Origin of the sequence: Neobacillus sp. GCM10027624 (assembly GCF_042675345.1) — a bacterium.
GTDB classification, from domain to species: Bacteria; Bacillota; Bacilli; order Bacillales; family Cytobacillaceae; genus Neobacillus; species Neobacillus cucumis_D.
This window is the reverse complement of sequence record NZ_JBHTHD010000011.1, coordinates 1-57,671: the sequence shown is the minus strand read 5'-3', so window position 1 is coordinate 57,671 and position 57,671 is coordinate 1. Positions and strand designations below refer to the sequence as shown.

General features: G+C 39.4%; 52 protein-coding genes, 15 tRNA genes, 3 riboswitches and 1 other annotated feature (1 of these 71 running past the window's edge). Of the genes, 17 read left to right on the top strand and 50 right to left on the bottom strand.

Annotated features, from left to right (window positions below; all coding sequences use genetic code 11):
- Positions 1-134, bottom strand: a binding site (T-box leader) (it extends 84 nt beyond the left edge of the window).
- Positions 135-287: 153 nt separating this feature from the next.
- The 3 genes from ACFQZ9_RS16490 to ACFQZ9_RS16480 form a co-directional block, all read right to left on the bottom strand.
- The gene (locus tag ACFQZ9_RS16490; protein WP_498944628.1) at positions 288-1,469 is read right to left on the bottom strand and encodes an MDR family MFS transporter; all 1,182 of its coding nucleotides are present in this window, start codon (positions 1,467-1,469) and stop codon (positions 288-290) included.
- Positions 1,470-1,618: 149 nt separating this feature from the next.
- Positions 1,619-1,798 carry a hypothetical protein gene (locus tag ACFQZ9_RS16485; protein ID WP_026572131.1) on the bottom strand — a complete coding sequence of 60 codons (180 nt, stop codon included), beginning with the start codon at positions 1,796-1,798 and terminating at the stop codon, positions 1,619-1,621.
- A gap of 20 nt (positions 1,799-1,818) precedes the next feature.
- A complete protein-coding gene (locus tag ACFQZ9_RS16480; RefSeq protein WP_026572130.1) occupies positions 1,819-2,106 on the bottom strand; it encodes a YtzC family protein in 288 nt (95 codons plus the stop codon).
- Positions 2,107-2,281: 175 nt separating this feature from the next.
- Here ACFQZ9_RS16480 and mnmL point away from each other — a divergent pair, with 175 nt between their 5' ends.
- Together mnmL and mnmM are read left to right on the top strand one after the other, a co-directional pair.
- The gene (mnmL, locus tag ACFQZ9_RS16475) at positions 2,282-3,241 is read left to right on the top strand and encodes a tRNA modification radical SAM protein MnmL/YtqA (protein WP_198309483.1); all 960 of its coding nucleotides are present in this window, start codon (positions 2,282-2,284) and stop codon (positions 3,239-3,241) included.
- Positions 3,238-3,810, top strand: coding sequence for a tRNA (mnm(5)s(2)U34)-methyltransferase (mnmM, locus tag ACFQZ9_RS16470; protein ID WP_498944627.1), 573 nt, complete (start codon positions 3,238-3,240; stop codon positions 3,808-3,810). The genes mnmL and mnmM overlap by 4 nt, the downstream gene beginning before the upstream one ends.
- Positions 3,811-3,835: 25 nt before the next feature.
- Here the strand turns inward: mnmM and tbcS are convergent, their stop codons facing one another.
- The gene (gene tbcS / locus ACFQZ9_RS16465) at positions 3,836-4,927 is read right to left on the bottom strand and encodes a tetraprenyl-beta-curcumene synthase family protein (protein WP_498944626.1); all 1,092 of its coding nucleotides are present in this window, start codon (positions 4,925-4,927) and stop codon (positions 3,836-3,838) included.
- 15 nt (positions 4,928-4,942) lie between these two features.
- Complete coding sequence (locus ACFQZ9_RS16460) at positions 4,943-5,746, bottom strand: alpha/beta hydrolase (protein WP_498944625.1); 804 nt, start codon at positions 5,744-5,746, stop codon at positions 4,943-4,945.
- A gap of 202 nt (positions 5,747-5,948) precedes the next feature.
- On the opposite strand from ACFQZ9_RS16460, the gene ACFQZ9_RS16455 reads away from it, so the two are divergent.
- Positions 5,949-6,467, top strand: a complete 519-nt coding sequence (locus tag ACFQZ9_RS16455) for a gamma carbonic anhydrase (protein WP_198309487.1) — start codon at positions 5,949-5,951, stop codon at positions 6,465-6,467.
- An 18-nt stretch (positions 6,468-6,485) separates the two neighbouring features.
- Here the strand turns inward: ACFQZ9_RS16455 and asnB are convergent, their stop codons facing one another.
- Positions 6,486-8,384 carry an asparagine synthetase B family protein gene (gene asnB, locus ACFQZ9_RS16450; RefSeq protein WP_498944624.1) on the bottom strand — a complete coding sequence of 633 codons (1,899 nt, stop codon included), beginning with the start codon at positions 8,382-8,384 and terminating at the stop codon, positions 6,486-6,488.
- Between the two features lie 148 nt (positions 8,385-8,532).
- Positions 8,533-9,732, bottom strand: coding sequence for a methionine adenosyltransferase (gene metK, locus ACFQZ9_RS16445; RefSeq protein ID WP_133334271.1), 1,200 nt, complete (start codon positions 9,730-9,732; stop codon positions 8,533-8,535).
- Positions 9,733-9,973: 241 nt separating this feature from the next.
- Positions 9,974-10,130, bottom strand: a riboswitch (SAM riboswitch).
- Positions 10,131-10,404: 274 nt separating this feature from the next.
- Between metK and pckA the strand changes: the two genes are divergently transcribed.
- Complete coding sequence (gene pckA, locus ACFQZ9_RS16440; RefSeq protein WP_498944623.1) at positions 10,405-11,988, top strand: phosphoenolpyruvate carboxykinase (ATP); 1,584 nt, start codon at positions 10,405-10,407, stop codon at positions 11,986-11,988.
- Positions 11,989-12,181: 193 nt separating this feature from the next.
- On the opposite strand, the gene ACFQZ9_RS16435 is transcribed toward pckA, so the two are convergent.
- On the bottom strand, positions 12,182-12,424 hold the full coding sequence (locus ACFQZ9_RS16435) for a DUF2584 domain-containing protein (protein WP_026572121.1): 243 nt from the start codon (positions 12,422-12,424) through the stop codon (positions 12,182-12,184).
- A 38-nt stretch (positions 12,425-12,462) separates the two neighbouring features.
- A complete protein-coding gene (locus ACFQZ9_RS16430; protein WP_498945177.1) occupies positions 12,463-13,224 on the bottom strand; it encodes an alpha/beta hydrolase family protein in 762 nt (253 codons plus the stop codon).
- A gap of 233 nt (positions 13,225-13,457) precedes the next feature.
- Between ACFQZ9_RS16430 and ACFQZ9_RS16425 the strand changes: the two genes are divergently transcribed.
- Genes ACFQZ9_RS16425 through ACFQZ9_RS16415 form a run of 3 tightly spaced genes read left to right on the top strand, consistent with a single transcriptional unit; the run spans position 13,458 to position 16,071 of the window.
- Positions 13,458-14,471 (top strand): ABC transporter substrate-binding protein, encoded by a 1,014-nt coding sequence (locus tag ACFQZ9_RS16425; protein WP_498944622.1) that lies wholly within the window; start codon positions 13,458-13,460, stop codon positions 14,469-14,471.
- A gap of 42 nt (positions 14,472-14,513) precedes the next feature.
- Complete coding sequence (locus ACFQZ9_RS16420; RefSeq protein ID WP_198309491.1) at positions 14,514-15,284, top strand: ABC transporter ATP-binding protein; 771 nt, start codon at positions 14,514-14,516, stop codon at positions 15,282-15,284.
- On the top strand, positions 15,271-16,071 hold the full coding sequence (locus ACFQZ9_RS16415; RefSeq protein ID WP_198309492.1) for an ABC transporter permease: 801 nt from the start codon (positions 15,271-15,273) through the stop codon (positions 16,069-16,071). Before ACFQZ9_RS16420 ends, ACFQZ9_RS16415 begins: the two co-directional genes overlap by 14 nt.
- A gap of 39 nt (positions 16,072-16,110) precedes the next feature.
- Here ACFQZ9_RS16415 and purU read toward each other — a convergent pair whose 3' ends face one another.
- The 14 genes from purU to ACFQZ9_RS16345 form a co-directional block, all read right to left on the bottom strand.
- On the bottom strand, positions 16,111-16,980 hold the full coding sequence (gene purU, locus ACFQZ9_RS16410) for a formyltetrahydrofolate deformylase (protein WP_498944621.1): 870 nt from the start codon (positions 16,978-16,980) through the stop codon (positions 16,111-16,113).
- A gap of 18 nt (positions 16,981-16,998) precedes the next feature.
- Entirely contained in the window at positions 16,999-18,399 is a 1,401-nt protein-coding gene (gene lpdA, locus ACFQZ9_RS16405; RefSeq protein WP_498944620.1) for a dihydrolipoyl dehydrogenase, read from the bottom strand.
- 115 nt (positions 18,400-18,514) lie between these two features.
- Positions 18,515-18,820, bottom strand: coding sequence for an iron-sulfur cluster biosynthesis family protein (locus ACFQZ9_RS16400; RefSeq protein ID WP_498944619.1), 306 nt, complete (start codon positions 18,818-18,820; stop codon positions 18,515-18,517).
- A gap of 30 nt (positions 18,821-18,850) precedes the next feature.
- Complete coding sequence (gene lipA / locus ACFQZ9_RS16395) at positions 18,851-19,732, bottom strand: lipoyl synthase (RefSeq protein WP_198309496.1); 882 nt, start codon at positions 19,730-19,732, stop codon at positions 18,851-18,853.
- A gap of 88 nt (positions 19,733-19,820) precedes the next feature.
- Entirely contained in the window at positions 19,821-21,311 is a 1,491-nt protein-coding gene (gcvPB, locus tag ACFQZ9_RS16390; RefSeq protein WP_498944618.1) for a glycine dehydrogenase subunit 2, read from the bottom strand.
- On the bottom strand, positions 21,304-22,656 hold the full coding sequence (gene gcvPA / locus ACFQZ9_RS16385; protein WP_498944617.1) for an aminomethyl-transferring glycine dehydrogenase subunit GcvPA: 1,353 nt from the start codon (positions 22,654-22,656) through the stop codon (positions 21,304-21,306). The genes gcvPB and gcvPA overlap by 8 nt, the downstream gene beginning before the upstream one ends.
- A gap of 1 nt (position 22,657) precedes the next feature.
- A complete protein-coding gene (gene gcvH, locus ACFQZ9_RS16380) occupies positions 22,658-23,056 on the bottom strand; it encodes a glycine cleavage system protein GcvH (protein ID WP_026572110.1) in 399 nt (132 codons plus the stop codon).
- Positions 23,057-23,186: 130 nt separating this feature from the next.
- Positions 23,187-24,299 (bottom strand): glycine cleavage system aminomethyltransferase GcvT, encoded by a 1,113-nt coding sequence (gene gcvT, locus ACFQZ9_RS16375; protein WP_498944616.1) that lies wholly within the window; start codon positions 24,297-24,299, stop codon positions 23,187-23,189.
- Positions 24,300-24,310: 11 nt separating this feature from the next.
- Positions 24,311-25,192, bottom strand: coding sequence for an L-serine ammonia-lyase, iron-sulfur-dependent, subunit alpha (sdaAA, locus tag ACFQZ9_RS16370; RefSeq protein ID WP_198309500.1), 882 nt, complete (start codon positions 25,190-25,192; stop codon positions 24,311-24,313).
- Positions 25,192-25,704 (bottom strand): L-serine ammonia-lyase, iron-sulfur-dependent subunit beta, encoded by a 513-nt coding sequence (locus tag ACFQZ9_RS16365; RefSeq protein WP_498944615.1) that lies wholly within the window; start codon positions 25,702-25,704, stop codon positions 25,192-25,194. Before ACFQZ9_RS16365 ends, sdaAA begins: the two co-directional genes overlap by 1 nt.
- Positions 25,705-25,721: 17 nt before the next feature.
- Positions 25,722-26,972 carry a serine hydroxymethyltransferase gene (gene glyA, locus ACFQZ9_RS16360; RefSeq protein ID WP_498944614.1) on the bottom strand — a complete coding sequence of 417 codons (1,251 nt, stop codon included), beginning with the start codon at positions 26,970-26,972 and terminating at the stop codon, positions 25,722-25,724.
- Between the two features lie 158 nt (positions 26,973-27,130).
- Positions 27,131-27,231, bottom strand: a riboswitch (glycine riboswitch).
- Between the two features lie 217 nt (positions 27,232-27,448).
- The gene (locus ACFQZ9_RS16355) at positions 27,449-28,837 is read right to left on the bottom strand and encodes an amino acid permease (RefSeq protein ID WP_198309503.1); all 1,389 of its coding nucleotides are present in this window, start codon (positions 28,835-28,837) and stop codon (positions 27,449-27,451) included.
- Positions 28,838-29,053: 216 nt separating this feature from the next.
- Positions 29,054-29,155, bottom strand: a riboswitch (glycine riboswitch).
- A gap of 159 nt (positions 29,156-29,314) precedes the next feature.
- A complete protein-coding gene (gene ytkD / locus ACFQZ9_RS16350) occupies positions 29,315-29,803 on the bottom strand; it encodes an RNA deprotection pyrophosphohydrolase (protein ID WP_498944613.1) in 489 nt (162 codons plus the stop codon).
- A 73-nt stretch (positions 29,804-29,876) separates the two neighbouring features.
- Entirely contained in the window at positions 29,877-30,200 is a 324-nt protein-coding gene (locus ACFQZ9_RS16345) for a hydrolase (RefSeq protein ID WP_498944612.1), read from the bottom strand.
- 603 nt (positions 30,201-30,803) lie between these two features.
- On the opposite strand from ACFQZ9_RS16345, the gene ACFQZ9_RS16340 reads away from it, so the two are divergent.
- From ACFQZ9_RS16340 to ytzI, 6 genes are all read left to right on the top strand, one after another.
- On the top strand, positions 30,804-32,339 hold the full coding sequence (locus ACFQZ9_RS16340) for an NADH dehydrogenase subunit 5 (RefSeq protein WP_498944611.1): 1,536 nt from the start codon (positions 30,804-30,806) through the stop codon (positions 32,337-32,339).
- Positions 32,336-34,954 carry a DUF2309 domain-containing protein gene (locus ACFQZ9_RS16335; RefSeq protein WP_498944610.1) on the top strand — a complete coding sequence of 873 codons (2,619 nt, stop codon included), beginning with the start codon at positions 32,336-32,338 and terminating at the stop codon, positions 34,952-34,954. The genes ACFQZ9_RS16340 and ACFQZ9_RS16335 overlap by 4 nt, the downstream gene beginning before the upstream one ends.
- A gap of 79 nt (positions 34,955-35,033) precedes the next feature.
- A complete protein-coding gene (locus ACFQZ9_RS16330; RefSeq protein ID WP_498944609.1) occupies positions 35,034-35,399 on the top strand; it encodes a Na-translocating system protein MpsC family protein in 366 nt (121 codons plus the stop codon).
- Between the two features lie 23 nt (positions 35,400-35,422).
- A complete protein-coding gene (locus ACFQZ9_RS16325; RefSeq protein ID WP_498944608.1) occupies positions 35,423-35,908 on the top strand; it encodes a carbonic anhydrase in 486 nt (161 codons plus the stop codon).
- A 222-nt stretch (positions 35,909-36,130) separates the two neighbouring features.
- Positions 36,131-36,388, top strand: coding sequence for a DUF6154 family protein (locus ACFQZ9_RS16320; protein ID WP_198309509.1), 258 nt, complete (start codon positions 36,131-36,133; stop codon positions 36,386-36,388).
- A gap of 105 nt (positions 36,389-36,493) precedes the next feature.
- Entirely contained in the window at positions 36,494-36,661 is a 168-nt protein-coding gene (gene ytzI, locus ACFQZ9_RS16315; RefSeq protein WP_498944607.1) for a YtzI protein, read from the top strand.
- A gap of 35 nt (positions 36,662-36,696) precedes the next feature.
- Here ytzI and ACFQZ9_RS16310 read toward each other — a convergent pair whose 3' ends face one another.
- Positions 36,697-37,167 (bottom strand): S-ribosylhomocysteine lyase, encoded by a 471-nt coding sequence (locus ACFQZ9_RS16310; protein WP_198309511.1) that lies wholly within the window; start codon positions 37,165-37,167, stop codon positions 36,697-36,699.
- 141 nt (positions 37,168-37,308) lie between these two features.
- On the opposite strand from ACFQZ9_RS16310, the gene yidD reads away from it, so the two are divergent.
- Complete coding sequence (gene yidD / locus ACFQZ9_RS16305; protein ID WP_498944606.1) at positions 37,309-37,563, top strand: membrane protein insertion efficiency factor YidD; 255 nt, start codon at positions 37,309-37,311, stop codon at positions 37,561-37,563.
- Here the strand turns inward: yidD and ACFQZ9_RS16300 are convergent.
- Complete coding sequence (locus ACFQZ9_RS16300) at positions 37,544-38,116, bottom strand: beta-class carbonic anhydrase (protein WP_498944605.1); 573 nt, start codon at positions 38,114-38,116, stop codon at positions 37,544-37,546. The two genes, yidD and ACFQZ9_RS16300, sit on opposite strands and share 20 nt — an antisense overlap.
- A 209-nt stretch (positions 38,117-38,325) precedes the next feature.
- Between ACFQZ9_RS16300 and ACFQZ9_RS16295 the strand changes: the two genes are divergently transcribed.
- The gene (locus ACFQZ9_RS16295; RefSeq protein WP_498944604.1) at positions 38,326-39,264 is read left to right on the top strand and encodes a TroA family protein; all 939 of its coding nucleotides are present in this window, start codon (positions 38,326-38,328) and stop codon (positions 39,262-39,264) included.
- Positions 39,265-39,347: 83 nt separating this feature from the next.
- Complete coding sequence (locus ACFQZ9_RS16290) at positions 39,348-39,506, top strand: DUF1540 domain-containing protein (protein ID WP_198309515.1); 159 nt, start codon at positions 39,348-39,350, stop codon at positions 39,504-39,506.
- A 45-nt stretch (positions 39,507-39,551) separates the two neighbouring features.
- Here ACFQZ9_RS16290 and ACFQZ9_RS16285 read toward each other — a convergent pair whose 3' ends face one another.
- From ACFQZ9_RS16285 to ACFQZ9_RS16265, 5 genes are all read right to left on the bottom strand, one after another.
- Positions 39,552-41,030: a 2-succinylbenzoate--CoA ligase gene (locus ACFQZ9_RS16285; RefSeq protein ID WP_498944603.1), complete on the bottom strand. Its 1,479-nt coding sequence runs from the start codon at positions 41,028-41,030 to the stop codon at positions 39,552-39,554.
- An 85-nt stretch (positions 41,031-41,115) separates the two neighbouring features.
- Positions 41,116-41,934, bottom strand: coding sequence for a 1,4-dihydroxy-2-naphthoyl-CoA synthase (gene menB, locus ACFQZ9_RS16280; RefSeq protein ID WP_498944602.1), 819 nt, complete (start codon positions 41,932-41,934; stop codon positions 41,116-41,118).
- Between the two features lie 14 nt (positions 41,935-41,948).
- Complete coding sequence (gene menH, locus ACFQZ9_RS16275) at positions 41,949-42,761, bottom strand: 2-succinyl-6-hydroxy-2,4-cyclohexadiene-1-carboxylate synthase (protein WP_498944601.1); 813 nt, start codon at positions 42,759-42,761, stop codon at positions 41,949-41,951.
- Positions 42,752-44,506, bottom strand: a complete 1,755-nt coding sequence (gene menD / locus ACFQZ9_RS16270; RefSeq protein WP_498944600.1) for a 2-succinyl-5-enolpyruvyl-6-hydroxy-3-cyclohexene-1-carboxylic-acid synthase — start codon at positions 44,504-44,506, stop codon at positions 42,752-42,754. Before menD ends, menH begins: the two co-directional genes overlap by 10 nt.
- Before the next feature lies 1 nt (position 44,507).
- Entirely contained in the window at positions 44,508-45,908 is a 1,401-nt protein-coding gene (locus tag ACFQZ9_RS16265; protein ID WP_498944599.1) for an isochorismate synthase, read from the bottom strand.
- Positions 45,909-46,259: 351 nt separating this feature from the next.
- Here ACFQZ9_RS16265 and ACFQZ9_RS16260 point away from each other — a divergent pair, with 351 nt between their 5' ends.
- Positions 46,260-47,189 (top strand): prenyltransferase, encoded by a 930-nt coding sequence (locus tag ACFQZ9_RS16260; protein ID WP_498944598.1) that lies wholly within the window; start codon positions 46,260-46,262, stop codon positions 47,187-47,189.
- Between the two features lie 211 nt (positions 47,190-47,400).
- On the opposite strand, the gene ACFQZ9_RS16255 is transcribed toward ACFQZ9_RS16260, so the two are convergent.
- From ACFQZ9_RS16255 to ACFQZ9_RS16160, 20 genes are all read right to left on the bottom strand, one after another.
- A complete protein-coding gene (locus tag ACFQZ9_RS16255) occupies positions 47,401-49,788 on the bottom strand; it encodes a glycogen/starch/alpha-glucan phosphorylase (protein WP_498944597.1) in 2,388 nt (795 codons plus the stop codon).
- A complete protein-coding gene (glgA, locus tag ACFQZ9_RS16250; RefSeq protein ID WP_498944596.1) occupies positions 49,778-51,229 on the bottom strand; it encodes a glycogen synthase in 1,452 nt (483 codons plus the stop codon). The genes ACFQZ9_RS16255 and glgA overlap by 11 nt, the downstream gene beginning before the upstream one ends.
- Complete coding sequence (locus ACFQZ9_RS16245; protein ID WP_498944595.1) at positions 51,226-52,257, bottom strand: GlgC family sugar phosphate nucleotidyltransferase; 1,032 nt, start codon at positions 52,255-52,257, stop codon at positions 51,226-51,228. Before ACFQZ9_RS16245 ends, glgA begins: the two co-directional genes overlap by 4 nt.
- A gap of 22 nt (positions 52,258-52,279) precedes the next feature.
- Positions 52,280-53,425, bottom strand: coding sequence for a glucose-1-phosphate adenylyltransferase (locus tag ACFQZ9_RS16240; protein ID WP_498944594.1), 1,146 nt, complete (start codon positions 53,423-53,425; stop codon positions 52,280-52,282).
- The gene (glgB, locus tag ACFQZ9_RS16235; RefSeq protein WP_498944593.1) at positions 53,367-55,313 is read right to left on the bottom strand and encodes a 1,4-alpha-glucan-branching protein; all 1,947 of its coding nucleotides are present in this window, start codon (positions 55,311-55,313) and stop codon (positions 53,367-53,369) included. Before glgB ends, ACFQZ9_RS16240 begins: the two co-directional genes overlap by 59 nt.
- A 903-nt stretch (positions 55,314-56,216) precedes the next feature.
- Positions 56,217-56,288 (bottom strand) — tRNA-Glu (locus tag ACFQZ9_RS16230).
- Between the two features lie 12 nt (positions 56,289-56,300).
- A tRNA-Ser gene (locus tag ACFQZ9_RS16225) sits at positions 56,301-56,391 on the bottom strand.
- 3 nt (positions 56,392-56,394) lie between these two features.
- Positions 56,395-56,469: transfer RNA gene (locus ACFQZ9_RS16220), tRNA-Asn, on the bottom strand.
- A 12-nt stretch (positions 56,470-56,481) separates the two neighbouring features.
- Positions 56,482-56,558, bottom strand: a tRNA-Ile gene (locus ACFQZ9_RS16215).
- 6 nt (positions 56,559-56,564) lie between these two features.
- Positions 56,565-56,638: transfer RNA gene (locus ACFQZ9_RS16210), tRNA-Gly, on the bottom strand.
- A 6-nt stretch (positions 56,639-56,644) separates the two neighbouring features.
- A tRNA-His gene (locus ACFQZ9_RS16205) sits at positions 56,645-56,720 on the bottom strand.
- Positions 56,721-56,753: 33 nt separating this feature from the next.
- A tRNA-Phe gene (locus ACFQZ9_RS16200) sits at positions 56,754-56,829 on the bottom strand.
- A 6-nt stretch (positions 56,830-56,835) separates the two neighbouring features.
- A tRNA-Asp gene (locus ACFQZ9_RS16195) sits at positions 56,836-56,912 on the bottom strand.
- Positions 56,913-56,915: 3 nt separating this feature from the next.
- Positions 56,916-56,989, bottom strand: a tRNA-Met gene (locus tag ACFQZ9_RS16190).
- 46 nt (positions 56,990-57,035) lie between these two features.
- Positions 57,036-57,128 (bottom strand) — tRNA-Ser (locus ACFQZ9_RS16185).
- A gap of 18 nt (positions 57,129-57,146) precedes the next feature.
- A tRNA-Ile gene (locus tag ACFQZ9_RS16180) sits at positions 57,147-57,223 on the bottom strand.
- Between the two features lie 4 nt (positions 57,224-57,227).
- A tRNA-Met gene (locus ACFQZ9_RS16175) sits at positions 57,228-57,304 on the bottom strand.
- 19 nt (positions 57,305-57,323) lie between these two features.
- A tRNA-Ala gene (locus ACFQZ9_RS16170) sits at positions 57,324-57,396 on the bottom strand.
- A 19-nt stretch (positions 57,397-57,415) separates the two neighbouring features.
- Positions 57,416-57,492 (bottom strand) — tRNA-Pro (locus ACFQZ9_RS16165).
- Positions 57,493-57,496: 4 nt separating this feature from the next.
- A tRNA-Arg gene (locus tag ACFQZ9_RS16160) sits at positions 57,497-57,573 on the bottom strand.
- Positions 57,574-57,671 lie beyond the last annotated feature (98 nt).

Genomic DNA, 57,671 nt, shown 5'->3' with positions numbered 1-57,671 from the left:
GTAAACGGCAAACATTACTCTTCTTTCGTGCCTGCAACTCCTAGGCGAGTTCATGATGTACCCGATTGACTTTCACCAGCCGTCAACTCTCTAAACGGGCAAGAACCATTACTATTCCTAATCCATGTCTTTCAATATAAAGATATACGGTTATTGTATAAAATTTCCCGGCAATTTGCAAGATAACAAAAGCCTAAATTCAGAATTGCCGCATTCCTTCTCTTTTAAACATAAAAATGGACAAAGTGGTTAAAATACCGCTTTGTCCACTCCATACGGACAAATCCTTAGATTTGTCCACGAACGGTGCCTGTCACCGTTGCGCGGTCATAGATTAGGGTTGTGACGATTGCCACCAAAAATAGCGCGATTAATACGGTAAATAATGTGGACATGCTGTATAAATCGACGATTATTCCGCCTAATAGCGGACCAAGCATTCTGCCGCCGGTGGCAGTGCTATTGACAATTCCTTGGTAAAATCCTTCACGGCCCTTAGGTGATAAGGCAAAAGCAACTGTTGGGACCGCCGGCCAAATAAACATTTCACCGATGGTTAAAATAATCATCCCCATAAGAAACCCAAAAAAAGCATTGGAATTACCAGCTACGACAAAGGAAATAATAAAAATGATGATTCCGGTCACCATCTGTACCTTTAACGAAGTAACCCAGCGTTTTAAAACACTGTTTAAAAGGGGCTGGCCAAGAACGATTAGCGCACCATTTATCGTCCATAATAAACTATATTGTGATAGAGAAATATGGATTTCCTGCGTGTATGAAGCAATCGTCGTTGTCCATTGAACATAGGCTACCCAGCATAGCAAGTAACCAGAACATAGGATAAGTAATGATTTTAAATTCCTTTTGTTTTTTACTTGGATATGCTCTTCTTGCTTTTTCTTTTGTTTTATCGAACTCACATTAATATTCCTATAGCCAAAAACTGCAATGAAGAAAAATATGATATACATAACAGCATTTGCTAGAAAAATTAATTGCATAGAATAATCAGCAACAATTCCGCATAGTGCAGCCCCGACTGCTACACCCAGGTTTTGGGCAACATACACAGCATTAAAAGCTTTTCGACCACCCTCAATCCATACGGAACCTGCCATAGCGTACATGGAAGGAAAAATAATGCCTGTTCCAAGTCCAATGATGGTTAAAAAGATCACATATTCTGGCCAGCCATGCCAAATCGAAAGTCCAATGATGGCAAACACTGAAACCCCAATACCTGCTAAAATTGATTTATAACCCCCATACTTATCAAAAAAACTACCGCCAATTAGGTTACCAATGACACTTGCACCAGAGTTTAACATGAGAACAACTCCTGCCATCGATAAACTTTTTCCTAAATGATCATGAATATAGATTGTATTTAAAGGCCATAAAAAAGAAGAGCCAGTTGAATTCACTGCCATCCCGATAATTAACAGCCATAATGCACGCGGCATGAAAATTCCCCTTTACATATAAATATTTCGAAACCCTACATAAGTGTAGTGTACTTTTACTTAACGCGCAATCCTTTTTCATTGCCTTATTTCGACTGAAAAATCACATATAAAAAACCCCCAACAATTTGTTGAGGGTGAACAGTTAATTAAGAAGACTGTTCCTTTTCTTGATGAAATTTCGATTTTACCGGTTGCCCGCCTGTCTCTTCATATTTCTTTTTTGCCTGTTTCACTAAATCAACATCCTGACCTAACTCCAAATCGTTATTATTGATGCCATTCCTTGTTTTTTGTTCTGGATTTTGCTGTTTCGACCGTTTTTTCACCAAAGTTTCCTCCTCAATGGTTACTCAAGAATTTGTGTATTTTGATAAGGCCCCTGTAAAATCATTGTATTTTGAATCTGTTGCAGCTGTAGTCTCATTCTGTGCAGCTGCTCCCTTTGTTGTCCATTTGCAAATTGTGCCATTTTACAAACATCCTGATAGGTTTGTTCAAGTCCTTGTAAGGCATTCGTATAATCATCGTTATTATAATGTTGTTGAAGGCTGCCTTCCCGATATTGATCCTGGGCAAATCGAATAGCATCCTCACATTGCTGAATTAAATGACTCATTGAATCACGAGTAGCCATCTTAGAACCCCTTTCCTATTGCTATGAACACTGAAGCGCACCGCTTCAATCCTTATTTTGTTCTTGATTTCTTTTCCTATAACAGCAAATAAAATCCATTTGGATAAGCCCATACTTCATGATAAAATTTACTTTATGTGCTTCTTTATAAATTCTTTTATTAGGAGGTTTTCGAATGATTGAAACGAAACCTTTTCCATATGCATTAGATGATAAACGTTACCATACGTGGAATTATCATCTTCGCCACCATTTCGGCCACAAGGTTTTTAAAGTGGCATTAGATGGCGGATTCGATTGCCCAAACCGCGACGGTACGGTGGCTCATGGAGGCTGTACCTTTTGCAGCGCTTCAGGTTCTGGGGACTTCGCCGGAAACCGTGCCGAGACATTAGAAACCCAGTTTCTTGAAATAAAAGAAAAAATGCATACAAAATGGAAAGACGGAAAATATATGGCCTATTTCCAGGCGTTCACGAATACCCATGCACCTGTTGGGGTTCTTCGTGAGAAATATGAAGCGGTACTAAATCAGGAAGGTGTTGTGGGGCTGTCGATTGCCACCCGCCCGGACTGTCTACCGGATGATGTGGTGGAATATCTGGCTGAATTAAATGAAAGAACCTATCTTTGGGTCGAGCTTGGTTTACAGACTGTTCATGAACGGACAGCCATGTTAATTAACCGCGCCCATGATTTTCGATGCTATGTTGAGGGAGTTAACAAATTAAGAAAACATGGGATTCGCATTTGCTCTCATATTATTAATGGCCTGCCGCTTGAAACGAATGAAATGATGATGGAGACTGCCCGTGAGGTCGCAAAACTTGATGTTCAAGGGATTAAAATCCATTTACTTCACCTTTTAAAAGGGACACCAATGGTAAAACAATATGAAAAAGGCATGCTAGAGTTTCTCTCCCAAGAAAACTATATAAGCCTAGTATGCGACCAATTAGAAATTTTACCACCCGAAATGATTGTTCATCGCATTACTGGTGACGGACCAATTGACTTAATGGTTGGACCAATGTGGAGTGTAAATAAATGGGAAGTTTTAAATGCAATTGATGCCGAGCTAAAAAGAAGAAACAGCTGGCAGGGGAAATTTTTTCAAAAGGGGAATATCCAATGAAATTAGAGCGGATTCTTCCTTTTGCAAAACAGTTGCTATCCAAAGCTGTAAAACCTGGTGATATTGCTGTTGATGCAACACTCGGGAACGGACACGATAGCCTATTTTTAGCTGAGCTTGTCGGCGAAAATGGTAAAGTATATGGTTTTGATATCCAAGAAGAAGCCATAGGAGCAAGTAAGGAACGGCTGTCCAAGCATAATATGCTCGAACGGGTAACACTTTTTCGTGAAGGACACGAGAAAATTAAACAAAAAATTCCTGCTGCTGATTACGGAAAAATAACAGGAGCGATTTTTAACCTAGGATATCTACCAGGCAGCGATAAAACGGTTGTCACAAAACCTGGAACGACTATTGCAGCGATTGAGCAACTTTTAGACATAATGGAGCCTGAAGGAATCATTATTCTTGTCATTTATCACGGTCATTCTGAAGGTGCATTCGAACGTGATGCGCTTCTAGAGTATTGCCAAACACTCGACCAAAAGTCTGCACATGTCCTAACGTATCAATTTATCAACCAACAAAATAATCCGCCATTTATTGTGGCGATCGAAAAACGTTAAAAACCAGGCTTGAAAAGGCCTGGTTTTACTTTATCAATCTTGTAGCAAATGATGGCACCCATTTTTGGAAAGAACGATAAGCTAGTCCATTAATAAAAAAGAAGTAGCTAATGATTCCGCCGATTTTTATGATTTCCTTTGCCAATTTCCGAACATTCTTTTGTTTTCTTACTTTACCATCTGATAAATAAATCCCTAACAAACCACGATTAATCAACTGGTGGAATTTCTTGTGAGGAAGATATTCTGTATGACGGTCTGCTTCTAAAACAAAGTGTTTCAACCTTTTAAAGAGCTTTTCCTGATTTTCATAATAGAAACAAAAATTCAAATCTCCGCCCTTAATGTCTTCCTCTTGATCAATAAAATAATCTAATAAAATGTGCAGGCCTTGTATATAAGGAAAATAACCTTTACGGATATTTTCCGCATCCTTCTCCTGGAAATCCTCCCGCATTGCATAGGAAATAAGGCAAAATATCCCAAGTGTAGAACCAGAGCAGGCAGAAAACTCGTACCATTCCATGTCTGGAAGTTGATTTTTATAAAGATTAAACCAATTTTCCAACCTAGGTACCCTCTCTTCTTTTACCACATGCTTGTGAATTTGCAGATCACAATAATAGCGGCAAAGCTCTAGAAGGTATTTCTTGATTAAGTCATAATTTCCCATTTCGTTTAATACCGAACGACATGTTGCTGCCAAATCATTTAAATAATCATCATCGTCCTGGTCTTCACGAAGGCGATAATAATTTTTCCTAGTTGCTTCTATTGATAGTGCATCAGCCATGGATTCGTGAAGGGCGGCAAAATCGTTCGGGTCAAGAGATGTACTTCGATCACAAAGATTGTCCAAATAATCGCTGATGGTTTGATAAGCTACAATAAACTTCACGGCTTTTTTATAATGCTGATTGGCAGTTAGTGCCAGAATAGCACCGCCTTCACAGTGAAACGTTTTATGCTCTATACTGGCAAGTGCCTGGTTTCGTAGCTCTGAATTTGGAATATTTTCTGCGCGTTTTTTCCAATAACCTAATTCTTGGTGAACAGCCGGAATGATTTTACGGTATACGTTTGACATTAGATTAATTGGCATCATCGAAAAACTCATCATTCCACCTCTTTTTTATACAATGTATCCAATTGCTTTCAACTGACTGGTAACAAAGTCTTTTGTGTATTCAAAAACCTCTTCGCGCTCAGGTTCGTTAAAAATCTCATGGTACAATTTTGACCATTCCTTAAATCTCTTTTCTGAAAATGGAGCATGGTTAAACCAATCTTTTACCGCTTTTTTATTAACAATTTTATCATCCCCACCCTGCATTACAAGGATAGGTACATCATGCGTTTTCTCTAAATTCAAAAAAGCAAGTTTCATCGCTGTCGTTAATTCACGATACCACCGGACAGAAACCTTTGTCACATATAGAGTATCATTTACATCGGCATCCCTAACATCCAGATTCCTTGTCGCCATTTCCACCGTTAAACCGGAATTGATGCGAAAGGAAGGGAAAACAAGATTCAAACCATACGAGAGAAACTCTAAAAACTTGGATGGCTTTTGGACAAGACCAAGGCAAGGTGAAGAAAGAATCACACCAGCTAAATTCATTCTCTCTTCCTGCATGAGCCGAATCGAAATTAAACCGCCCATGCTGTGACCAAGTAAAAACACAGGCAGATTGTAGCGATAGGCAGCCTGGACCCAGTCCTTCACTTCTAGTATGTATTCATCAAAGGAATCAATGTGGCCCCTGCTGGTTCTAGTGGTCATGCCTTGACCGGGAAGATCGGCCATGATGACATGAAAGCCTGATGTTCTCCACATTTCAATCAGCCAACCATAGCGGCGATGATGTTCCATGGCCCCATGAACCATCACAATAATCGCCTTAGCCTCCCCTTCTGCTTCCCACTTCCACATTTTCCTTCCTCCTTAGAAACCGCAAGCGCTGCGCGCTAGAACGAAACAATAGCCAAAATATTAGAACCCTAGTCATAATTATTATATTATTTTAACATAAGTTACAAAAATGACATGCATTTAATGAGAGGCGTTCAAATACTTTTTATTTCTTCCTCATTTTCGGTAAAATAAAACCATCACCTAGAAAGGGGAAAAATGAATGATTTATCCTTTTAAAAATAAATACCCGCAAATTGCTGATTCAGCATTCATTGCTGACTATGTCACCATCACCGGTGATGTTACCATCGGGGAAGAATCGGGAGTGTGGTTTAACACATCCATTCGCGGGGACGTAGCACCTACCATTATTGGTAATAAGGTAAACATTCAGGACAATTCCGTCCTGCACCAGAGTCCAAATAATCCGCTCATTTTAGAAGATGAAGTAACCGTTGGTCATCAAGTCGTTTTACATAGTTGCATTATTCGAAAAAAGGCCTTAATCGGGATGGGTTCAATTATTCTAGATCAGGCTGAAATTGGGGAGGGTGCATTTATTGGTGCTGGCAGTCTTGTCCCGCAAGGTAAAAAAATCCCGCCAAATACATTAGCATTTGGCAGACCCGCAAAGGTCATTCGCGAACTAAATGCTGAAGATATTAAAGACATGGAAAGAATCATTCGGGAATACGCAGAAAAGGCTCAGTATTATAAATCACTGCAAACAAAAAACTAAGGGGGGATGGTATGTCCCTTAGTTTTTTAATACTTCCGGCTCTCTTGTAAACTCCCGTTGAAATGAGTACTTTTCTTCAATATAAACCTGATGCCAAATCATGAACATAAGCACGGTCCAAATTTTCCGGCTGTAATCACCTTTACCCTGACAATGCTCATCTAATAACTTCAATAAATAGCTTTTATTGATTAAATGATCGGTCCCGCTTTCACGGATAGTAGATTTCGCCCATTCATTCATTTCATCCTTCAGCCAATGGCGAATCGGCACAGGAAACCCCAGCTTTTTTCGATCTAATACATGATCCGGCACAATACCCTCTACTGCTTTTCTTAAAATATACTTTGTTGTTCCATTTGCTGTTTTTAGACTATCAGGTATTTTGGAAGCAACTGCAAAAACCGACTTGTCTAAAAAGGGAACACGTAACTCTAAGGAATGGGCCATCGTCATTTTATCGGCCTTCAATAAAATATCTCCCCGCAGCCATGTATGAATATCAATAAACTGCATGCGGTTAACAGGGGCATACCCAAATGATTCTTGATAAAAAGGTTTAGTAATCTCCGTATAATTCAAACCTTCTTGATAAACATTCAGCAACTCCCGCTTCTGTTCTTCCGTAAACATTTTGGCATTCCCAATATAGCGTTCCTCCATTGGTGTTACCCCGCGTTCAATAAAGCTTTTCCCTTTTGTACCTTCCGGCATAACGGAGGACATCCATTTTAAGAATAATTTCACCACTCTTGGAACTTTATTAAAAACCTCCAGTGATTGCGGTTCTCGGTATATATTATATCCACCAAAAAGCTCATCCGCTCCTTCACCGGAGAGAACCACCGTCACATGCTTGCGCGCTTCACGAGCAACGAAATACAGAGGAACACAGGCCGGGTCGGCAAGAGGGTCGTCCATATGCCACATAATTTTGGGGAGTTCAGCCATGTATTCCTCAGGTGGAATCACATAACTGATATTTTCAACCCCAAGTTTATCTGCCGTTTCCTTGGCAACATCAATTTCACTGAATCCATTTCGTTCAAACCCAACTGAAAACGTCTTAATTGCCGGGTGAAATTCCCTTGCTAATGAGACAATAATAGACGAATCAATCCCTCCTGATAGAAAGGAACCGACTGGAACATCACTGCGCATATGAATTTTTACCGATTCAGTTAGTACATCCTTAATTTCTTTTATCAGATCCGACTCCGATCGGGTAATAGGATGAAACTTCGCTTTCCAGTACCTTTTTATTTCCATCGGATTTCCAATTCTTTTTGTGAAAAAATGTCCAGGCTCTAATTTTTTAATTCCTTCCGATAAGGTTTCCGGTTCTGGGACAAATTGATAGGTAAAATAGTGCTGCAAGGCATTATAGTTCAGAACCTCATTTTTACATGCAAGCAAAATACTCTTTTTCTCGGAAGCAAAGAAGGTTCTTCCATTCTCTTCAAAATAGAAAAATGGCTTAATGCCAAAGGGATCCCGTGCTCCAAAAATCCGCTGTTCCTGTTTGTCCCAAATAATAAAGGCAAACATACCACGAAGTTTTTCAACAGCTTGCTCTTTTAAATGACTGTAAAGAGCAACAATGACCTCCGTGTCAGAACTTGTGGCAAATTCCATTCCTTCCAATAAAAGCTCTTCACGTAATTCAACATAGTTATATACTTCACCATTAAAAATAATCCAATAACGTTCATTTTCAAATGTTAATGGCTGGTGCCCACTCTCAATATCAATGATACTTAAGCGGCGAAACCCAAATTGAACATATTCATCATGATAAAACCCATCATCGTCGGGTCCACGATGGGTAATGATATCATTCATCGTTTTAAATTGCTGTTTTTGTTCGTCCCGATAAACCTTTGGCTGATCATGGACACAGCCAATAAATCCGCACATCGTATCTCACCTGCTTCAATTAAAAAATAGATATTATCCAGTTTTCACCTGTTTAGGGTGACTTAAACATCCTATTCTTCTAACCGTTTATGTATGTGACGAAAAAAAAGAGAGTTACACTGTTATGTAACTCTCTTACTGGAAATGCTTATTGATTTGCTTGTTCGCGAAGGGCGTCAGCTTTGTCTGTACGCTCCCAAGGAAGATCAACATCTGTACGTCCGAAATGTCCGTAAGCTGCTGTTTGTTTGTAAATTGGGCGGCGAAGGTCAAGCATATTGATAATGCCTGCAGGGCGAAGGTCAAAGTTTTTACTTACTAATTCAACCAAAATCTCTTCGTTTACCTTACCTGTACCAAATGTATCTACGGAAATGGACACCGGTCTTGCTACACCAATAGCATAAGCAAGCTGTACTTCACATTTTTCAGCAAGTCCTGCAGCAACAATATTTTTTGCTACATAACGTGCTGCATAGGCAGCAGAACGGTCAACCTTTGTAGGATCCTTACCGGAGAATGCACCACCGCCATGACGAGCATAGCCACCGTAAGTATCAACAATAATTTTACGACCAGTTAGACCTGCATCTCCTTGAGGTCCGCCAATAACGAAACGGCCAGTAGGGTTAATGAAATATTTAGTATTTTCATCAATTAGTTCTTTTGGTACAACCGGATTAATTACATATTCCTTTAAATTACGCTGAATTTGCTCAAGAGCAATTTCAGGATGATGCTGAGTTGAAATAACAATCGTATCAATCCGAACTGGTTTATCATTTTCATCATATTCAACCGTTACTTGAGTTTTTCCATCTGGACGAAGGTATGGAAGAATCTCCTCTTTACGAACTTCAGTTAAACGGCGTGCTAGCTTATGAGCAAGTGAAATTGGAAGCGGCATAAGTTCTTTTGTCTCATTACAAGCAAATCCAAACATTAAGCCTTGGTCTCCTGCGCCAATTGCTTCAATTTGTTCATCAGACATTTGACCTTCACGTGCTTCAAGTGCCTGATCAACCCCCATTGCAATGTCAGGTGATTGTTCATCAATTGAGGTTAATACCGCACAGGTTTCGGAGTCGAAGCCATATTTTGCACGGTTATAACCAATCCCTTTAATGGTTTCACGAACGATTTTTGGAATGTCCACATAAGTAGAAGTGGTGATTTCACCGGCAACAAGGACTAATCCTGTTGTAACTGAAGTTTCAGCTGCAACACGTGCATTAGCATCCTTTGCTAAAATGGCATCTAAAATGGAATCAGAAATTTGGTCACAGATTTTATCAGGATGACCTTCGGTTACTGATTCAGAAGTAAACAAACGGCGTTTTGTTGACAATCTGAATTCCTCCTAAATTTATTATATGAGGTTATCTGTGCTGGCTTTTAAACCTTTTCCATTTAACCTCGGGCTGATACGGTACTCATTCCCTTAGTAGTATGAAATAAATACGGGCTTTTTATGAGAAAAACAAGCCCTTTGTACATTTTCAAGGGTAGAAATAAAAGATTACTGCACCAAAACAAAAAACCTTTCCATTTGAGGAAAGGTCAAGAGCATACTGTTTCCGCGCCTTTCACTCTTATCGTTCAAGGTCTAGCCTTGCTTCAGGTTTAGCACCTTTGCTAAGAAAATGACCAGTTTAAAAAGGAATATCCTTTTGTCGACTGCTTTCCTGAAAATAGCAGGTTGCTGGGTTTCATTGGGCCTGTCCCTCCACCAGCTCGGGATAAGAGAGTATCCGTTCAATTTTAAATCTTAACCTACCATGTCGAAGAATGTCAATCAATTTTTTCAAAAATAAACCAACAATAATATCAGCGAAAAAATCATTTTTTGTAAAAAATAATATTAATGAACATTTTGCCTAAATAAACGCATTAATTTATGAATAATGTATAAAATGTTAGATATTTTTCGAATTAGTATAGACTAATAAATTAAATGTGTTATACTTTTTATCAAGATGCAGTCCCTGCTAAAAAAACTAAAAAGGAAGGTCCCATCCAAATGAATTCTCTTCATATCCCTAATGAATTAAATCAATTATTAGATGAAAAAAATGTTCAAATCCAACTATCCGTTCCACAATTGGTAGAGAAAGTATTAAGCCGTAATGAAGGAACTTTAACCTCATCAGGTGCTATCAGTGTAGCAACTGGTAAATATACTGGACGTTCTCCTCACGACAAATTTATTGTTGCTGAAGGATCTACAAAGGATAAAATTGATTGGGGAAACAATCAGCCTATTTCTGAAGAAGCATTCACAAACCTTTACAATAAAGTGCTTGACTATTTAAAAACAAAAGAAGAAATTTATGTTTTTAAAGGATTCGCCGGGGCAGATAAAAAATCCCGCCTGCCAATCCAAGTGGTTAATGAGTATGCATGGCATAACCTATTTGCCCATCAATTATTTATTCGTCCAAATGCAGAAGAGTTATTAACACACGAATCTGGCTTTAATGTCATTTCCGCACCAAATTTTAAAGCAAATCCGGCTGTTGATGGGACAAAATCCGAAACATTTATTATTATTTCTTTTGAACGCCGTACTGTCTTAATCGGTGGTACAGAATATGCGGGAGAAATGAAAAAGTCCATTTTCTCTGTCATGAATTATTTACTTCCTGAAAACAATATTCTTTCCATGCACTGTTCTGCCAATGTAGGCCAAGAAGGTGATGTCGCTTTATTCTTCGGTCTTTCTGGAACAGGTAAAACAACATTATCAGCAGATCCAAATCGCAAATTAATTGGTGATGATGAACATGGCTGGTCTTCTAATGGAGTTTTTAATATTGAAGGCGGCTGCTATGCTAAGACCATTAATCTTACTCGTGAGAAAGAACCGCAAATCTTTGATGCCATTCGTTTTGGAACTGTGTTAGAAAATGTCATTACGAATCCTGAAACAAGAATTCCTGATTATGATGATAACACATTAACAGAAAACACACGTGCAGCTTATCCAATTCAAGCGATTGATAACATTATTGAGCCAAGCATAGCTGGACATCCAAATACAATCGTCTTTTTAACGGCTGATGCATTCGGCGTACTGCCTCCAATCGCTAAATTAACAAAGGAACAAGCAATGTACCACTTCTTGAGCGGTTATACATCGAAGCTTGCCGGTACAGAACGTGGAATCACTTCACCACAGGCTACATTCTCAACTTGCTTTGGGGCGCCATTCCTGCCGCTACCTGCAAAACGTTATGCAGAAATGCTTGGTGAGAAAATCCTTGAACACGGTGCAAATGTTTTCCTTGTAAACACAGGCTGGACTGGTGGAGAATACGGTGTTGGCAACAGAATGAAGCTTTCCTATACAAGAGCAATGGTTCAGGCAGCTCTTGAAGGTGAATTAAATCATGTTGAAACTGTTCAGGATAAAATCTTTGGTCTGCATATCCCGCTTCACATTGCAGGAGTTCCAGACGAGGTGCTTCAGCCGAACAAAACATGGTCAGACGCACATGCATATGAACTAAAAGCAAAAGAATTAGCTGAACAATTCCGTCAAAACTTCAAAAAGTTTTCATCTGCCGCAAGCGATATCGAAGAAAAAGGCGGACCAATCGCATAATATGAAAAAAGAGATGCCACTCGTAATGAATGGCGTCTCTTTTCTTTTATGGATTAAGGTTTATCTGCGGTAACGCACTTTTATCTGCGATAAGGGAGCACTTATCTGCGTTACTGAATGATTTATCTGCGATAAACACGATTTTATCTGATTTTTCATAAAAGAAAAAGCAAAAGGACAAAAGTCCCCCTGCTTAATTCGTTGAATTCAATGAAATTAATTGGTACGTAATTTTAGTCGTTTTCTCCTGCCATTCCACTTTCCGAATAACCGCTGTTCCATTCGAATCACTTTGTATCGTTTTTCGAACCTCAATAGGAATATCAATTGGATAGAGCCTGTATCCTTCTTTTACTAAATAAAACAGATTTTCTTCTACCCGCTTTTCGTTTCCTTTTGTCACTATCATCGTGTTTAATTCAAGAGGCATGCCCATATGATCCACTCCTCTGCTAATTGGTTACTTCCATTCTATCATCTTTTGATTTGCCTTTTCATCCAATTCGTTAAATCTTGGACAATTTTTCGATTTACACCTGGAGGAAAGTAATGGGTGTAAGACTCAAAATACCAGGCCTCTACAGGTTTGTTTAAAGCTTTCAGCCTCCGTTCAAGACGATATGCGTGTTCAACCGAAACATTATGATCATTCACTCCATGGATAATTAAAACAGAGGCTTCTAAATCCTCTATTTTAAATAGGGGAGTCCGTTCCTCATATCGCTCAGGAAATTTTTCGGGTGTACCGCCAATCACCCTTTTCATCATTCTACGTAAATCAGTGCGCTCATAATAGGTTAAGGCCATATCACTTACTCCTCCCCATGTAACCAGGGATGCTGCCTCTGGAAATTGAATTCCTGTTAAGAGCGCCATTACCCCCCCTCGTGAAAAACCAAAAATATGAATATGCTGAACCTTGGGAAGGGATTTTAGGAGCAAAAAGGCCGAAAAAGCATCCTCCCTGTCTTTACCGGCAAAATCCTCATTCCCTTCTCCGCCCTGATTTCCCCGGTAAAATGGCGCAAAAACAATAAACCCTTCGGCTGCAAACTGAGCAATTCTAGCTGGTCTAACTTTTCCAACATTTTTAATCCCACCGCGTAAATATAAAAATCCCTCATTTGTTTTTTCAAATTTCGGCTCTGCCAGCAATCCTTTCACCTTTAATCCATTTGAAAGGTAGGTAACCAGCTTTAGCTCAACATTCGGATTTGGGGAGGGAAACCGATCCATTTCAATGATTTTTCCTGTATCTGCATTCACCCTAACCACTCCCTTTTTATTTGACTATGCTAAACTTGTCTGTTTATTTCCGCTCCAATCAACAGGGTTAAAAAATTAACAATGTTCTTTAACACAGCCTTTTATTAAAAAATATTGTAACTGGGCATTCACACATTTTTTCCCTTTTCATACGATATCGTAGGCAAAAGCAGCCCAGATTTTTGAAGATTAGGAGGTTTAACATGAAAAAATGGCTAAAATTCAGTTTCTCAACGCTTCTTATTGCTATTCTTATGTTTTCACTTGCAGCCTGTAATAATGATACTACGAAGACTAAAAAACTGGAAAAAGTTCGGTTAGCTGAAGTAACCCGGTCGATTTTTTATGCCCCTGAATATGTTGCCCTAGAAAAAGGATTTTTCAAAGCTGAGGGATTGGATGTAAAACTGACGACTACCTTCGGTGGCGACAAAACCATGACGGCATTGCTGTCCGGTGGAACAGATATTGCACTTGTCGGTTCAGAAACTTCCATTTACGTTTATGCCCAAGGAGCAGATGATCCGGTGATAAACTTTGCTCAACTAACACAAACAGATGGAACATTTCTCGTTTCCAGAGAAAAAATTGATAACTTTTCATGGGATATGCTGAAAGGAAAAACCTTCTTAGGACAGCGTAAAGGCGGTATGCCTCAAATGGTGGGGGAGTTTGTTTTAAAGAAACACAGAATTGATCCGCATAAAGATTTAAATTTAATTCAAAACATTGATTTCGCAAATATTTCCAGTGCTTTTGCTTCCGGGACTGGTGATTTTGTCCAATTATTCGAGCCAACCGCCAGTATTTTTGAAAAAGAAGGAAAAGGCCATATCATCGCTTCGTTCGGCACCGAATCAGGTCATGTTCCCTATACCACTTTTATGGCAAAGCAAAGTTATATGAAGGAGCATAATGCAACAGTTGAAAAATTCACGAGAGCCATTTATAAAGCTCAACAATGGGTGAAAACGCACAGTACTGAAGAAATTGCTAAGGCCGTTCAGCCTTATTTCCAGGACACGGACTTTGAAATTATTAAAATGGTGGTTGATCGATATAAAAATCAAGGCTCTTTTGCTACAGACCCCATCCTTGATAAGGAAGAATGGAATAATCTCCAAAACATTATGAAAGAGGCCGGGGAACTGCCAAAGCAAGTTGATTACAAAACATTAGTGAATACAAGCGTTGCAGAAAAAATCATTCAAAAATAAATACACCAAGGCTCTTTTAAAACTATTTTAGGAGGCGGTCCGATGAGTTTCTTAACCATTAATGAAATCCATCATACCTATTTGACAAAAAACTCCGTGACCACGGCCCTCTCCGATGTTTCGTTAAAAATCGAGGAAGGGGAATTTGTCTCCTTTCTCGGCCCAAGCGGCTGTGGAAAAACAACCCTTTTGTCCATTATTGCCGGGTTACTTAAACCAACCCAAGGGACGGTGCTTCTCGAAAATAAGCCTATATCTTCGAACAACAATGAAATTGGCTATATGCTTCAGCAGGATTACCTGTTTCCTTGGAAAACAATTGAGGAAAATATCCTATTGGGACTAAAATTATCAAACCAGCTGAATGAAAAGTCGAAAACGAAAACATTACAGCTTTTAAATCAAATCGGTCTAAAAGGTGTGGAGAAACAACTGCCAAAACAATTATCTGGGGGAATGAGGCAGCGTGCTGCACTCGTTCGAACATTAGCAACAGAGCCTAAGCTATTGATGCTGGATGAACCCTTTTCAGCACTTGACTATCAAACAAAGTTAAAATTAGAGGATTTAGTCTCTAACACATTAACAGAGTTAAACAAAACAGCCATCCTTGTTACACATGATATTGGTGAGGCCATAGCCATGAGTGATCGGGTATTTTTGTTTTCAGCAAGACCTGGCGAGCTCCATCAAACTTTTCAAATTCCAAATGAGCTAAGAAATTTATCCCCTCTTGAAGCCCGTAACCACGAATTATATTCCAACTTATTTGAGTTGATATGGAAGGAGTTGGAGTCCCTTGAATCCTCATAAAGTAAAACAGCTTCACCAGGAATACCTACACTACTTAAAGGTTGAAAATAGATGGGTACGATTTTATCAGCTGTTAATTTTCCTCTTATTTTTTATAGGTTGGGAAGTTGCAAGCAGACTCCATTGGGTTGATCCGCTCATTTTTAGTTCCCCTTCCAAAATTGGGTTATTATTTTGGGATAAAATTCAAGATGGAACATTGCTTGATAACACGATGGTCACATTAACTGAAACCATTTTCGGTTTTATTTTAGGGACATTACTAGGCACTATTATGGCTGCAATATTATGGTGGTCCCCGATGATTTCAAAAATTTTCGATCCATATCTTGTAATCTTAAATGCGCTACCAAAAGTTGCCCTTGGTCCCATTTTAATTGTTGCTTTAGGTCCGGGTTATCCTTCGATTATTGCTATGGGAGTCATCATATCTGTTATTGTGACAACCATCGTAATCTATACATCCTTTCGCGAAGTTGATCCGAACTATATAAAAGTCCTGCAAACATTTGGTGCCACTCGTTTTCAATGCTTTAAAGAAGCGATTCTGCCGGCCAGTTTTCCAACGATTATCTCAACCTTAAAGGTAAATGTCGGATTATCATGGGTAGGGGTAATTGTAGGAGAATACCTTGTATCAGCTAAAGGATTGGGGTATTTAATTATTTACGGCTTTCAGGTGTTTAATTTTACATTAGTGATGCTGTCACTCCTTGTTGTTGCTGTCCTAGCAACCATTATGTACCAGTTAGTAGACTATATTGAGAAAAAACTGATTAAAGAATAGCGAAAAAATATCGCTATTCTTTTAATTTTTTCATGCCTCTCATGCAAATACAATCGTTTTATTTCCATGAACAAGTACTTTATCTTCAACATGCCAGGAAACCGCTTCAGCAAGAACCCTTTTTTCCACATGGCGCCCGGCCGTCTTTAGATCCTCAACTGTAAAACGATGATTAATACGCTGTACATCTTGTTCGATGATTGGTCCTTCATCAAGATCGTTCGTTACATAGTGGGCAGTTGCGCCGATTAACTTCACACCTCTGTTAAATGCTCTCACATAGGGATTGGCACCAACAAATGCCGGTAAGAAAGAGTGATGGATATTAATGATTTGATTCGGGAAATGAGAAATAAAATTCGGTGAAAGAATTTGCATATATCTTGCCAATACAATGAAGTCTACCTTTCCATCTAATAGTTCTAATGCTTTATGTTCGGCCTCTTCTTTTGTTTCATGAGACATTGGAATATGATAAAAAGGGATGCCATAACTTTCAACTTCCTCTTTTAAATTGGGATGATTACTGATTACCAAAGGGATGTCCACCGGGATTTCCTTTGACTTCCACCGCCAAAGAAGCTCGGTGAGACAATGATCTGCTTTGGAAACAAAGATAGCCATTCGCTTCTTTTTTTTATTCGTGCTTAACTGCCAATCTAAAGCATGCTCCTCCCCCATCATATGAAGATCTTGTTCAAGTTTTTCAAATGCAGAATCTAATTCTTCCAAATCAAACTCAATCCGCATGAAAAATATACCAGAGTGCGGGTCTGTTGTATGTTGATCAAAATGGACAATATTTGCTTTGTGTTCTAATAAAAAATTCGTTACGGTTGAGATAATACCTGGCTTTTCTGGACAAGAAATTAATAGTACCGCGCGATTTAGCTTTAACTTTGTGATCATTTCCGCTTCCACCATCCTTTATGCATGAATTGCCATTCCATCTACAGCTAGTGCTGCTTCACCGATTGCTTCGGCTAATGTAGGATGTGGATGGATTGTATGGGCAATATCCATTGCAGTTGCATTTAATACACGGGCAAGACCAAACTCGGTGATCATATCTGTTACATGAGGCCCCACCATATGAGCTCCTAACAGTTTATTTGTTCCTTCTTCAACAACAAGTTTGACAAATCCGTCTGATTCACCAAAAACGAGTGCCTTGCCGATTGCACGAAATGAGAATTTACCGGTTTTTACTTGAAATCCTTTTTCCTTTGCTTCATCTTCTGTTAGTCCAACACTGGCTACTTCAGGACTGCAGTATACACATTTTGAAACAAGAGTTGGGTCAAGTGCATTTGGACTTTCTCCAGCTATATGTTCAATAGCAATGATTCCTTCATGTGAAGCGACATGAGCAAGCTGCAAGCCTCCAATAACATCACCAATTGCGTATATGTTCGGTTCTTTTGTTTGATAGGAATCATTTGTTTTAATAAAGATTCCATTCATTTCAATGGCAGTTTTTTCAAGTCCAATTCCTTCTGTGTTTGGCAATCTCCCTACGGATACTAAAAGTTTATCTGCAGAAAATGATGTTTCTTTCCCTTTATGCTCTGCCTTTATCGAAACACCATCACCTTTTTCAAGCGTTTCTGGGAGAACTTTTGCCCCTGTGACGATTTTTACGCCTTTTTTCTTTAGTAAGCGCTGGATTTCCTTTGAAACATCTTTATCTTCTGTCGGTAAAATACGATCAGCATATTCAAGCACAGTAACCTGTGTACCGAAGTCCACTAGCATAGATGCCCATTCAATTCCAATCACCCCACCGCCAACAATAATGATGGAATTTGGAAGTGTTTCCATTTCCAGAGCTTCATCTGATGTCATCACATACTTTTCATCTGCTTCTAAGCCATAGAATGTTCTAGGCCGGGAACCTGTCGCAATTAAAATATTCCGCGGACTAATAATGATTTCTCTGCCCTCATTGTTCAATTCAACTAAAACATCTTTTGACTCCAAGATACTGCCTTTTCCATCATAAACATCGATTTTTCCTTTTTGCATTAGATGTTGGATCCCCTTAAAAAGACGTTCCTGGATTTCTTCTTTCCGAGCTTGTACTTTTGAAAAATCAAGTCCAATTTCAGGGGCAATTACCCCAAACCGCTCTGCATTTTTTGTTTGAGAATATAATTCTGCACTTCTTAATAAGGCTTTGGTTGGGATACACCCAGCATGAAGGCATGTTCCACCGATTTTCCCTTTTTCAACAACCGCTGCTGTTAAACCTAATTGAGATGCACGAATGGCAGCCACGTATCCTCCAGGCCCGCCGCCGATAATAACAACATCATATTCTTTTGTCATTTTCGTTTCTCCTTTCCACCATAACAACACCAATAATACCTACCGGAAAACTTTGATTATAAGTAATAAAAATCAGGGGATGCTCCTTGCATTTTAAGGCATATTCAGAATCCCATTAATCGATTTCAATTGCGCAAGCACTTGAGGTAAAGCTGTCTCCAACTAGAAACCCCTGTTCAACTTGATAATCAATTTCTGTTTCTTCATCTAAATAGCGTTTAGTAAAACGATCCAGCCGAATTTGTATCCCATCCATCTCAATGCATAAATCGTTTCGACGCGGTTCATCAAAAACAATTGAAAACTTAACCGACATCCCGCAGCCCCCAGTTACATCCGCATCAATCCGGGGAATTTTTCCTTCCGTCTCAATCATCTCTTTAAGTTTGTCTATCGCCGCTTCTGTTACTTTTAACTTCATAGGATGCCCCTCCTTTTCTCCTATTTGCCCTTATCGCACATTCGCTTTTGCTGCATTGACCTGTTCATCTGCATGATAGGAGGAGCGAACGAGCGGACCCGCTTCGCAATGACTAAAACCTTTTGACATGGCGATTACTTTTAGTTCTTCAAATTCTTGCGGACTCCAGTATTTTTGTACTTTTAAATGTTGTTTAGTAGGCTGCAAATACTGTCCAATAGTCATAATGTCCACATTATTCGCGCGAAGATCATCCATTGTTTCGATAATTTCCTCTTTCGTTTCTCCAAGTCCGATCATAATGCTTGATTTTGTTGGAATAGCAGGATTCATTTCTTTTGCGCGCCGTAAAAATTCAAGGGATCGCTCGTATGTAGCCCTGGCACGAATTTTTGGTGATAAACGTTTCACTGTCTCAATATTGTGATTTAAAATATCTGGCTTTGCATCCATTAAGGTTTTTAAATTTTCATATTTACCATTCATATCAGATGGTAGGACTTCAATGCTGCAAAATGGATTACGTCGCCTTACAGCTCTTACCGTTTCAGCAAAAACCCCGGCTCCTCCATCTTTTAAATCATCACGTGCAACCGCGGTAATCACAACATGTTTTAATCCCATCAACTCCACTGATTCTGCCACGCGCTCTGGCTCTTCCCAATCAAGCTCTGTCGGAAGCCCTGTTTGAACGGCACAGAATCGGCAGGCACGTGTACATACACTTCCTAAAATCATAAAGGTTGCCGTTTTTCGCGATGCCCAGCATTCATGAATGTTCGGACATTTTGCTTCTTCACAGACTGTATGAAGCCTTTTTTCACGCATCATCGATTTTAAGCCAGTATACTGATCATTCGTATTTAATTTTATCTTAAGCCATTCCGGTTTACGTACATACTCAGTTGCCATCTTATTCACTCCTATGAACGGAACATATAATCTGCTAAACGTGAAAATTATCTGTGCGGAGGTATCCCCGCACAGATGGAAGATTTCTTTATACGTTTACAGGTTCTTTTTCTTTTACTGCCGATTCCTCTTTTTTATATCGTAAAATTGGTTGTCTCGCTGCCTGTACTTCATCCAATCGGCCAATCACCGTTGTATGTGGTGCATCTAATACGATACCTGGGTTTTCTTCTACCTCTTTGGCAATTTGAATCATCACATCCGCAAATGCATCCATTGTTTCCTTTGACTCTGTTTCTGTTGGTTCAATCATCAAACACTCCTCAACATTTAGCGGGAAGTAGATGGTTGGCGGATGATATCCAAAATCAAGCAGACGTTTGGCCATGTCAAGTGTTCTGACCCCCAGCTTCTTCTGTCTTGAACCGGATAATACAAATTCATGCTTGCAAATTTGTGAATATGGTGCATCAAAATAAGGCTCAAGTCTTTTACGAAGGTAGTTCGCATGAAGGACAGCCCCTTCAGAAACTTCACGCAATCCTATTGGTCCCAATGTACGAATATAAGTGTATGCACGAACCAAAATTCCAAAATTTCCATGATAGCCTTTTACACGACCAATAGATAATGGATAATTTGAATTCAACACAAATTTATCACCGTCTTTTTCAACGCGTGGTACAGGTAAATAAGGAAGAAGGAATTCCTTAACACCAACAGGACCTGCACCAGGACCTCCACCACCGTGTGGACCCGTAAATGTTTTGTGAAGATTTAAATGCACGATATCGAAGCCCATTGATCCTGGAGTTGTTTTTCCTAAAATCGCATTGGCATTCGCACCATCATAGTATAGTAATCCGCCTGCTTCATGAACTACAGCAGCAATTTCTGCGATTTCTTGTTCAAATAAACCAAGTGTATTAGGGTTTGTTAACATTAATGCAGCGGTATCACTATCAACATGTTTCTTTAATTCATCTAAGTTAACTAATCCATTTTCGTTTGATGGAATCGTTACTGTCTTAAATCCTGCAACGCTCGCACTAGCAGGATTTGTGCCATGAGCGGAGTCTGGAACAAGAACTTTCTTTCTAACTTCACCTTTTTGCTCATGGTAAGCTTTAACCATCATTAATCCAGTCCATTCACCTTGAGCACCTGCAGAAGGTTGTAATGTTACTGCATCCATACCAGTGATTACAGCTAACTCTTCTTGTAGATTATATAAAAGCTCTAATGCACCTTGTACAGTTTCGCTTGGTTGATATGGGTGAATACGGCTTAACCCTGTTAGTCGTGCCACATCTTCGTTAATTTTCGGATTATATTTCATCGTACAAGATCCAAGAGGATAGAATCCATTATCAATCCCATGGTTTTTATTTGAAAGTGCAGTATAGTGACGAACAAGTTGAAGCTCAGATACTTCAGGTAGTTCTGCTGCTTCATCACGAATTAAATGTTTTGGAAATTTATCTTGTAAATCAACACTTTCAACATCACTTTTCGGAAGGCTGTAACCTACACGACCTGAACGACTGATTTCAAAAATTAGATCATTATATTCAACCATTTACAACAGCCTCCAATGCTTCTACAAATTTGTCTATCTCTTCTTTTGAACGTTGTTCTGTTACCGCAATCAGCATTTGATTGTCAAATCCGTAATCAATTCCTAAGTCATACCCACCAATGAGCCCTGATTCAAGAAGTTTAGTGTTTACTTCTTTAACCGGGCGTGGAAGTTCTACAACAAATTCATTGAAGAATGATGATTTGTTTAAAACGTTAAAGCCTTTGTTTTGAAGAGACTTTGCCATGTAGTCAGCTTTCTCAATATTTTGCTGTGCCATTTCACGAACACCATTCTTTCCTAATGCTGACATGCAAATAGAAGAGGCAAGAGCATTTAGTGCTTGGTTTGAACAAATATTAGAAGTCGCTTTATCGCGGCGAATATGCTGCTCGCGAGCTTGCAAGGTTAATACAAATCCTCGTCTTCCTTGTTCGTCATGAGTTTGCCCTACAATACGTCCTGGAATTTTACGCATATATTTTTGTTTAACTGCAAAATATCCGCAGTGCGGGCCGCCAAAGGACATTGGAACACCAAGCGGCTGCATATCTCCGACAACAATATCTGCTCCAAGTTTACCAGGTGATTGTAATAGAGCTAATGCTAGTGGGTTTGAACTTACGATGAAAAGAGCACCAACTTCATCAGCGATATTCTTAATTGCTGTCAAATCTTCAATAGAACCAAAGAAGTTTGGATATTGAACAATAACAGCAGCCGTGTCTTTATCTACTTGTGCTTTAAGTTGTTCTAAGTCTGTTACATCTGTAGCAAGACTTACTTCTTCAACTGAATATTCTTGACCCTTTGCAACAGTGTTTAAAATTGCACGTGATTCAGGATGAACAGCTTTTGAAATCACTACTTTTGAACGTCTTGTAGAAGCAATAGCAAGTGAGGCCGCTTCTGCAAGTGATGTAAAGCCATCGTACATGGAGGAGTTGGCCACATCCATTCCTGTCAACTCACAAACCATCGTTTGGAATTCAAAAATTGCTTGTAATTCCCCTTGGCTGATTTCTGGTTGATATGGTGTATAAGCAGTATAAAATTCTGAACGTGAAATCATATGATCAACAACACTTGGAATGTAATGATCATATGTACCCACGCCTAGAAAAGTTGGATATTGATTTGCATTTAAATTACTTGCAGCAAGTTGGTTCATTTTTTTCATTAAAATAGGTTCTGGATCCGCTTCTGGAATTGTTAATTCACCTTTTAAACGAAGTTCAGATGGAATATCTTCAAATAATTCTTCAATTGAAGACATTCCTAAGAAATCGAGCATTTCCTTTTTATCTTGTTCCGTATCAGGGAGATATCTATAAGTATTCGCCATCTTATTCCTCTCCTTCTTCATTGATAAATGCTTTGTACTCATCTTCATTTAAAAGGGATTCAAGCTCTTCTGGAACCGACATTTCCACTTCTACCAACCAGCCTTTACTGAATGGATGTTCGTTAATTGTCTGAGGAGCATCTTCTAACTCTTCGTTGATCCGGACTACAGTACCCGATACAGGAGCGAAAATTTCAGAAACGGCTTTAACCGATTCGATTGTTCCCATTGATTCATCCGCTGTTACTTCATCATCCACTTGCGGATTTTCCACAAATACAATATCTCCCAACTGTTTTTGTGCATAATCAGAAATCCCGATTCGTACTCGATTTCCGTCTAACTTTAAAACCCACTCATGTTCCTTGCTATATAGTAAAGTTGCAATTGCTTGTGTCATAATATTTTCTTCCCTTCAACTGTTAATTAGAATTTAATAAGTTTAAAAATCACTTTTAAGTATGTTTGTTTAATCAGCCTTTATGCCTTACCCCAGGTTGAGAGTCTGCCAGAGTATCTTTATTACTCTATTAACCTCTTTTATAAAATGGTGTTTTCACAACAACGGCATCAATCAGCTTGTTACGGATTTCCACTTTTAATGGTGTCCCCACTTCAGCATGTTCCGCAGAAATTAAAACAAGTCCAATGCTTTTCTTTAAAGATGGTGATTGGGTTCCAGATGTAACAACACCGATTTCCTCTCCAGCTTCTGAAACTACCTTATAACCGTGACGCGGGATCCCTCGTCCAGTTACTTCAATCCCTACAAGCTTTCGTTTTAAACTGGCTTCTTTTTGGGCGATAAGTGCAGCCTTCCCAATAAAATCGGATTCTCTTTTCAGTTTTACGGCAAAGCCAATTCCTGCTTCAAGCGGACTGATATCACTTAACAGTTCTTGACCATAAAGTGCCAGACGTGCTTCTAATCGAAGTGTGTCACGTGCTCCAAGTCCACATGGCTTTAAGCCGTCCTCACTTCCTGCATCTAAAAGCTTTTCCCAAAGGGTTTCCGCTTGATCAGCAGCTAAATATAGTTCAAAACCATCTTCTCCTGTATAACCCGTGCGAGATACAAGTACATCTGTTACCCCGTCTAGATTGACATGTTGAGCAAATTTAAATGCGCCAATTTCTGATAAATTGATGTCAGTTAATTTTTGAACGATACTTTCAGCCTTTGGACCTTGGATGGCAAGCTGAGCGATTTCATTCGAAATATTTTGGAGCGTCATCTCCCCTTTTGCCTGTTGCTTCATCCAGTCAAAATCTTTCTCTATGTTAGCCGCATTAATGACGAGTAAATATTTTTCATTGTCTAATTTATATACTAATAAATCATCGACCGTTCCGCCGTCTGGGTAGCACATTGCGGTATATTGTGCTTGATTGATGCTAAGCTTGGTTACATCGTTTGTAACCAAGTAGTTAATGTAACTCTCTGCATCTTTTCCTTCAATGAGCACTTCACCCATATGTGAGACATCAAAAAGTCCTGCCTTTATTCGGACCGCCTCATGCTCATCTAAAATACTGGAAAACTGTACCGGAAGTGCCCAGCCGCCAAAGTCAATAACCTTCGCACCATGCTTACCATAAGTTTCAAAAAGTGGTGTTTGTTTTAATGCTGTATCGATCCCCATTGTTATACCTCCTATAATTTCCTACAAAAAAGCCGTTCCTTTACCTGTTTACCTGTTTCTGTCGTTGCCAGTCCTCCAAGAGCTGTTTCCCGAAGTGTCCTAGGCATATCTTTCCCAACCCTATACATCGCTTCAATGACTTCATCACAAGGAATCCGGCTTTCAATCCCGGCAAGGGCCATATCGGCTGCTGAAAACGCAATGGAAGTCCCAATCACATTTCGTTTAATGCAAGGCACTTCAACAAGGCCAGCCACCGGGTCACAAACCAAACCCAAAAGTGATTTCATGGCAATAGCAGTGGCATTCACGGCTTGTTGTGGTGTGCCTCCTTTTAGCTCAACGATTGTTCCGGCAGCCATGGCTGTTGCCGATCCTACTTCAGCCTGACACCCTCCTGCTGCTCCAGAAATAAAGGAACGGTTTGCAATGACTAACCCGAGCATACTTGCTGTAAACAAGCCCATAACTAAATCTTTAAAAGGCGTACCATCATTTTTATGAAGTGAAAACAAAACTCCAGGTAAAATGCCGGCTGCTCCGGCAGTTGGCGTTGCTACTATGACCCCCATCCGGGCATTACCTTCAGAGGTTGCCAATGAAAAGGCCATTGCATTACTTATATAATTTCCTGACAGAGCCTTTCCTTGACTCATGTATTCATACATTTTCACGGCATCACCACCGGAAATTCCACTTGGTGCAGCGGAGTCATCTTTGATACCGCTGTCGACAGCTTCTTTCATTTTGAGCAAACGCTCTTCCATCATGGCAATAATGACTTCTTTGTCTCTACCTGTTTTTTCTGCTTCTATCTTCAACATCATTTCGCCAATTGTTTTTTGCTCTCTTTCACAAGCTTCGATCAGCTCTCTCATGGACTGAATATCCATCATATTGCCTCCATAAGTTCTTTCCTAATTGGTTGATAATGACGAGCAAGGGCTGTAAAATCTTCGCCTGCACTCAAACGTATATGAACCATCTCGTCGTCAATCATAAAAATCTTGGATAAGCCGCCGCCGAGTGATACTCCGCCAACTTTAACAACATAATCGCCGCACTTTGCTGTTACAATTGTTATATTTGGATGATCGTAATACTCACAACTTTCCGCAAATTCAAATTGGTACTGCATGCCAGATTCCTTAGCCCATTCCAATGAATTTTTAATGCGTGAATCATCAGTATCCATCCCAAGTAATCCTCCGAGAAGTGCCTTATCTGTTCCATGACCTTGATAGGTTTCGGCAAATGAATCATAAAATACAATATTTGCTTCTTGTGGATAATCGCCTAACAATTCGTAGATAAACTTTCCGATTGATACCACTCCAGCTGTATGAGAACTTGATGGTCCAACCATTATCGGACCGATAATGTCAAAACAACTCTGAAATTCCATCCCAATTTTCCCCTTTCTTACACTGTTACAGCTTGTTGAAATAACGGATAGGCTCCACAAATCGTTTTTGTTGTTTCCTTTGCTTTCTCAAGCACGACTTTGTCCCCTTTACTCTTCAGAACAGCGGCAATGACTTTCCCGATTTGCACCATTTCTTCCTGCTTCATTCCGCGTGTTGTCAGAGCTGCTGTTCCCATCCGGATCCCGCTCGTAACAAACGGCTTTTCCGGGTCAAATGGAATCGTATTTTTATTTACGGTAATGCCCGCTTCTTCTAATAATTTTTCTGCTTCTTTTCCTGTTAAATTCCACGGACGTAAATCTAAAAGAACGATATGATTATCCGTTCCCCCAGAAACAAGGGCAGCACCTTCATTTTTTAATGTTTCGCCAAGTGTTGCTGCATTTTCAATGACCTGTTTTGCATATTCCTTAAAGCTTGGCTGCAGTGCTTCATTGAAAGCAACGGCCTTGGCCGCAATTATGTGCATGAGCGGACCGCCTTGTATCCCTGGGAACACTGATTTATTAATGGCCTTTATGATGTCTTCATCGTTGGTTAAAATTATTCCGCCGCGCGGACCTCGGAGCGTTTTATGCGTAGTGCTTGTTACAACATCGGCAAATGGAACTGGTGATGGATGAAGACCAGCTGCAACAAGTCCTGCAATATGTGCCATGTCCACCATGAATTTTGCACCAACTTGATCAGCAATTTGTCTAAAGCGTGCAAAATCAATTACTCTAGGGTAAGCACTTGCCCCCGCAATGATCAATTTTGGTTTTTCCCTTTTTGCAATCTCTTCTAGTTCATCATAGTCAATCAATTGAGTGTCCTCTCTCACACCATAGGAGACGATTTCAAACCATTTTCCTGAAACGCTAACAGGGCTCCCATGAGTTAAGTGCCCGCCATGTGAAAGGTTCATCCCCATGACCTTGTCACCAGGCTGCAACAATGCGTAGAATACTGCAAAATTTGCTTGTGCACCTGAGTGTGGCTGAACATTTGCATATTTTGCTCCAAACAGCTTTGTTAGGCGATCAATCGCTGTATTTTCTGCTATATCAACAAATTCACATCCACCATAGTAACGCTTTCCTGGATAGCCTTCAGCATATTTATTCGTCATCACACTTCCCATTGCTTCTAATACATCTTGGCTTACAAAGTTTTCAGAAGCGATTAACTCCAATGTTTGATGCTGACGCTCCTGCTCTTTCTTAATTGCTTCAAAAATAGTTGAATCATTTTGTTGTAATCCCATTTCTAGTCCTCCTTTTAATGGTTCAACTACCCTTTGATGTTTCAAACATGGAATTTATCTTGCTAATTACTGAAGATTTTTATTTCCAAGTAAATCGATAGAAACACTCACTTTTTTGCACGCAAAAAAGGACAGAAAAGGGTAGCATAAAGATTGCTCTACCCTTCTCTGTCCTTTTACCTGAGAGTTTAGTTCCTTTTACGAAAAGAACCTTCCCCTTTGGTGGCATATTAATTATGCGCTCTCCAGAGTTGCGTCCAGTTATGGTTCCATCTACCTGAGAGATTTATTCCAAGGGTCTTTTTGGAACTTGCTCCTTCGGTGGCGTGTTAAATTGCACTCTCCCACAACCGTCATCCGCTCTATTTATTATTATTTTCAGAATAATCGCTAACATAATTCACGTCAAGCTTTTTTTATATAATTTTTGAAAGCGATAACAACAAAAGGTAATTAAGATCTTTTATCGTTTGCTGTTAATTTTCTGCAATCTTTTCCTGATTCACTGGATCTGCATGATTTTCCTTTAGATTCCGTACCTTATAAATAGCAATTAGCATAATAAACCAAACAGGAGTTACGAACAAGGCAACACGAGTATCTTCCGCTAACCCAAGGACAACAAGAACGAATGCAAGAAAAGCAAGGATTAAGTAATTGGAAACGGGATAAAACGGCAACTTGAATTTATTTACTTTTGCCAAATCAGGTCTTACTTTACGGTATTTTAAATGACTGATGACAGTAATTCCCCAAATAAAGATGAAACATACCGTAGAAATACTTGTAATTAGTGTAAATACTCCTTCCGGCATGATATAGTTTAAAATTACGGCAATGAGAATGACAACAGTTGAAAAGAATAATGCATTTGAAGGTATTTTTCGTGAAGTAAGTTTTGCGAATGGTACAGGTGCATTTTTATCCTTGGCCAGTGAGTAAACCATCCGGCTTGTGCTAAAGACAGCGCTGTTACAAGCTGAAGCCGCGGATGTAAGCACGACAAAATTAACGATACCGGCAGCAGCTGCGATACCAACCGCTACGAAGACTTGGACAAATGGGCTTTTCGCCGGATTTATGGCATTCCAAGGATAAATACTCATAATTACAAATAGTGCGCCAAGGTAGAAAATAAAAACACGGATTGGGATATTATTGATTGCTTTTGGGATAACTTTTTCCGGATCTTTCGTTTCGCCCGCTGTAAGGCCAACAAGTTCAATCCCTGTAAAGGCAAACACGACCATTTGGAATGAGAGAATAAACCCATTTATTCCATTTGGAAACATGCCGCCATGGCTCCACAAGTTCTTGAAACTAGACGGCCCTGAATTAGTAGAAAAGCCTTTAATAATCATGACAAGACCGATGAAGATTAGAGCCAAGATGGCAATTACTTTGATTAATGCAAACCAAAATTCCATTTCACCAAAAAGTTTAACAGTTGTAAGGTTCATAACTAACAGAATAACAAGGGCAATTAATCCTGGCATCCACTGTGGTACATTAGGAAACCAATATTGGGTATAAAGACCAACCGCTGTTAAGTCAGCCATGGCAATGGAGATCCAGCAAAACCAGTAGGTCCAACCAGTGATAAAGGCTGCCATATTACCTAAATAGTCTCTCACAAAGTCAACAAATGAATGATAGTTCAAATTGGTTAAGAGTAGTTCGCCAAGTGCACGCATAATTAAAAAGCAAATGACACCTGTAATCATATAAGCAAATAAAATCGAAGGTCCTGCCAAATGAATAGATTTTCCTGCCCCAAGAAATAACCCCGTTCCTATTGCTCCGCCAATGGCGATTAGCTGAACGTGCCTGTTCTTTAAACCTCTATCTAATTTTTGTTCTTGCATTGATTCCCCTCTTTTCCTAATTTTTTTCAAACCGTGAATACACCCTCATAATTTTCCAGTAAGTCCACCTATTTCCTTTGCCTCCTTTTTCACAACAAAAAAAGGACAGATGAAGGCACTATTTCTACCTTCTCTGTCCTTTTACCTGAAAGTTTCCTGCCAAAAAAGCAGATCCCCTTTGGTGGCATATAAAGAAATATGCACTCTCCAGAGCTACGTCATGTATTGGTCCTTATTACCTGAGAGATTTATTCCAAGGCTTTTATGGAATTTGCTCCTTCGGCGGCAACATTCGTTACTCTCTCCCAATACAATCAACCGTAAAAATATTCTATTGTTTTTGAAGAATTAAATAATTGAAAGCGGATTCACAAAATTATATTCTCACAAACTAGTTTTTTTGTCAATTCAGTTATTAGGGAAAATTCAAAATTTTTTATAAAAATAAAAGAATAGCAGTCTTCACATCCAATGCCGCTATTCTTTTCTATTTTGAACTTGAAGGCATTCTTCCACGACTCGATCTTTCATAATAAAGCTGTATTCATCACCAAACCTGAGCTGTAAAAGATCCCCTTTTACAAGAACAGGGCCATTGGTTTCATAATAGGTATTCGTTTTGTTTAACGTGCTTACAATTCCCCAAAAAATAGCCTTTACAAAAGGACCTTTTGGGTCGATTACCCTGTATTCCCCGATTCTCTTAACCTCCCCTAGATGGGCCCCTGTTTCTTCAAGAACCTCTCGACGTGCTGCTTCTTCAAGTGTTTCTCCTTCCTCTCTTTTACCTCCCGGAAATTCGAGACCACGTCTTTTGTGACAGGTTAATAACCAGGAATCTTTATATTGACAAATGACCAGCACATGCTTTGCCTCGTCGGGAAAGCTTTTTTTGGAAAAGGATAACTCAACTTTATTCCCATTTTGATCAATAAACTCTATCATTTCATTACCGCCTATATCCATTGATTCTTCCATTATAATCAATTATCTTAAAACAAAAAATCCTTATCTTTATGCGGATAAGGATTTCCTTTTGTTATTCATCTTTTGGTAAAATATTCATATTCCCAATATGATTCTTTGCTTCTTCATCTCCAAGCTTATAAATAATTCCATATACTTGTTGAATCGTGCTGTCATACTGGTGATTTTCACGATCATGATGATATTCGACAAAGGGAATATGAGCGCGGATAAAAGCATCCCATTCAGTAGAATAGTTTTGATCAAATAATTCACGCAGCTCGGTAATTTCATCATCGGTTGCTTGAATTTTATAGCTCCAGGTTGAACTTCTTGCATTTTGCGTTATATGCCCTGTACCAACATCTATATAATAAGTTTTCTTTTGCTCATCCATGCTATCAGCTCCTTTTTCAGGCCATGACTCTTTCGTTTCAGAGGTGCCCGATTTTCTTAACACTAATTATCATTTTCCACAAAGTGATAATTTTTATTCTTTTTTTAAATGTAATTCGTTTTTTAGAAATGGCTTCTTTATAGTTTTGTAAAAATTACCAATTTCACCTTTAAAATATTGATTGACTTTCCTTTTTTTTTCACCTTGACAGAATGCTGAATTAACAGTAAAATAAAAACCACATAAAACTTATTCTATTATTATATAAAAATTAATTTTCCTTTAGCATTCGGTTAATACCACCTATTGGCTAAATGAAAAAGGAGTAAACTAAGAATCAGAATAGGTTGACTCGGATTCTTTATAAATAAGAAAAATGTATAAAATGGTAGACTAATAAAAAGCCCAAATTAGGCTAGTTAAAAGTAAACCGACAATTTTCAGAGTTTAATGGTTTGATATAAAACCATTAAATAGTGAAAAATTGTCGGTTTTTTTGTTTTAAAAATGCTATGAAGAAAGGAAAATGATGCAAATGGTTATGAATTGTATTCTCGGAATTTTTGCTGCTTCGGACCATTCAATTCCATGGAGGGAAGCCAAATGCTAATTTTCCATACCTCTAATTTACTGCCAATGACTTTTTTTATGTTACTTGCAATCTCGGTATTAAGCAGCCTAGTACTATTAATTCCGAAGGTCCCATTGAATTTCGTCCGTATTCATACTGCGATCCTTTTGCTGCCTCCGCTGGCAGCTCTAATCGCCCTTATTTCAAATAATAGAAGTGTAAATTTCGAGCCATGGCAATTTGATACATTATCATGGCTGATTACATCATTTGTCCTTACGATTAGTTTTATTGTGCAGCGTTACTCCATACATTATTTACTTGGCGAACGTTCATATCGTAATTATTTTGTATTGCTGACCATTACAACAGCTGCCGACTCGCTTGCATGGCTAAGTAATGATCTTCGTTTACTGCTACTCTGCTGGGGCGTGACACTTCTAGGCTTAACCGTACTCATTGGCTTAAAGAAGGAATGGCAAGTAGCCAGAAATGCTTCGATGTTGTCCGGCCGTATATTTGCATGTAGTTGGATTATCTTGTTAGTAGCGGTCATCTGGATCACACAGAAGACAGGTCACTGGCAGTTGTCGATGGTTCTTTCAAAAAATAGCCTTGCACAACTTGATTCATGGGATAAAACCTGCATTAACTTGCTGTTAATCGCAGCTGTTGCGATTCCGGCAGCACAATGGCCTTTCCACCGCTGGCTGCTAGACTCAGTCATTGCGCCAACGCCTATTTCTGCCGTTATGCATGCAGGAATTGTGAATGCTGGTGGAATTATGTTAACTCGTTTTGCACCACTATTTAGCGGAGATGCAGCACAGGTGGTTCTCCTAGTATTATCTAGTTTTTCAGTTTTGATGGGCACGGGCATTATGTTGGTACAGGTTGATTATAAACGACAGCTTGTAGGCTCTACAATCGCACAAATGGGCTTCATGCTGATTCAGTGTGCTTTAGGTGCCTATTGGGCAGCAATCATTCACGCTGTATTACACGGCTTATTCAAGGCCACTCTCTTCTTACAGGCCGGTTCAGCTGTTCATCACCCTAAATCCACAGCACAGATACATCAGCCAATATCCTTGATATGGACAATCATTGGAGCCATTTTAGCCCTCCTATTAGGAATTGGTTTTTGGCTGACTTCTCCTAAGGATGGCTATCATTTAATCAACGTTCTTATTTTAGGATGGTCTGTGTTACTTGCTTGGAGGCAACTTGTGGCTAACGGAAATGGTAAAGTTGGGCGTCTTGCAGGATTGGTCCTGTTTTCAGGAGCGGGCATTGTTTTTAACCTGGTACACACCGCCTTTTATCACATGTTAGATAAATCCGTACAGCTTGGAACAGAATCTCCAGCACCGGCAGCCATTTTCCTTCTTTTTATTCTGCTCGCCGGCAGTACGCTTGGGCTATTACTGGCTCGGTATCGATCGTCCGCTTTCTTTACTGTGATATATTTATGGCTTTTACGGTTAAGTGAGCCAAAAAATAACTTTTTTGAAAGCCATCCAAAGTATTTAACACGATTACTGTCTCAAGGAGGGAATTTACGGTGAGCAATTCATTAACATTAGCCCATTCCTTTACTGTAGAAAACGAATCATATCCCCAAAGTCTTAACGATTTGGTGGAGTCTTCCAGTAAAGTTATAGCACCCCTGGGTCCTATAACCACGTTTGCTGCGCGTCACCCTTGGGAAGGAATGGAACGGGAATCATTTGAAGAAGTGGCACGCCGTTTAAAAGCTGTTATTGATGTAGATATTTTCCCAAACGAATCAGTATTATGGTCTGCTCGAAATCGGGGAGAGATTCATCAAGAATTTTTGGAAATGGGGCTTCAAAAATGGCTGGATGCACAATCTTTAAACCTTCCCCGTGATATTGCAGAACGTTTCTGCCGAGCTGCCCTTTTGAAGAAGCAAATACCTTCCAAGCCATTGGAAGCATCTGAGCTAAAAAGATTGGGAAAAAAAATAGGCCATTTTAAATTCCAGATTATCGAAAAACAAGCCGTTAAAACGTTTAGTCAGCGCTTGGAACTGCTGGGTGATGAAAGAATCTCGAAAGATCTCAATCGTCACATGATTAAGTGGTGTAAATTGTTTCTGGATGAATCCCAAGCTGTCTGGTCTATGCCGAATCGCGAAGATGGTTTCTATAATGCGTGGCGGAGACTGATTAAGTATGATCCAGACCTAAAAACTACCGTACGAGAGCAGCTGAATGACGGACCTGAAAAAGCCGAAGATGCTTTAATGAAGGCATTGTTGGAAATGGAAATCCCTTTTTCAGAGATACAGGAATATCTAGAAGCTCATTTACTTGCCCTTCCCGGCTGGGCGGGTATGATGCTCTGGCGTTCGCAGCAGTCATCACGAGAAAATTTACTACTTCAGGAATATTTGGCCGTTCGGATTTCCATGGAGTGTGCATTAATTAAACCTTACCTCCCCTTGCCTGAGCAAAAAATAGAAGATAAAGTCTTCTTAGAACCGTTAATTGCTGCTTGGGTTCAGTGGGGTGAGATGCCGATCAGTTTATTGTCCCAATTGTCTTCTTCAGAACTCAAAGTCTACTTGACACTTGCCTATCGTTTTGATCAGGTTATCCGCCAGCGCCTTTGGTTAGAAGCATGGGAAAAAACCTACGAAGAAAAATTGATGAAGATGATTACATCGAAACAACTGGCTTCAGAAAAAAAAGCAAAGCCTATATTGGCACAATTTGCATTTTGCATTGATGTGCGTTCTGAACCTTTTCGCCGAAAGCTGGAACAGGAGGGTCCATTTGAAACATTAGGAGCCGCGGGTTTTTTCGGATTGCCGATTGAAACGGCAAATCTGGGCAGTGAACACAGCCATAACTCCTTACCGGTTATGTTCAAACCGCAATTTAAAGTAAAGGAAACTTCATCAGAGGTGGATTTAGAGCATTATCAACAACGGAATCATGCTGCCCATTCACTAGGCACTGCGTTTAAGACAATGAAGCATAACCTGCCTTCAAGTCTGTTGCTGCCAGAAATCAGCGGTCCCTGGCTGGGGCTGCAAACGTTGGCAAGGAGCTTTATTCCAAGAAGCGCCGGATCTGCATTCCGAAAAATTCGAAAAACTTGGCTGCGTAAACCTTCCACTCAACTCTCATTGGAACGCGAACATACTTTGGAAGCAGAGCTGCCGGTTGGGTTTACTGATGAGGAGAAAGTGTACTATGTTCGCCAAGCTTTGAAAATGTTGGGGCTTACCAGCTATTTCGCTCCATTAGTGGTCATTTGCGGACATGGCAGTCACAGTACAAACAATCCATTTTCCTCGTCACTCGACTGCGGGGCATGCGGCGGCGCATCAAGTGGAATCAATGCCCGGGTGCTTGCGTCCATGTGTAATCTTCCAAGTGTTAGGCAATCTCTTGCTTTGGAGGGAATTTCGATTCCGGAAGATACCGTTTTTGCCGCAGCCGAACATATTACAACCCTTGATGAACTAAAATGGCTTTATGTTCCGGATCTAACAAATTCAGCCAAAGAAGCATTTGATCAAATCGAGGCCATATTGTTAAAAGTTAGTGAAAAAGCTAATGCTGAACGTATACCACAATTACCAAATATAAACTTGAATTGCAAAAATCCAAAGGCCGAGGCTGAACGCTTTGCAGAAGATTGGAGTGAAGTACGTCCTGAGTGGGGATTAGCACGCAATGCAGCCTTTATTATAGGAGAACGAAACCTTACCCGGGACTGCAATCTGAATGGGAGAGCGTTTTTACAAAATTATAAATGGCAGAATGATAAAAACGGTGATCTGCTTACTGCTATTATTGATGGTCCAGGTACAGTTTGCCAATGGATTAACTTACAGTATTATGCATCTACTGTTGCCCCACATTATTATGGCAGCGGAAATAAAGCAACCCAAACTGTAACAGCTGGTATAGGAGTTATGCAAGGGAATGCCAGTGACTTATTATCCGGACTTCCTTGGCAGTCTGTGATGCAATCGGATCTAGAGGTCTATCATGCTCCATTAAGACTGCTGATGGTCATTCAAGCGCCAAGAGAGTATGTGCAGAGGGCACTTAACCAAAATCAGGCATTTCATCAAAAAGTTAAAAATGGATGGATTCGGCTTGCGTCCATTGATCCGGAAGGAAACTGGAAGAACTGGTCTTAATGCTTTCCCCCAGTAAAAAAAGCCATATATTCGTTCGTAATTTAAGTAATTTTGATAGAGAGAAGGAACAGGAATCATTATGGATAAATCAAAAGGAACTATTGAAGCCGAAATAAGTAAAGCTTTAACTCATTGGGAGAAAAATTATCTGGGACGCGGTTCAGTATCCGTTAAATCAGATATCTTACGAGATATGATTATCGTAATTTTACATGGCATATTATCCCCCGCTGAATATTCCCTTTGTCAGGACAAAGAGGGATTATTATCAGTGAAAAAGACTCGAAACAGTTTAGTTGAATCAGGCATAGAAGAATTAAAAGATATTATTTTCACGATAACTGGTCAAGAAGTTGTTAGTTTTTACACTGATATCAGTACGCGTACCGGAGAACGCGTCATGTTTTTTAAGCTTTCGAGTAATTTGGAGAACAAATTATCTTAAGAGAGGATAATGAGGTGAATGCAATGGGTACAGATAAGAAAAAAAAGTTGTTTTTTGTCATTGGATTGAACCATAAAATCGAACATATCCTAAATGAGAATTCCAATATGAATCCTGAGAATTTCCTGATTTTGCAAAGCTATCAACAAGTTATTTCCCCCTTTGGTGATTTAATGAGGGACATCATTATGGCTGTTTATCAAAAAAATGTAGACGAAATCATTGTCGCAGCAGCTGTAGAAGAGAACAAACCGAACTTAGAGGCAATCTTTAAAAAGATATACGAAAAAAAAGAATTACAGAAAAAAATTGAAACATTTGATTATCTTTTTAAACATTGCAGACCTGAGTTTCCAAGGGGAACAATAAAGGAATGGCTCGAGGGCAGCGGTACATTACATGAAAATATAAATACCACTGTCAACATCATCCGAAACCATCCGTTGATTCCTTCGGATGTAAAGGTTAGGGAATTAATAATTGATAAGGCCAAACTTGCTGTCTTTTAAACTTCAATCTTAAATGGGGTAGTGAAACGCATTACCCCCTTCTTTAACTAACCACAATATTTTCTCTCCACAAAGATAAATTTAATTCTTTTTTAAATTTGGGTTCATTTTTTAGAAATGAATGCTGTATAATTATCATAAAATTAAGGAAACAGATTTTTAATTGTGTAAAAGGGATAAAATAATGATTAAGTAAAAATATTCTCATAGGAGGTGAACAATTTGAAATTAGTTGATGAACTATACGAAATGTATCGGAATAAATTGACTGGTGACGAAGAAGATATTGATATGCTGGCATTCGCTTTTCTTGAGGAAATGTCCCATGAAGATTTACTCGCATTAATCCAAGATATGGATAAACAAGAACTTTATGATTTGATGGGGTTATATTTAATCGAAAGTTTAAAGGGTAAATTTGCTCAAGAAGAATATGGACAGCACCGGACACATACCTTTTATCCTCGTAATATACATTAATTTTACATATAGAATAAGGAGAAATTGCCTTTGGGCAATTTCCTTTTTTTTGTACAAAAAAAGGTTGATGGCATGCTACAATAGTGGTGGAAAGGGGGAAAAAAGATGTATACAGTTTTCGTAGTATGTATTGTAATTGTAATCGTTGTTTTACTGCTTGCAGTTCTTACCACATCTAAAGCCTACTCATATAAACATACCGTTGATCCATTGGAAAATAATCCTTATGCAGAGAAAGAAAACAAGGATGAAGAGGAACAAATTAAGCCATAAAAAAATTCCTATTCGATTGAATAGGAGTTTTTTTACTATGCAAATACTTGCTTTAAATCCTCTTTGCTGATTTTAAGCCATTCACGCATTAACTCTTTAGCGGCTTCTAAATTGTGAAGCTTTGCCTGCCCACACTGTCTTTCAGTTGCAGCTGGAACTTCTGTTGCTTCAAGTGAAATTTTCATTGTATCTTCAATAAGATCAATAACTTTATCTACTGTTGGTTCTCCATTAACAACAAGGTAATAGCCTGTTTGACACCCCATAGGCGATATATCAATAATGCTGAAATCATACTTTTCAGCAGCCTCACGAATATTATGTGCCAGTAAGTGCTCAAGAGAATGAATGGCATCTGGTTTCATGGCCGCTTTATTTGGCTGGCAAAATCGAATATCAAATTTATTAACAACACCGTCGCTGCCTACCTTTTGGACACCACAGTGGCGGACATACGGGGCTTTAACAGCATTATGATCTAAATCAAAGCTTTCAACTGAAGGCATTCATATCACTCCTCTACATATTTCTTCCCTATCATACTATAAAATCCGAGTTTTTACATCTACTTAGTTCAAATTAACAATTTAGACGTTACTTTAAAATTATGGTATGTTGTAGATACTGATTCTCTAGAGGTGAACTGCATGTTTAAAAAAACATTTATCGGGTTGATTCGTTTCTACCAAGTGGTGATCTCACCTTTAAAACCGCCGACCTGCCGTTTTTATCCCACCTGCTCCCATTATGGCTTGGAGGCCATTCAGCGCTTTGGAGCACTAAAGGGCGGCTGGTTAACAATCAAACGGATTTTAAAATGTCATCCTTTTCACCCAGGAGGTCTCGATCCTGTTCCTGAAAAAAAGAACGAGGTAAAGGATATTAGTCCTCGTATCCGTTGACAATCAAATCAAGCTTTCCTGTCTTTGGATCAATAACAAGGCCATGAACCGGTACGCCTTCTGGCATTAGCGGGTGATACTTAATGGTATTGACACTGTGGACAACACTCTCTTGTACGTTATCAAACCCATGCAGCCACTCTTCAAAATCAACCCCTGCATATTTTAATGTCTCAAGTTTTTCTTCTGAAATCCCCCGCTTTTTCATGCTTTCAATTACCGGGCCTGCTTTTAGTCCACTCATGCCGCAATCATGATGGGCAATGACCATTACTTCATCTGCTTGTAATTCAAAAACTGCAATCAGAATACTGCGCATAATACTACCAAACGGATGGGAAACAATCGCACCAGCATTTTTGACAAGTTTGATGTCCCCATTATTCAAATTCAGCGCTTTTGGCAATAACTCCAATAATCTGGTGTCCATACAGGTAAGGACCACCATTTTCTTTTTTGGGAATTTGGTCGTTTCATATTTTTCATATTCCCGATTTTCCACAAATTGCTTATTAAATTCCAAAATATCATTTAACATTTTCTGTCCTGTCATAGCCATCTACCTTTCGTTTCGTAATTCCTTTTCTCTATCTTATATAAATTCTGCTTCCGGCAGTAAACTTTTTGCTTGCAAATAAGGTTATTTTTTTGTAAGATACATAAGGAAATCGGAATCGTTCCGTATTATACATGCAATTTTTAAAAAATTTTCTCATTTAAATCGTAATTAATCCGATTTATTATTTTATTAAAGGAGTTTTTATGAAAAAAATTATTCTTTTTCTTTCGATCCTAGTTCCTTTAAGTTTGCTATTGGCAGGATGTACATCCAATAATAACCAAGTGCAAAAAAAGAAAGGGCAATTAACCATATATACAACAGTATTCCCACTTCAGTATTTTACTGAACAAATTGGCGGAAAATATGTAAATGTAAAAACCATTTATCCCCCTGGAGCGGATGAACATACCTTTGAACCATCGCAAAAGGATATGATGAACCTTGCAGATTCAGACCTATTTTTCTATATTGGTTTAGGTCTTGAAGGCTTTGTAGAAAAGGCAAAGACCACCTTACAGGACGAGAATGTTACATTAGTTGCAGCTGCTGATCAGCTTCAACTTCCAAAAGATCAGCATGCTGATGAAGCGGATGAAGATGGCCATCAACATGGCGATATAAACCCCCATGTATGGCTTGACCCTATATACTCTAAAGAAATGGCTGGAGTTATTAAAAATTCATTAATTAAAAAAATGCCGCAGCATAAAGCATTATTCAATGAAAATTACCAAAGGCTTGCAAAGCAATTGGATAATCTAAATACAAGGTATCAAGAAACGATAAAAAATGCACCACATAAAGAAATAATCGTTACCCATGCTGCATTTGGCTATTGGGAAACTCGTTATGGAATTAAGCAAATTAGTATTTCCGGTTTATCGACAACGAATGAACCTACACAGAAAGAATTAGAAAAAATCATTTCATTGGCCGACCGTGAAGGATTACACTATATTCTTTTTGAACAAAATGTTCATTCAAAATTAGGAGAGATTGTCAAAAATGAAATTGGTGCAAAGGCACTTCCCATTCACAATTTGGCCATTTTAACCGAAGATAATATTAAAAATAAAGAAACCTATTTTACTTTAATGAATAAAAATTTAGCGACGCTAAAAACTGCTTTATCTAAATAAAATTCCTTTTACTCCCACGGATGGCACAATACCAAACATCAAAAGCTATAGCTGTATTACGAAATTAAAAGGAGTGATACAAAATGGCACAAGATGTTTTATGTGAAGTCAATAACTGTACTTATTGGGCAAAAGGAAATAAATGCAGCGCTGAACAAATATATGTTGTAAGTCATAAAGGGAAAACAGCAGATAATATTCAAGAAACAGATTGTAAAACCTTTGAACCTGAGGGAATATAACGAAGAGAACCAGGCATTTGTGATCTGCCTGGTTCTTTTTAATTACTAATGTTCTCCTTTAAGCTTTCTTCTTAACAGCTTGTTGGAAGCATTTCTTGGGAGCTCTTCAACAAACTTAAAATCTTTTGGCACTTTGTATTTGGCTAAACGCTCCATACAAAATCGTTCAAGTTCATTTTCGGATACAGCGATTCCCGCTTTTTTCACAATAAAAGCAATAGGCACCTGACCCCATCGTTCGTCCTCTTGTCCTGTTACCCCTGCATCCATAACAAATGGATGGGATAGAAGAACCGATTCAATTTCAGCTGGGTAAACATTTTCCCCCCCTGAGATAATCAAATCTGAACGGCGATCTAAAACATATAAAAAGCCCTCATCGTCTAAATATCCGATGTCCCCCGTCGAAAACCAGCCATCCTTCGTCCTGTCTAACATGGCTCCTGGGCGGTTTAAATAACCTGGAGTAACATTAGGGCCTTTAACGAAAATTTCTCCTGTTTCGCCTTCCTGAGCTCTTCGACCATCATCCAGCATAATCTGAACTTGTGAAGGAAAAAGCGGCTTTCCCGCAGAACCTAATTTTGAAATACTATACTCTGGTGACAAGGTTACAATTTGCGAGGAGGTTTCTGTCATTCCATATGTCTGAAATACAGGGACATTTTTTGCCACGCAGGCTTGAAGTAATGGCAATGGTGCGGGGCCTCCGCCAAGCAGCATACAGCGGAATGATTCCGGCAGCCGCCTATCTCCCAGAAAATCAACAATTCTTGTTAACATAGTTCCTACAATAGACATAATGGTAACCCGCTTACTATGAAAATCCTCCACTATTTTTTCAACATCAAAGCTCTCATGAAGAACGATTGGCATACCATATATAACACTGCGCATGAGGATTGAATAACCACTGATATGAAAAAGAGGGACCGAGCAAAGCCAGCAATCCGAATCGATAAATCCAAGATTAAGCGCAGACCCAACTGAGCTCCACCAGTGATTTCCATATGTCTGCATAACTCCTTTTGGTTTACCTGTTGTCCCGGAGGTGTACATGATCGTACAAACATCTCCCAGATTAATTTCCTCTTGTATATCGGGAGTTTCCATTGGGAGGCTGTCCAATTGTTCTTTTATAAGGGTTGGAAGTGTTGGAAGTATATCTCTTATTTCAAGTTCTTTATCAGCAAAGTTTTTTTCCGTTATCAAAAAGGTCGCCTGGGAGTCTTTTAGCTGCCAGATGATTTCAGACGAGGTTAAACGGTTATTGAGAATAACTGCCCTAACTCCGAGAAGTTGAAGTGCAAATAATACCACAATCGTATCTAGGTGGTTTTTTAATAAAACCCCCACATATTGCCCCCTTCCAACCCCTTGACTTTGAAGTTTGCCTGCGGTTTTAACTGTTTGTTCGTAAAGTTCATGAAAAGTTAATTGCCTGGTATTAAAATAAACCGCTACGCGGTCAGGTGTTAAATATGCTCTATTCTTTAAAAAATTAGGAATTATATCATTTTGCATCGTAGTCACCAACTTTTAAATTTCCGCTTTGTATTAAAACAGCTTGATGGAGGCCATCAAGCTGAATTGAAATTTGTTTTTGAAATCAAGGGAAACGAGGGAATTGACCGAAGTCAGGCTTACGCTTTTCTTTAAATGAATCGCGGCCTTCTTTCGCTTCATCCGTTGTATAGTATAGTAAAGTGGCATCTCCGGCAAATTGCTGAAGTCCAGCTAATCCATCGGTATCCGCATTCATGGCAGCTTTTATGAAGCGAAGAGCTGTTGGGCTCTTTTCTAACATTTCTTCACACCATTTAATGGTTTCTTCTTCTACCTGCTCAAGTGGGACAACAGTATTAACAAGACCCATGTCAAGTGCCTGCTGTGCATTATATTGACGGCATAAATACCAAATTTCACGGGCTTTTTTATGTCCAATAATTCTAGCAAGATAGCCTGAGCCATATCCGGCATCAAAGCTTCCTACTTTCGGTCCTGTTTGGCCGAAAACAGCATTGTCTGCTGCGATTGTTAAATCACAGACAACATGTAAGACATGTCCTCCGCCAATTGCATAACCTTTCACCATTGCGATAACTGGTTTCGGAATAACACGAATTAGACGTTGAAGATCAAGCACATTTAAACGAGGAATTTGGTCCTCTCCAACATAGCCTCCATGTCCACGGACACTTTGGTCTCCCCCGGAACAAAACGCCTTATCACCTGCACCTGTTAAAACGATAACACCTACATTTGAGTCATCACGTGCATAAGCAAAAGCATCAATTAATTCCATTACGGTCTTTGGTGTAAAAGCATTATGTACATGCGGGCGGTTAATGGTAATTTTCGCAATCCCATTATAGGTTTCATAAATAATTTCATCGTACTTGCGACCTGCAACCCATTCAACTGTCATAAGTTGATCCTCCTTTAGTTTTTATTCGACAAATAGTCACTAACTATTGTACCAAACTTTTCAGCATCTTCCACATGGATTGCATGTCCACTTTTTTGAACAGCAAGCCATGTACCATTTTCAAGCTTTTTCATCATTTTTTCTGCAATCCGACAAAACTTAACATCTTTTTCACCAGTCAGCAGTAAAACCTCACAGGATAACTGACTTAAGTTCTCCCACCAAGAAGGCTGAGAACCTGTTCCCATTCCAATTAAACTGTTTGCAAGCCCAATCGGGGAGTTGTTTAAACGCTGTTTTCTAATTGACCTCTTCGTTTCAGCCGGAAGTTTTCCCATCGTTGCGAATAATGGGATTGTCTCCCAATAATCAACAAATGATTGTATTCCTTCTTCTTTTATAAAACGAGCAAGTCGAAAATCATTCATAGAGCGATTTTTCCGTTCTTCTTCGGTTTCAAGACCAGGTGAAGCACTTTCCAAAATCAGCTTTCTTACCTTTTTAGGATAAAGAATGGCAAAGGTTAATGCAAGTCTCCCTCCCATTGAATATCCAAGAATATCAATCTGATTTATTCCTAGCTGTTCAAGTAAGAGATTCAAATCTCCCGCAGCTGACTCAATCTTATAGCGGTCTAATTCTTCGCTAATTATGGTTTTGCCGTGGCCCACGATATCAGGAATGATTAATTTAGAATGTCCACCCCAAACAGAGCAAAACGGAGTCCAAGTGGAGGAATCCCCTGTAAACCCATGAAGCAGAAGTAATGGAAAACCAGTTCCGCATATTTCGACATGAACCTGAAGTTTTTCAACCATTACGTCCATTCATGTTCACCATTGACAAAATTTGATATTTCCCGGGAAACTGAACGCCAAAATTCGCGGTGTTCCTCCGTATTTTTCTCTCTATTTGTCACGAGTTCAAATACATTTAAACCAGTTGTTTTGGCATTATTCATAAGCGAATGGAAATGGTCCCAATCCTTAATTCTAGTAAAATTCCCTTTATACATTTTAACTGCATATTCAAAATCAAGATCTATTGGTGTTCCAAATAACAGCTCAAAATGATTCGGATGTTCTGATTGTGGAAGAAAGGAGAAAATTCCTCCGCCATTATTATTTATAACGAGAATTTGAATGTCAATTTCATGTAACTTTGCCGCTAATAATCCATTTAAATCATGGAAAAACGTTAAATCTCCTAATACCAGGTAGAGCGGTTTTGAATATAAAGCTGCGCCTAAAGCAGTCGAAACAGTACCATCAATTCCATTCGCACCTCTATTGGCCATTACAGTAATCGATTTATCATTATTAAGGAAAAAGCTATCCAAGTCCCGTATAGGCATACTATTTCCGACAAATAAAGTGGCACCCTCTGGAAGCATGTCCGCCAACTGGGAGAATAATTTCGCTTCACTTAACTCGGTCGCATCTCTTATCATCCCCATATGGTCCTTCGTCAGTTGATTAACCCTTTTCCATCTATCTAAAAATGAGGCTGTCGATTTTCTCGTAACACTTGATTCTAACTTTTTACAAAAAGTTGATTCATTACAATAAATCATATTGGATGTTAATGCTGCAGGGTCACGCCAGCCTCCACCGCTATCAATTACAAATTGGACTGCATTGTGATTTTCTTTTAAGAAGATTGTTAACGCTTTGGAAACGGGCATGGCTCCAAAACGAATCACTACATCAGGTTTTAGATTATTTTTCGCATCTTCATTCCGTAAAAATGTATCATAAGCGTCGATGATATGCTCCTGATTATGCTTACCACTTCTTAGCTGTGATAACGGGTCAACCAGAATTGGGTAGTTTAAGGTTTCCGCCAGCTTTGTAACATTTTTTGTAAAATCCTTGTCCCCTATATTTCCGCATACAATAATTCCCTTTTCCTTATCCTCAAGCAACGCGGCGATCGCCTTAAATTGTTCATCGTCTATCGTAACATCTCCGTTAATGACGTTTACATAGCCATTCCGGCGTTCTGTCACATGAAACAGCTCATCATTTAACTTTGGTATTAACGGCTCCCTAAAAGGAAAATTCAAATGGACAGGGCCAGCTGGGGCTTGTCTCGCAATAGCTGCTGCACGGGCGCAAACGGTCCTTGCATAGCGGATAATTTCATCACTTTTTTCAGGTAAAGCCATCTCTGAAAACCACTTAACATGATGACCATATAAATGAATTTGATCAATGGCCTGCGGTGCACCGACATTTCGAAGTTCATGCGGCCGGTCAGCCGTTAGTACGAGTAACGGTACCCTTGCGTATCGTGCCTCGACAATTGCAGGAAAATAATTGGCAGCGGCTGTTCCTGATGTGCACAGGATCGCTACTGGGCGATTGGAAGCCTTTGCAATCCCTAATGCAAAGAACGCTGCTGAGCGTTCATCTACATGGATATGAAGTTTTAATTCCGGGTGTTCCGCAATGACCATAGCCATTGGTGTAGAACGGGAGCCTGGGCTAACTACGACATCTGTTATGCCGGAGAGAACAAGCTCTGAAACAAATGCTGCAATATAGGCAGTAAGTGATTCTTGATGACTCATATTAATTTCCTCCAAGAGCACGAAGCATCGGTCTAAATTTTAAATCCGTCTCTAAATATTCACTTTCTGATTCAGAATCAGCAACAACACCGCACCCAGCAAATAAGGAAACTTCCTTTCCCTGAATAAGGCCAGACCTAATCGCAACAGCAAATTCTCCATTTTCGCGATAATCCACCCAGCCAAGTGGTGCTGCATAAAAGCCCCGGTCAAGTTTTTCTACTTCCCTGATTTTTTCAACCGCTTCTTTTTTGGGAAGTCCTCCAAGCGCTGGTGTTGGATGAAGCCTCTCAACTATATGAAGTAAAGCAGCATTGCTCTTAGCTCTTCCAACAACTGGTGTATATAGATGCTGAATATCTCTAATTTTCATTAATTGGGGCTTATCAGGAAGGATAATTTCTTCACACGACTCCTCTAAAGCTTCCTTAATCATTTCCACTACATACTCATGCTCAATTAGATTTTTCTTATCGTTTAATAAGGTTTCACCTAAGTATTCATCCTCTTCCTCAGTCTGGCCTCTCGAAATCGATCCGGCAAGACAAGTAGAAAAAATGTGAGTATCCTGCTTTTTTATCAGCCGTTCAGGAGTAGCCCCGATAAAGCAATCTCCATTGGATTCAAACACAAAGAGATAACTATCCTGTTGCTGCTCAGATAACCGGTTTAATACGGATTCCGGTTCAACCATAGCATTAAATAACAGACGGAGTTCACGGGCAAGAACTACCTTTTTTAACGGGCCTGTCTTTAAATCCTTCACAACTTCATCAACGGACTCTTTCCACGATTCAGGAAAAATTTCTTTCGTCTTAAGGAGGTCTGCTGACTTTGTTTCGATCTTCTGATTGCTGGAACGTAAAAGCTGATTTCTCTCGTCCAGAATCTTTGTAAATAATGATTCATCATCATTTGGGGTACAAACAATGTTGGTTGTTAGAAAGGTTTGACCCTTTATAATACTTAACATGTATTTTGGGATATGAAACAGTGAATCAGGGTATTTTGACCAAAGATTTGTTTTTAGTTTATGAGGGTCAAAAGAAAATCCGCCAAACATGACAGGACCAATCCCCAATTGTGAATATGGATTAAAAATAAGGCTATCCTTTAAAAAAGTCTGCCATTCTTTATCAACATGAAAAAAGCGGTCAGTAGCCTGATCCGACTGAATTTGTTTTGATATTCCAATACCTGCTATCACCATTTCATCCGTCGGGTCCTTCCAGAAAAACCGTTCACCCAGATAGCGGTCCTTCCCAAGCATAAAAAATGTAAAAGGGTTCATCCAATCCATTTGATGAACTTCACTTACTAAAATGGATCGGCCAAGTTTTTTTGCTCTTGTAAGAGCCAAAAGGCCTCTTTCCTTTAATTCTAATTCGTGAATGGTAACCAAAAAAATCCCTCCAAAACAGCTGAAAAAGCTGTTATCCATTCATTTTCAAGCCTATTTAAACATACTACTCCCATTGTAAAAAAGTCAATAAATCCATGTCTTTTCCTTCTTTTTCATTCCTTATTATATAGTAAATATCTCTTTTTCGTATAAAAACAGTAAAATCAGGGATTTCCTGATGTTATCTAACCTATCTTTTCAATCAAACAGGTATTATCTGCTAGGCTAACTAATAAAATTCCATTGACACTGACTCTTTGTTTTCTTACACTTAGTATTTGGAAAGATTGTTGGTCCTATTAGAAATTAAGCTTGGAATATAGATAAAATTTTAAAAGGGAGAGATTAAATATGCAGCCAAATTTACAGCGTTCAGCTGTGGAATCAAATCGTGGTTTTCAGGTTTGGTGGCAAATGACCCGTCCCCATACGCTAACGGCATCTTTTGTACCGGTCCTGCTTGGGACAGCACTAGCACTTAAATATCAAAAAATTCACGTGGGACTTTTTATTGCTATGCTGATTGCCAGCTTGTTAATACAGGCAGCAACCAATATGTTTAATGAGTATTTTGATTTCAAACGAGGCCTAGATAATGAGGAATCGGTTGGAATTGGCGGTACAATCGTCCGTGATGGAATTAAACCAAAAACCGTTTTAAATCTTGCCTTTGGTTTTTATGGGATTGCTTTATTATTAGGAGTATATATTTGTGCAAACAGCAGCTGGTGGCTTGCTTTAGTTGGATTGATTTGTATGGCAATCGGATATTTTTATACTGGAGGGCCTTTCCCAATTGCTTATACTCCATTTGGAGAGATTTTTTCTGGTTTCTTTATGGGAATGTTAATTATTTTAATATCCTTCTTTATTCAAACCGGTACAGTTAATAGTACCAGTATTCTTGTTTCTGTTCCTAGTATGGTTCTTGTTGGTGAAATCATGCTATCCAATAACATTCGTGACCTTGATGGAGATAAGAAAAACGGCCGAAAAACGGTTGCCATTCTTTTAGGAAAGAAAAAAGCCATTTTTTTACTTGCCGGGATGTTTACATTCTCTTACCTTTGGGTGATCGCTCTGATTGTTGCCGGAGTCACTCCTGCCTGGGTGGCAATTGTTATAATAAGTGCACCAAAAGCAATCAAAGCAACAAAGGGATTTATCGAAAACACCTTGCCTATTCAAATGGCACCGGCCATGAAAGCTACAGCTCAAACGAATACAATCTTTGGATTTTTATTAGCAGTCGGAATCTTTATTGGACACTTTTTTTCATAAATAAAAGGGAGGCCGTATTATCGGTCTCCCTTTTTAACCTGGTGGTTGATTTCCATTCCAGGCACTTCGCTTTCCGTGGGCGGTTCGGGGAGCCTCCTCGTCGCTTCGCTCCTGTGGGGTCTCCCCTGTCCCGTACTCCCACAGGAGTCTTCGTGCCTTCCACTCCAATCAACGTTGTTCAAAAATTAACATTATACTTTAATACAGCCTATTACTTAATGCCCCAAATATCATCTGCATACTCTCGAATCGTTCGGTCGCTAGAAAAATAGCCGGCATTTGCAATATTTGCTAAGCTCATTTTTTGCCACTTAAGTGGATCCATAAAGGTATTGCCAATTACTTTCTGGATATCCACATAGGAGGCAAAGTCCTTTAAAACAAAATATTGATCATTCTCCTCTAGTAAAGAATCGAATATCGGTTCGAATTCATTATATACTCCCGGAAAGAATCCATTGACCAGCTGATCAACGGCCTGCTGAATCCGCCAATCATGATGATAATATTCAAGGGACTGGTAGCCGCCATGTTGGTAATGATGCAGTACTTCATCCGCAGCAAGTCCAAAAGTAAAGATATTGGAATCCCCTACTAATTCACGGATTTCAATATTAGCACCGTCCAGTGTCCCTACTGTAAGGGCTCCATTAATCATAAATTTCATATTTCCTGTTCCCGAAGCTTCTTTACTCGCTGTAGAAATTTGTTCACTCACATCTGCAGCCGGAAAAATTTTCTCCGCTAATGAAACGCGGTAGTTTTCCATAAAAATGACCTTCATACGATCACCGATTTTTGGATCATGATTGACCTTTTCAGCAACCGTATTAATTAGTTTAATGATTTTCTTTGCATAATAGTAACCCGGTGAAGCTTTTGCACCAAATATAAACACCCTTGGAACCATCGAAAAACTTGAATCCTCTTTAATTTGGTTATAAAGATACATGATATGTAAAACATTGAGGAGCTGCCGCTTATACGCATGAAGTCTTTTTACCTGCACATCAAAAATAGAATTCGTATCAACTGCCACTCCTGTTTTATCATGGATGATTTCTGCAAGTCTTTCTTTATTATCCTTTTTAATCCTCGCTAACCGTTCAAGGAAAGATGTATTATTCTCATATTCGCTTAGCCGAACTAATTCATTCGGTGCTTGTGTCCAATTAGTACCAATCGTTTCCGTAATCAAACTCGATAATTTTGGGTTTGCCTTTAATAACCAGCGCCGGTGGGCAATTCCATTCGTTTTATTGTTGAATTTCTCCGGAAACAATTGATAAAACTGACTCATTTCCCGATTTTTTAGAATTTCTGTGTGGAGTTTAGCAACACCATTCACACTGAAGCTTCCGACAATGGCTAAATGAGCCATTTTCACCTGATCATCAGCGATAATCGCAAGCTTCCCAATGCGATTCCAATCGCCTGGATACCGTTCCCAAAGTTCTTTGCAAAAACGTTCATTGATTTCTTCTACAATCATATAAATCCGTGGAAGCAATGGGCGGAAAATCCTGAGTGGCCATTTCTCTAAGGCCTCCGTCAAGGTGGTATGATTGGTATAGGAAATCGTATTTCTGGTAATATACCAGGCCTCGTCCCAGTCAAATGACTCCTCATCAATTAATATCCGCATCAATTCAGGAATAGCGAGAACAGGATGCGTATCATTGATATGGATACAAACATGCTCATGAAGTTGGGTTAAATTGCTATGCTGCTGGCGGTAGGACTTAATAATGGATTGAAGGCTCGCAGAAACTAAAAAATATTGCTGCTTTAGTCGTAAAATTTTTCCTTCATCATGTGTGTCATCAGGATATAAAAATTCCGAAACAGACTCTGTTTCTCTTTTGTACCTTAAAATATCATGGTGGATTGGAAATTGTGAAGGCTCAGCGTTCCATAGCCTTAATGTATTGACGGTGTCAGTGTTATAGCCGACTACCGGCATATCATGGGGCACGGCAGTAATGGTTTCAGCATTCAAATGCTGAAACAGAAGCCTGCCATTTTCAGTTTTGGATTCTACCTTCCCCCAAAAAGGAATTTTAACTGCTAAATCTGCCTTTCGAATTTCCCAAACGTTACCGCTCCGAAGCCACTGTTCCGGAAGTTCAACCTGGTATCCGTCGACAATCTTTTGTTCAAACAACCCGTGTTTATAACGGATTCCATATCCATGGCCAGGGAGATTAAGCGAGGCGAGGGAATCTAGAAAACAGGCGGCTAACCTTCCTAAGCCACCATTTCCCAATCCTGCATCCGCTTCAAACTCTTCTAACTCGCTTAAATCAATCCCAAGTTCCTGCAGCCCATTCTGGACCACATTTTCGATACCAAGATTGATTAAATTTTGTCGTAAAAGTTTTCCAAGAAGATACTCGATGGAGAGATAGTAAACCTGCTTTCCCTTCGTTTCCCGGTATCGTTCATTTGTTTTAATCCAATCATTGCTTACATATTCACGAATCATATTTCCAAGGGTTTGAAAATGATCCTGCTCCGTACTCTCAGCAAAACTAGTCCCGCACACCATCTCAACTCTTTTTAAAAACGTTCTTTTAAACTCGGTTTTATTAGAAAACATGAGTTTCACTCCTTGAGATGAGCTCTGCATAGAGTTGATTATATCTGAATGCTGACTGTGCCCAGCTATTATCCATCTCCATTGCCCGCTTTACAAGCTTTGGCCAAACAGCCTCATCACGGTAAAAATGAAGGGCTCTCTGAATGGTATAGAGCATGTCATGTGCATTAAAATGGCTGAATGAGAAGCCGTTTCCTTCACCTGTTGTTTCATTCCAGGCTTGAACTGTATCATTCAATCCGCCAGTTTCTCTGACAATCGGGATGGCTCCATATTTCATGGCAATAAGCTGCCCCAGCCCGCAAGGTTCAAATAGGGATGGCATTAAAAATAGGTCCGCCGCAGCGTATAACTTATGGGCAAGCTCTTCACTAAATCCTGTATGAACCTTTAGCTTTTCAGGATAAACCCTTGCGGCCTGTCTGAAATACTCCTCAAACTCATAATCACCTGTTCCAAGAATAATGACCTGTATATCCTCTTGCAGGATTTCTCTAAGAACGCATTTAACAAGGTCAAGCCCTTTTTGTTTTGTCAGCCTTGAAATCATCACCATTAAAGGGGTTCCTGAAGACTGGGGAAGCCCAAATAGCTTTTGAATCTCCCGTTTATTGACTGCCTTTTTCTCATGATTTTTAGCCGTATAGGTTTGATATAAAAATGGATCTTTTTCCGGATTATAAAAATCTTCGTCAATTCCGTTCAGGATCCCCAAAATGTCTTCTTCTCTCGTTTTAAGTAAACCGTCCAACTTTTCCCCATATGTTGGTGTTTGTATTTCCTTCTTGTACGTAGGGCTAACAGTTGTAATTTTATCGGCAGCAACAAGACCAGCTTTCATAAAATTAACATTTCCGAAAAACTCCAATTGTCCTAAATCGATAGATTCTCGATCCATTCCGAATAGATCCTCTAGTACTTCATTTGCGTATATTCCCTGAAATTGAAGATTATGAATCGTAAAGACAGTGCGGATTTTACCGTACCCTTTTCGTTGATAATATTCCTTTCTAAGAAGGAAAGGAATCATCGCTGTATGCCAGTCATGGCAATGGAGGACATCTGGAAAGAAATCAAGGTGTGATAGGGTTTCTAACACAGCCCGATTAAAGAAAGCAAATCTTTCTCCATCATCAAAGAAGCCATAAAGGCTTTCTCGTTTGAAATAATATTCATTATCCACAAAATAAAAGGTCAGTCCTTGAAATACAAGCTCCTCAATCCCACAATATTGATTTCTCCAGCCTACCGGAACAGTAAATTCTTTTATTTTTTTCATTTCCTTCTTAAATTCATCAGAGATTGTACCATATTTAGGAAGAATCACTCTAACATCTGTACCAAGACTCTTTAATTCTTTTGGAAGAGAGCCTGCAACATCGGCAAGCCCTCCAGATTTTACAAATGGACCACACTCAGAAACTGTAAATAAAACTTTCACGAATTAATCAACACTCCTTGTTTCGTACCTTTACGAATAACATATGGATTCTGAGCTGTACCCGTTAATTGAGTTCCAGCCTGAACTTTGACATCTTTATCTAAAATCACCGAATCTAGGTAACAATTATCCTCGATTTGACACTTCTGCATGATAATACAGTTTTTGATAACTGATCCTTTACCAATTTTAACGCCCCTAGAGATAATGCTATTTTCAACCGTACCGTTGATTAAGCAGCCATTGGCGATCATCGTATTTTTTACGCTTGAGCCTTTAATATATTTCGATGGCGGCTCATCCTTTACCTTTGTTAAAATTGGCTGGTCTTTTAAAAATAACTGCTTCCAAACAGCCGGGTTTAACATTTCCATACTCGTAGAATAATAGTTTTGGAATGAATCGATCATTACTGCATATCCATCATATACATGGTGGCAGACTGTGTATTCATGATGAATATCCCGAACAACGTCTTTCATACAGGTATACCCTGTTTCATTTCTAGTTTCAATTAATTTCATAAGCAGGGAGGTTTTTACTAAGTAAATCTCCATCGGCTGGCCATCTTTGTGATGGAGTTCTGTGATATCACAACCTGAACGGATATGCCAATCCAAAAGAGGTTTAAAGTTCATATTAAAAACAGTATAGCAATTAGCAATAATCGCGTATTCTTGGGTGCTGCGATAAAAATAGTCCATATTAGCCGCAAAATGATCAAATGAACCGACCTTGTTTTGATCATTTTCGAGAATGGGCGAAGGAAAAAAGAACAGTCCATCTCGTTTTCGATTTAGATCCCAATTCTTTCCTGATCCTAGATGGTCCATTAATGAACGGTATTGTTGCTTCGGAAAAATCGCCACGCTGCGGATTCCGGAATTAACCATGTTGGAAAGAATAAAATCAATCATTCGATAACGCCCGCCAAAAGGCAGGGCTGCAAGTGAGCGGTGTGTAATTAAGTCCTCTAAATCTTCATGATAGGTTGTTGCGTCAATTACTCCTAATAGCCTTCTTTTCAAACCTTATTCCCTCCTTATTTATTTAAAACGCAGGATATAACCCACTTAACATTTCTTCTGTCACAAGGATAATTTCATCTTCAAACGAACGAATGACTGTTCCATCCGGAACCGTAACTTCACTTGGAACAATTGCCTTTTCAATCAGGACATTATTACCAATAATTGCATCAGGCATAATGACTGATTCTTTTATAATTGACCCTTGCCCCACACTTACCCCTTGAAATAGAACTGACTTTTCAATCTCACCTTCAATGGTGCAGCCTTCGTTGATAAGTGATTCTTTTACGGTGGCATTTGGAGCAATATATTGTGGTGGCTGATTCGGATTAACTGAATAAATTCTCCAGTCAAGATCGAATAAATCTAATTCACACTTATCATTTAATAAATCCATATTGGCTTCCCAAAGGCTTTGGACCGTACCTACATCTTTCCAGTATCCTTTAAATGGGTAGGCAAACAGTTTCTTCTTTTCATCCAGTAATAAGGGAATAACATCCTTTCCAAAGTCATGGCTGGAATGAGGATTTCTTTCATCCATTTCCAAATATTCTTTCAGTATATTCCAGCTAAAAATGTAAATGCCCATGGAAGCAAGATTATTTTTAGGACTGCTTGGCTTTTCCTCAAACTCTGTAATTCTCATATCCTCATTCGTACTCATAATGCCAAAACGGTTGGCTTCTGCCCATGGCACTTCAATTAGGGATATCGTGACATCCGCCCTTTTTTCAATATGATATTCAAGCATGCTTTCATAGTTCATTTTATAGATGTGATCTCCGGAAAGAATTAACACATATTCCGGCTGGTATTGCTTAAGATAATTTAAGTTTTGATAAATCGCACTAGCCGTACCTGTGTACCACTTAACTTCAGATGATTCACTATATGGAGGTAAAACAGTTACCCCGCCATCCTTACGGTCAAGATCCCAGGCACTGCCAATTCCAATATACGAGTTGAGCAGTAATGGCTGATATTGTGTTAAAACACCAACGGTATCAATACCTGAATTGGAGCAGTTACTTAACGGAAAATCAATAATCCGGTATTTCCCCCCAAAAGGTACAGCCGGTTTTGCAAGGTCCTTTGTGAGAGAATTAAGTCTGCTTCCTTTCCCTCCTGCCAATAGCATGGCTACGCACTTTTTCTTTCCCATTTCCTTTTCGCTCCTTTCGCTTTTTAACAGGTCTAATGATGAGGAATCCAAATGGTGGAATGGTTACTTCAACGGAATATCCCCTGCCATGAAATGGCTCCTCTTTAGAGATGATTTTCTTTTTATTCATCCATCCGGCACCGCCGAATATTTCGTAATCATTATTAAAAATTTCTCGATATTCTCCAGGGGACGGAACACCAATCCGATAATTTTCATAACCAACCCCTGTAAAATTACAAATAATAATTAATGACTCTTCCACTTTTTTGCCTTTTCGGATAAAAGAAAAGATTGATTGATGATGATTATCTACATCAATCCATTCAAATCCGTCCTGAAGATGGTCTAATTCAAAAAGAGGTTTTGAACGTTTGTAAAACTTTGTTAATTCTTTAACATACACATTCATTTTTTGATGCATGTCATACTCCAGCAAGTTCCAATCAAGCTGTTCTTTATCTTTCCATTCGGAAAATTGCCCCAGTTCAAATCCCATAAATAACAGTTTCTTTCCAGGGTGGGCGTACATATAGCCCAGTAATAGTCGTAATTGAGCAAACTTTTCCCAATAATCACCCGGCATTTTGTCTAATAATGATTTTTTCCCGTGGACAACTTCATCGTGTGAGAATGGAAGCATGAAGTTTTCTGAAAATGCATATAAAAGCGAAAAGGATACATTTGAATGGACTTTTGAACGAGAATAAGGGGGTGTCTCCATATATTCAAGCATGTCATTCATCCAGCCCATATTCCATTTATAATCGAAGCCTAATCCTCCATAACAAACCGGTGTGGTGACACGAGGAAAATCGGTTGAGTCCTCTCCAATCACCAAGAAGGATGGATCATATTCGTGGATTTCTTTGTTCAATTTCTTTAAAAATTCAATCCCATATGGGTTTTCACTTTTCCCATCGGCATTCGGCCAATAAATGATATTGGCAACCGCATCAATTCGAAAACCATCAATATGGTAGTATTGCATCCAAAAAAAGGCATTTGAAATTAGGAAGCTCTGCACTTCAGCTTTACCTAAATCAAAATTAGCTGTCCCCCATACCGGGTTCTCCCGATCACGTACATGACTATAGGAATAGACATGCGAACCATCAAACTGATATAAACCATGTGCATCTTTACAAAAATGCCCTGGTACCCAGTCAAGAATAACTCCAATTCCTTGCTGGTGGCACTGGTCAATAAAATACATGAAATCTTCCGGTTTACCATATCTTGAAGTTACAGAATAATAACCTGTACCTTGATATCCCCAAGAAGCATCAAGTGGATGTTCAACAAGGGGCAACAACTCAATATGTGTGAACCCATGTTCAAGAACATAGGGAAGAAGTTCTGTAGCCAATTCCTTATAAGATAAAAATTCTTCATCCTGCTTCTTTAGCCAAGACCCTAGATGAACTTCATAGATAACAGAAGGCTCTGACAGGAAATTTCGTTTTTTCCTCTGATTCATCCACTGCTCATCCTGCCATTTATAGCCGTCTAATGAATAGACAATTGACGCAGTATTCGGCCGAAGCTCTGAATAAAATGCATATGGATCCGCCTTTTTGATGACCTCACCTTTCTCTGTAATAATTTCATATTTATAAAGGCATCCTTCAAGGTTCTGATCCATAATGAGAATCCAAATACCTTCATCGTTCACTTTTTGTAGTTCATATCCCTTACCGTTCCAATTATTAAAATCTCCAGCTAGCCTCACTTCTAGTGCCCTAGGGGCCCATACGCAAAACCGTGTATATACTTTATCGGAATCTCTATAGATATGAGCGCCAAAAAGCTGGTGACCTTGAAAAAAGCTTCCTTCATGAAATAAATGCAACTGGTAGTCAGTAGGAAAAAAAGTATTCACTGCCATGGCTTTTCTCATCTCCATTGAAAATATGTATTACAAAGTACAATTATAATTGTAATTATTGTATTTTCGTTGAAATACTTTTTTATGTTTTCTGACAATAACTATTATCAAATTCCAAAATGATTGCTTTTTCAACACAATTCGACCATAACAGACAAAGAAAATAACGCTTCTCGACAAAAACAGATGAAATCTCTTAAAAAAAGATTCTGTTTGGCAGCGTTTACATTTCGTAATTAATGAGCGGAAGGTATCTAGATGAAAATATTAATGAAGTGTATTGCGGTTTTAGGTGGAAGATAAATCGATCGTCAAAGTGGAAAGTAAGTCATGAAAACTGGAAAGTATTTTGGAGGAAGTGGAAAGTAAATTCAAATCAATATATAAAGTGGTATCTAATCAGAGTAATCTTTAATGAAATATCCTGTTTAATAGCTTATAGTCTAGTTCTACGGCCTTTTGAAGCTAGTTGGATAGTAAATCCCCTTAAGTGGAAAGTAATCTGCTGAAACCGGAAAGTAAACGGGAGGAACTGGAAAGTATTTTTGGAAAAGTAGAAAGTAAATTCAAATCAATATATAAAGTTGTATTTAATTCGGAAAATCTTTTTCAAATCATCCTGTTTTATCGCTTACAGTCCAGTTTTACTGTCCTTTGGAGCTAATTGGATAGTAAATCCCTTAAGTGGAAAGTATTTTGCTGAAACCGGAAAGTATACGGGAGGAACTGGAAAGTATTTTAATAAGGAAGATGTAAAATAAAGTGCCCATTATAAATGCAGCGTAGGCAGCCATATGGCAACTATCTAACAAAACATCTTATAAAAAATTCTTCAGCATAATTCGTTCAAAACTATCCCTCAAATAAAAAAAGCTGATGAACTAAATCATCAGCTTTACAATATGACCCCTACGGGATTCGAACCCGTGTTACCGCCGTGAAAGGGCGGTGTCTTAACCGCTTGACCAAGGGGCCGATTAAATTATATGGCAGAGAAGAAGGGATTCGAACCCTCGCGCCGGTCACCCGACCTACTCCCTTAGCAGGGGAGCCCCTTGAGCCACTTGGGTACTTCTCTATATGGCTCCGCAGGTAGGACTCGAACCTACGACCGATCGGTTAACAGCCGATAGCTCTACCACTGAGCTACTGCGGAATAACTAAAATATGGTGGGCCTAAATGGACTCGAACCATCGACCTCACGCTTATCAGGCGTGCGCTCTAACCAGCTGAGCTATAGGCCCATATTTTGGAGCGGGTGATGGGAATCGAACCCACTACATCAGCTTGGAAGGCTGAGGTTTTACCAGTAAACTACACCCGCATGTTATGGGGCGGCTGATGGGAATCGAACCCACGAATGTCGGAACCACAATCCGATGCGTTAACCACTTCGCCACAGCCGCCATAATAGGAAACATATTAATCTAATGTTTAAATGGTGGCTCAGGACGGAATCGAACCGCCGACACAAGGATTTTCAGTCCTTTGCTCTACCGACTGAGCTACTGAGCCAACATATGGCGGTCTGGACGGGACTCGAACCCGCGACCTCCTGCGTGACAGGCAGGCATTCTAACCAACTGAACTACCAGACCAAATTGCGGAGGCAGGATTTGAACCTGCGACCTTCGGGTTATGAGCCCGACGAGCTACCAGACTGCTCCACCCCGCGATAATAGAAATTAAAGCTAAAACTCTATGCTGAAGATAAAATCATATGGCGGAGGAAGAGGGATTCGAACCCCCGCGCGGTTTAACCCGCCTGTCGGTTTTCAAGACCGATCCCTTCAGCCGGACTTGGGTATTCCTCCGTAATATATCAAATCTAATGGTGGACCTTGTAGGACTCGAACCTACGACCGGACGGTTATGAGCCGTCTGCTCTAACCAGCTGAGCTAAAGGTCCCTTTTGGTAGCGGCGGAGGGGATCGAACCCCCGACCTTACGGGTATGAACCGTACGCTCTAGCCAGCTGAGCTACACCGCCAAAATATTATTTAGATAAGTGGAGTCTAGGGGGATCGAACCCCTGACCTCCTGCGTGCAAAGCAGGCGCTCTCCCAGCTGAGCTAAGACCCCATATTATAATTAAGGATAATGGTCGGGAAGACAGGATTCGAACCTGCGACCCCTTGGTCCCAAACCAAGTGCTCTACCAAGCTGAGCTACTTCCCGATAATGGCGCGCCCGAAAGGAGTCGAACCCATAACCTTTTGATCCGTAGTCAAACGCTCTATCCAATTGAGCTACGGGCGCATATTTTAAAAAACTTTGGTGCCGAGGACCGGAATCGAACCGGTACGGTAGTCACCTACCGCAGGATTTTAAGTCCTGTGCGTCTGCCAGTTCCGCCA

Coding starts and splice junctions, on each gene's coding strand:
- ACFQZ9_RS16285 (WP_498944603.1), bottom strand. CDS start 41,030: ATGCAAAATGATATAATTCCTAATTTTTTAAAGAATAGAGCATATTTA.
- ACFQZ9_RS16240 (WP_498944594.1), bottom strand. CDS start 53,425: ATGGGAAAGAAAAAGTGCGTAGCCATGCTATTGGCAGGAGGGAAAGGA.
- glyA (WP_498944614.1), bottom strand. CDS start 26,972: ATGGGATTACAACAAAATGATTCAACTATTTTTGAAGCAATTAAGAAA.
- ACFQZ9_RS16455 (WP_198309487.1), top strand. CDS start 5,949: ATGATTTATCCTTTTAAAAATAAATACCCGCAAATTGCTGATTCAGCA.
- pckA (WP_498944623.1), top strand. CDS start 10,405: ATGAATTCTCTTCATATCCCTAATGAATTAAATCAATTATTAGATGAA.
- ACFQZ9_RS16310 (WP_198309511.1), bottom strand. CDS start 37,167: ATGCCTTCAGTTGAAAGCTTTGATTTAGATCATAATGCTGTTAAAGCC.
- ACFQZ9_RS16430 (WP_498945177.1), bottom strand. CDS start 13,224: ATGGATCGGTTTCCCTCCCCAAATCCGAATGTTGAGCTAAAGCTGGTT.
- ACFQZ9_RS16260 (WP_498944598.1), top strand. CDS start 46,260: ATGCAGCCAAATTTACAGCGTTCAGCTGTGGAATCAAATCGTGGTTTT.
- purU (WP_498944621.1), bottom strand. CDS start 16,980: ATGATCACAAAGTTAAAGCTAAATCGCGCGGTACTATTAATTTCTTGT.
- mnmL (WP_198309483.1), top strand. CDS start 2,282: ATGATTGAAACGAAACCTTTTCCATATGCATTAGATGATAAACGTTAC.
- menD (WP_498944600.1), bottom strand. CDS start 44,506: ATGAGTCATCAAGAATCACTTACTGCCTATATTGCAGCATTTGTTTCA.
- menB (WP_498944602.1), bottom strand. CDS start 41,934: ATGACAGTTGAATGGGTTGCAGGTCGCAAGTACGATGAAATTATTTAT.
- yidD (WP_498944606.1), top strand. CDS start 37,309: ATGTTTAAAAAAACATTTATCGGGTTGATTCGTTTCTACCAAGTGGTG.
- ACFQZ9_RS16340 (WP_498944611.1), top strand. CDS start 30,804: ATGCTAATTTTCCATACCTCTAATTTACTGCCAATGACTTTTTTTATG.
- mnmM (WP_498944627.1), top strand. CDS start 3,238: ATGAAATTAGAGCGGATTCTTCCTTTTGCAAAACAGTTGCTATCCAAA.
- glgB (WP_498944593.1), bottom strand. CDS start 55,313: ATGGCAGTGAATACTTTTTTTCCTACTGACTACCAGTTGCATTTATTT.
- ACFQZ9_RS16290 (WP_198309515.1), top strand. CDS start 39,348: ATGGCACAAGATGTTTTATGTGAAGTCAATAACTGTACTTATTGGGCA.
- asnB (WP_498944624.1), bottom strand. CDS start 8,384: ATGTGCGGATTTATTGGCTGTGTCCATGATCAGCCAAAGGTTTATCGG.
- lipA (WP_198309496.1), bottom strand. CDS start 19,732: ATGGCAACTGAGTATGTACGTAAACCGGAATGGCTTAAGATAAAATTA.
- menH (WP_498944601.1), bottom strand. CDS start 42,761: ATGGACGTAATGGTTGAAAAACTTCAGGTTCATGTCGAAATATGCGGA.
- tbcS (WP_498944626.1), bottom strand. CDS start 4,927: ATGAGTTTTTCGATGATGCCAATTAATCTAATGTCAAACGTATACCGT.
- ytkD (WP_498944613.1), bottom strand. CDS start 29,803: ATGGATATAGGCGGTAATGAAATGATAGAGTTTATTGATCAAAATGGG.
- ACFQZ9_RS16400 (WP_498944619.1), bottom strand. CDS start 18,820: ATGAAGTTAAAAGTAACAGAAGCGGCGATAGACAAACTTAAAGAGATG.
- ACFQZ9_RS16330 (WP_498944609.1), top strand. CDS start 35,034: ATGGATAAATCAAAAGGAACTATTGAAGCCGAAATAAGTAAAGCTTTA.
- ACFQZ9_RS16355 (WP_198309503.1), bottom strand. CDS start 28,837: ATGCAAGAACAAAAATTAGATAGAGGTTTAAAGAACAGGCACGTTCAG.
- ACFQZ9_RS16435 (WP_026572121.1), bottom strand. CDS start 12,424: ATGGGCATGCCTCTTGAATTAAACACGATGATAGTGACAAAAGGAAAC.
- ACFQZ9_RS16295 (WP_498944604.1), top strand. CDS start 38,326: ATGAAAAAAATTATTCTTTTTCTTTCGATCCTAGTTCCTTTAAGTTTG.
- gcvPA (WP_498944617.1), bottom strand. CDS start 22,656: ATGGCGAATACTTATAGATATCTCCCTGATACGGAACAAGATAAAAAG.
- ACFQZ9_RS16480 (WP_026572130.1), bottom strand. CDS start 2,106: ATGGCTACTCGTGATTCAATGAGTCATTTAATTCAGCAATGTGAGGAT.
- ACFQZ9_RS16325 (WP_498944608.1), top strand. CDS start 35,423: ATGGGTACAGATAAGAAAAAAAAGTTGTTTTTTGTCATTGGATTGAAC.
- gcvH (WP_026572110.1), bottom strand. CDS start 23,056: ATGACACAAGCAATTGCAACTTTACTATATAGCAAGGAACATGAGTGG.
- ACFQZ9_RS16460 (WP_498944625.1), bottom strand. CDS start 5,746: ATGTGGAAGTGGGAAGCAGAAGGGGAGGCTAAGGCGATTATTGTGATG.
- ACFQZ9_RS16365 (WP_498944615.1), bottom strand. CDS start 25,704: ATGGAATTTCAGAGTTGTTTTGACATTATCGGTCCGATAATGGTTGGA.
- gcvT (WP_498944616.1), bottom strand. CDS start 24,299: ATGGGGATCGATACAGCATTAAAACAAACACCACTTTTTGAAACTTAT.
- sdaAA (WP_198309500.1), bottom strand. CDS start 25,192: ATGGATATTCAGTCCATGAGAGAGCTGATCGAAGCTTGTGAAAGAGAG.
- ACFQZ9_RS16345 (WP_498944612.1), bottom strand. CDS start 30,200: ATGGATGAGCAAAAGAAAACTTATTATATAGATGTTGGTACAGGGCAT.
- ACFQZ9_RS16420 (WP_198309491.1), top strand. CDS start 14,514: ATGAGTTTCTTAACCATTAATGAAATCCATCATACCTATTTGACAAAA.
- ACFQZ9_RS16425 (WP_498944622.1), top strand. CDS start 13,458: ATGAAAAAATGGCTAAAATTCAGTTTCTCAACGCTTCTTATTGCTATT.
- ytzI (WP_498944607.1), top strand. CDS start 36,494: ATGTATACAGTTTTCGTAGTATGTATTGTAATTGTAATCGTTGTTTTA.
- ACFQZ9_RS16490 (WP_498944628.1), bottom strand. CDS start 1,469: ATGCCGCGTGCATTATGGCTGTTAATTATCGGGATGGCAGTGAATTCA.
- ACFQZ9_RS16300 (WP_498944605.1), bottom strand. CDS start 38,116: ATGACAGGACAGAAAATGTTAAATGATATTTTGGAATTTAATAAGCAA.
- gcvPB (WP_498944618.1), bottom strand. CDS start 21,311: ATGGTTGAATATAATGATCTAATTTTTGAAATCAGTCGTTCAGGTCGT.
- lpdA (WP_498944620.1), bottom strand. CDS start 18,399: ATGACAAAAGAATATGATGTTGTTATTATCGGCGGCGGGCCTGGAGGA.
- ACFQZ9_RS16255 (WP_498944597.1), bottom strand. CDS start 49,788: ATGTTTTCTAATAAAACCGAGTTTAAAAGAACGTTTTTAAAAAGAGTT.